The sequence below is a fragment of the Megasphaera sp. AM44-1BH genome (genome assembly GCF_003467125.1).
In the GTDB taxonomy this organism is placed as follows: domain Bacteria; phylum Bacillota; class Negativicutes; order Veillonellales; family Megasphaeraceae; genus Megasphaera.
Genome location: NZ_QSFA01000001.1, coordinates 115,343 through 173,013, shown reverse-complemented (window position 1 = coordinate 173,013; position 57,671 = coordinate 115,343). Strand labels below are relative to the sequence as shown.

Annotated in this window: 59 protein-coding genes and 1 pseudogene (2 of these 60 running past the window's edge); 54 read left to right on the top strand and 6 right to left on the bottom strand. The window is 49.8% G+C overall.

Going from position 1 to position 57,671, the window contains the following annotated elements:
- The 3 genes from DW949_RS00810 to DW949_RS00800 all read left to right on the top strand — a co-directional run.
- Positions 1-825: the 3' portion of a hypothetical protein gene (locus DW949_RS00810; RefSeq protein ID WP_147349036.1), read on the top strand. It extends 414 nt beyond the left edge of the window; the window shows 825 of its 1,239 coding nt (coding positions 415-1,239); its start codon lies beyond the left edge, outside the window; it ends in the stop codon at positions 823-825.
- Between the two features lie 123 nt (positions 826-948).
- On the top strand, positions 949-1,413 hold the full coding sequence (gene brxF / locus DW949_RS00805) for a BREX-3 system P-loop-containing protein BrxF (protein ID WP_059076717.1): 465 nt from the start codon (positions 949-951) through the stop codon (positions 1,411-1,413).
- A 274-nt stretch (positions 1,414-1,687) separates the two neighbouring features.
- Positions 1,688-2,518, top strand: a complete 831-nt coding sequence (locus DW949_RS00800; RefSeq protein ID WP_118021384.1) for an undecaprenyl-diphosphate phosphatase — start codon at positions 1,688-1,690, stop codon at positions 2,516-2,518.
- Between the two features lie 57 nt (positions 2,519-2,575).
- Here DW949_RS00800 and DW949_RS00795 read toward each other — a convergent pair whose 3' ends face one another.
- On the bottom strand, positions 2,576-3,043 hold the full coding sequence (locus DW949_RS00795; protein WP_118021383.1) for a hypothetical protein: 468 nt from the start codon (positions 3,041-3,043) through the stop codon (positions 2,576-2,578).
- 143 nt (positions 3,044-3,186) lie between these two features.
- On the opposite strand from DW949_RS00795, the gene DW949_RS00790 reads away from it, so the two are divergent.
- From DW949_RS00790 to phoU, 18 genes are all read left to right on the top strand, one after another.
- A complete protein-coding gene (locus tag DW949_RS00790) occupies positions 3,187-3,738 on the top strand; it encodes a DUF805 domain-containing protein (RefSeq protein WP_118021382.1) in 552 nt (183 codons plus the stop codon).
- A 15-nt stretch (positions 3,739-3,753) separates the two neighbouring features.
- Entirely contained in the window at positions 3,754-3,972 is a 219-nt protein-coding gene (locus DW949_RS00785) for a FeoA domain-containing protein (protein WP_118021381.1), read from the top strand.
- A 4-nt stretch (positions 3,973-3,976) separates the two neighbouring features.
- On the top strand, positions 3,977-6,088 hold the full coding sequence (gene feoB, locus DW949_RS00780; RefSeq protein WP_233539443.1) for a ferrous iron transport protein B: 2,112 nt from the start codon (positions 3,977-3,979) through the stop codon (positions 6,086-6,088).
- 65 nt (positions 6,089-6,153) lie between these two features.
- Complete coding sequence (locus tag DW949_RS00775) at positions 6,154-6,987, top strand: energy-coupling factor transporter ATPase (RefSeq protein ID WP_118021380.1); 834 nt, start codon at positions 6,154-6,156, stop codon at positions 6,985-6,987.
- Positions 6,978-7,844 carry an energy-coupling factor transporter ATPase gene (locus DW949_RS00770; RefSeq protein ID WP_118021379.1) on the top strand — a complete coding sequence of 289 codons (867 nt, stop codon included), beginning with the start codon at positions 6,978-6,980 and terminating at the stop codon, positions 7,842-7,844. The genes DW949_RS00775 and DW949_RS00770 overlap by 10 nt, the downstream gene beginning before the upstream one ends.
- Complete coding sequence (locus DW949_RS00765) at positions 7,837-8,637, top strand: energy-coupling factor transporter transmembrane protein EcfT (RefSeq protein WP_118021378.1); 801 nt, start codon at positions 7,837-7,839, stop codon at positions 8,635-8,637. The genes DW949_RS00770 and DW949_RS00765 overlap by 8 nt, the downstream gene beginning before the upstream one ends.
- Positions 8,634-9,434 carry a tRNA pseudouridine(38-40) synthase TruA gene (gene truA, locus DW949_RS00760; protein WP_118021377.1) on the top strand — a complete coding sequence of 267 codons (801 nt, stop codon included), beginning with the start codon at positions 8,634-8,636 and terminating at the stop codon, positions 9,432-9,434. The genes DW949_RS00765 and truA overlap by 4 nt, the downstream gene beginning before the upstream one ends.
- Before the next feature lie 194 nt (positions 9,435-9,628).
- Complete coding sequence (locus DW949_RS00755; RefSeq protein ID WP_118021376.1) at positions 9,629-10,315, top strand: TVP38/TMEM64 family protein; 687 nt, start codon at positions 9,629-9,631, stop codon at positions 10,313-10,315.
- Positions 10,316-10,513: 198 nt separating this feature from the next.
- Complete coding sequence (locus DW949_RS00750; protein ID WP_118021375.1) at positions 10,514-11,650, top strand: hypothetical protein; 1,137 nt, start codon at positions 10,514-10,516, stop codon at positions 11,648-11,650.
- A gap of 16 nt (positions 11,651-11,666) precedes the next feature.
- Complete coding sequence (locus DW949_RS00745; protein ID WP_118021374.1) at positions 11,667-13,193, top strand: hypothetical protein; 1,527 nt, start codon at positions 11,667-11,669, stop codon at positions 13,191-13,193.
- 127 nt (positions 13,194-13,320) lie between these two features.
- Positions 13,321-14,001: a response regulator transcription factor gene (locus tag DW949_RS00740; RefSeq protein WP_118021373.1), complete on the top strand. Its 681-nt coding sequence runs from the start codon at positions 13,321-13,323 to the stop codon at positions 13,999-14,001.
- A 2-nt stretch (positions 14,002-14,003) separates the two neighbouring features.
- The gene (locus tag DW949_RS00735; protein ID WP_118021372.1) at positions 14,004-15,728 is read left to right on the top strand and encodes a cell wall metabolism sensor histidine kinase WalK; all 1,725 of its coding nucleotides are present in this window, start codon (positions 14,004-14,006) and stop codon (positions 15,726-15,728) included.
- A gap of 17 nt (positions 15,729-15,745) precedes the next feature.
- On the top strand, positions 15,746-17,050 hold the full coding sequence (gene larA, locus DW949_RS00730; protein ID WP_118021371.1) for a nickel-dependent lactate racemase: 1,305 nt from the start codon (positions 15,746-15,748) through the stop codon (positions 17,048-17,050).
- 270 nt (positions 17,051-17,320) lie between these two features.
- Complete coding sequence (locus DW949_RS00725) at positions 17,321-18,208, top strand: phosphate ABC transporter substrate-binding protein (protein ID WP_118021370.1); 888 nt, start codon at positions 17,321-17,323, stop codon at positions 18,206-18,208.
- A gap of 76 nt (positions 18,209-18,284) precedes the next feature.
- A complete protein-coding gene (gene pstC, locus DW949_RS00720) occupies positions 18,285-19,208 on the top strand; it encodes a phosphate ABC transporter permease subunit PstC (RefSeq protein ID WP_118021369.1) in 924 nt (307 codons plus the stop codon).
- 1 nt (position 19,209) lies between these two features.
- Positions 19,210-20,088 (top strand): phosphate ABC transporter permease PstA, encoded by an 879-nt coding sequence (gene pstA / locus DW949_RS00715; protein WP_118021368.1) that lies wholly within the window; start codon positions 19,210-19,212, stop codon positions 20,086-20,088.
- Positions 20,088-20,951 carry a phosphate ABC transporter ATP-binding protein PstB gene (gene pstB, locus DW949_RS00710; protein WP_118021367.1) on the top strand — a complete coding sequence of 288 codons (864 nt, stop codon included), beginning with the start codon at positions 20,088-20,090 and terminating at the stop codon, positions 20,949-20,951. The genes pstA and pstB overlap by 1 nt, the downstream gene beginning before the upstream one ends.
- A 20-nt stretch (positions 20,952-20,971) precedes the next feature.
- On the top strand, positions 20,972-21,622 hold the full coding sequence (phoU, locus tag DW949_RS00705) for a phosphate signaling complex protein PhoU (protein WP_118021366.1): 651 nt from the start codon (positions 20,972-20,974) through the stop codon (positions 21,620-21,622).
- Between the two features lie 80 nt (positions 21,623-21,702).
- Here phoU and DW949_RS00700 read toward each other — a convergent pair whose 3' ends face one another.
- Positions 21,703-22,638 carry a YitT family protein gene (locus DW949_RS00700; RefSeq protein ID WP_118021365.1) on the bottom strand — a complete coding sequence of 312 codons (936 nt, stop codon included), beginning with the start codon at positions 22,636-22,638 and terminating at the stop codon, positions 21,703-21,705.
- A gap of 233 nt (positions 22,639-22,871) precedes the next feature.
- On the opposite strand from DW949_RS00700, the gene ispE reads away from it, so the two are divergent.
- From ispE to DW949_RS00680, 5 genes are read left to right on the top strand one after another with little or no spacing between them, the layout of a single operon-like run.
- Complete coding sequence (gene ispE, locus DW949_RS00695; protein ID WP_118021364.1) at positions 22,872-23,726, top strand: 4-(cytidine 5'-diphospho)-2-C-methyl-D-erythritol kinase; 855 nt, start codon at positions 22,872-22,874, stop codon at positions 23,724-23,726.
- A 5-nt stretch (positions 23,727-23,731) separates the two neighbouring features.
- Positions 23,732-24,478, top strand: coding sequence for a GntR family transcriptional regulator (locus tag DW949_RS00690; RefSeq protein WP_118021363.1), 747 nt, complete (start codon positions 23,732-23,734; stop codon positions 24,476-24,478).
- Between the two features lie 18 nt (positions 24,479-24,496).
- Positions 24,497-24,658 carry a hypothetical protein gene (locus DW949_RS13700; RefSeq protein ID WP_199595665.1) on the top strand — a complete coding sequence of 54 codons (162 nt, stop codon included), beginning with the start codon at positions 24,497-24,499 and terminating at the stop codon, positions 24,656-24,658.
- Positions 24,655-25,965, top strand: a complete 1,311-nt coding sequence (larA, locus tag DW949_RS00685) for a nickel-dependent lactate racemase (RefSeq protein WP_118021362.1) — start codon at positions 24,655-24,657, stop codon at positions 25,963-25,965. The genes DW949_RS13700 and larA (DW949_RS00685) overlap by 4 nt, the downstream gene beginning before the upstream one ends.
- An 18-nt stretch (positions 25,966-25,983) precedes the next feature.
- Positions 25,984-27,384 (top strand): FAD-binding oxidoreductase, encoded by a 1,401-nt coding sequence (locus DW949_RS00680; protein ID WP_118021361.1) that lies wholly within the window; start codon positions 25,984-25,986, stop codon positions 27,382-27,384.
- A 57-nt stretch (positions 27,385-27,441) separates the two neighbouring features.
- Here the strand turns inward: DW949_RS00680 and DW949_RS00675 are convergent, their stop codons facing one another.
- The 3 genes from DW949_RS00675 to DW949_RS00665 are packed head-to-tail and all read right to left on the bottom strand — an operon-like array spanning position 27,442 to position 30,385.
- Positions 27,442-28,356, bottom strand: coding sequence for a phosphotransferase (locus tag DW949_RS00675; protein WP_118021360.1), 915 nt, complete (start codon positions 28,354-28,356; stop codon positions 27,442-27,444).
- Between the two features lie 44 nt (positions 28,357-28,400).
- Positions 28,401-29,168, bottom strand: coding sequence for a response regulator (locus DW949_RS00670; RefSeq protein ID WP_118021359.1), 768 nt, complete (start codon positions 29,166-29,168; stop codon positions 28,401-28,403).
- A gap of 11 nt (positions 29,169-29,179) precedes the next feature.
- Positions 29,180-30,385 (bottom strand): histidine kinase, encoded by a 1,206-nt coding sequence (locus tag DW949_RS00665; RefSeq protein ID WP_118021631.1) that lies wholly within the window; start codon positions 30,383-30,385, stop codon positions 29,180-29,182.
- A gap of 364 nt (positions 30,386-30,749) precedes the next feature.
- Here DW949_RS00665 and DW949_RS00660 point away from each other — a divergent pair, with 364 nt between their 5' ends.
- From DW949_RS00660 to DW949_RS00545, 24 genes and pseudogenes are all read left to right on the top strand, one after another.
- Positions 30,750-31,049 carry a BMC domain-containing protein gene (locus DW949_RS00660; protein WP_118021358.1) on the top strand — a complete coding sequence of 100 codons (300 nt, stop codon included), beginning with the start codon at positions 30,750-30,752 and terminating at the stop codon, positions 31,047-31,049.
- Between the two features lie 14 nt (positions 31,050-31,063).
- Complete coding sequence (locus DW949_RS00655; RefSeq protein ID WP_118021357.1) at positions 31,064-31,363, top strand: BMC domain-containing protein; 300 nt, start codon at positions 31,064-31,066, stop codon at positions 31,361-31,363.
- Between the two features lie 21 nt (positions 31,364-31,384).
- Positions 31,385-32,911, top strand: coding sequence for an aldehyde dehydrogenase family protein (locus DW949_RS00650; protein WP_118021356.1), 1,527 nt, complete (start codon positions 31,385-31,387; stop codon positions 32,909-32,911).
- On the top strand, positions 32,912-34,048 hold the full coding sequence (locus tag DW949_RS00645; RefSeq protein WP_118021355.1) for a 1-propanol dehydrogenase PduQ: 1,137 nt from the start codon (positions 32,912-32,914) through the stop codon (positions 34,046-34,048).
- 25 nt (positions 34,049-34,073) lie between these two features.
- Complete coding sequence (cutC, locus tag DW949_RS00640) at positions 34,074-36,638, top strand: choline trimethylamine-lyase (protein WP_118021354.1); 2,565 nt, start codon at positions 34,074-34,076, stop codon at positions 36,636-36,638.
- Positions 36,639-36,734: 96 nt separating this feature from the next.
- Complete coding sequence (cutD, locus tag DW949_RS00635; protein ID WP_118021353.1) at positions 36,735-37,694, top strand: choline TMA-lyase-activating enzyme; 960 nt, start codon at positions 36,735-36,737, stop codon at positions 37,692-37,694.
- Between the two features lie 20 nt (positions 37,695-37,714).
- On the top strand, positions 37,715-38,065 hold the full coding sequence (eutS, locus tag DW949_RS00630; RefSeq protein ID WP_199595661.1) for an ethanolamine utilization microcompartment protein EutS: 351 nt from the start codon (positions 37,715-37,717) through the stop codon (positions 38,063-38,065).
- Between the two features lie 11 nt (positions 38,066-38,076).
- Entirely contained in the window at positions 38,077-38,505 is a 429-nt protein-coding gene (locus tag DW949_RS00625; RefSeq protein WP_199595659.1) for a EutP/PduV family microcompartment system protein, read from the top strand.
- 26 nt (positions 38,506-38,531) lie between these two features.
- Entirely contained in the window at positions 38,532-39,203 is a 672-nt protein-coding gene (locus DW949_RS00620; protein WP_147349035.1) for a hypothetical protein, read from the top strand.
- Positions 39,200-40,042 (top strand): ethanolamine utilization protein EutJ, encoded by an 843-nt coding sequence (gene eutJ, locus DW949_RS00615; RefSeq protein ID WP_118021350.1) that lies wholly within the window; start codon positions 39,200-39,202, stop codon positions 40,040-40,042. Before DW949_RS00620 ends, eutJ begins: the two co-directional genes overlap by 4 nt.
- Before the next feature lie 10 nt (positions 40,043-40,052).
- Positions 40,053-40,361, top strand: a complete 309-nt coding sequence (locus tag DW949_RS00610; protein ID WP_118021349.1) for a BMC domain-containing protein — start codon at positions 40,053-40,055, stop codon at positions 40,359-40,361.
- Entirely contained in the window at positions 40,358-40,618 is a 261-nt protein-coding gene (locus DW949_RS00605; protein WP_118021348.1) for a EutN/CcmL family microcompartment protein, read from the top strand. The genes DW949_RS00610 and DW949_RS00605 overlap by 4 nt, the downstream gene beginning before the upstream one ends.
- Before the next feature lie 19 nt (positions 40,619-40,637).
- Positions 40,638-41,978: a 4Fe-4S dicluster domain-containing protein gene (locus tag DW949_RS00600; protein WP_118021347.1), complete on the top strand. Its 1,341-nt coding sequence runs from the start codon at positions 40,638-40,640 to the stop codon at positions 41,976-41,978.
- Positions 41,971-42,519 carry a BMC domain-containing protein gene (locus tag DW949_RS00595; protein WP_118021346.1) on the top strand — a complete coding sequence of 183 codons (549 nt, stop codon included), beginning with the start codon at positions 41,971-41,973 and terminating at the stop codon, positions 42,517-42,519. Before DW949_RS00600 ends, DW949_RS00595 begins: the two co-directional genes overlap by 8 nt.
- A 30-nt stretch (positions 42,520-42,549) precedes the next feature.
- Complete coding sequence (locus DW949_RS00590; RefSeq protein WP_118021345.1) at positions 42,550-43,182, top strand: cupin domain-containing protein; 633 nt, start codon at positions 42,550-42,552, stop codon at positions 43,180-43,182.
- Between the two features lie 25 nt (positions 43,183-43,207).
- Positions 43,208-43,471: pseudogene (locus DW949_RS13755) on the top strand (BMC domain-containing protein); the annotation flags it as partial.
- 443 nt (positions 43,472-43,914) lie between these two features.
- Positions 43,915-45,402, top strand: coding sequence for an acetaldehyde dehydrogenase (acetylating) (locus DW949_RS00580; protein WP_118021343.1), 1,488 nt, complete (start codon positions 43,915-43,917; stop codon positions 45,400-45,402).
- Positions 45,402-46,040, top strand: a complete 639-nt coding sequence (locus DW949_RS00575) for a phosphate propanoyltransferase (protein ID WP_118021342.1) — start codon at positions 45,402-45,404, stop codon at positions 46,038-46,040. The genes DW949_RS00580 and DW949_RS00575 overlap by 1 nt, the downstream gene beginning before the upstream one ends.
- 32 nt (positions 46,041-46,072) lie before the next feature.
- Entirely contained in the window at positions 46,073-46,369 is a 297-nt protein-coding gene (gene eutM, locus DW949_RS00570; protein ID WP_059076761.1) for an ethanolamine utilization microcompartment protein EutM, read from the top strand.
- Between the two features lie 180 nt (positions 46,370-46,549).
- Positions 46,550-47,617 carry a hypothetical protein gene (locus tag DW949_RS00565; RefSeq protein WP_118021341.1) on the top strand — a complete coding sequence of 356 codons (1,068 nt, stop codon included), beginning with the start codon at positions 46,550-46,552 and terminating at the stop codon, positions 47,615-47,617.
- 4 nt (positions 47,618-47,621) lie between these two features.
- Entirely contained in the window at positions 47,622-47,888 is a 267-nt protein-coding gene (locus DW949_RS00560) for a hypothetical protein (protein ID WP_118021340.1), read from the top strand.
- A 154-nt stretch (positions 47,889-48,042) separates the two neighbouring features.
- Complete coding sequence (locus DW949_RS00555) at positions 48,043-50,463, top strand: CehA/McbA family metallohydrolase (protein WP_118021339.1); 2,421 nt, start codon at positions 48,043-48,045, stop codon at positions 50,461-50,463.
- A gap of 164 nt (positions 50,464-50,627) precedes the next feature.
- Complete coding sequence (locus DW949_RS00550; RefSeq protein ID WP_118021338.1) at positions 50,628-51,902, top strand: O-antigen ligase; 1,275 nt, start codon at positions 50,628-50,630, stop codon at positions 51,900-51,902.
- Positions 51,903-51,996: 94 nt separating this feature from the next.
- The gene (locus DW949_RS00545) at positions 51,997-52,635 is read left to right on the top strand and encodes a redox-sensing transcriptional repressor Rex (RefSeq protein WP_118021337.1); all 639 of its coding nucleotides are present in this window, start codon (positions 51,997-51,999) and stop codon (positions 52,633-52,635) included.
- A gap of 106 nt (positions 52,636-52,741) precedes the next feature.
- On the opposite strand, the gene DW949_RS00540 is transcribed toward DW949_RS00545, so the two are convergent.
- The gene (locus DW949_RS00540) at positions 52,742-53,518 is read right to left on the bottom strand and encodes a transglycosylase domain-containing protein (RefSeq protein ID WP_118021336.1); all 777 of its coding nucleotides are present in this window, start codon (positions 53,516-53,518) and stop codon (positions 52,742-52,744) included.
- Between the two features lie 215 nt (positions 53,519-53,733).
- Here DW949_RS00540 and DW949_RS00535 point away from each other — a divergent pair, with 215 nt between their 5' ends.
- The 4 genes from DW949_RS00535 to fabZ form a co-directional block, all read left to right on the top strand.
- Positions 53,734-54,966 (top strand): argininosuccinate synthase, encoded by a 1,233-nt coding sequence (locus tag DW949_RS00535; protein ID WP_059076768.1) that lies wholly within the window; start codon positions 53,734-53,736, stop codon positions 54,964-54,966.
- A gap of 14 nt (positions 54,967-54,980) precedes the next feature.
- Positions 54,981-56,414, top strand: coding sequence for an argininosuccinate lyase (gene argH / locus DW949_RS00530; protein WP_118021335.1), 1,434 nt, complete (start codon positions 54,981-54,983; stop codon positions 56,412-56,414).
- 189 nt (positions 56,415-56,603) lie between these two features.
- Positions 56,604-57,437, top strand: a complete 834-nt coding sequence (gene lpxC / locus DW949_RS00525) for a UDP-3-O-acyl-N-acetylglucosamine deacetylase (protein ID WP_118021334.1) — start codon at positions 56,604-56,606, stop codon at positions 57,435-57,437.
- Positions 57,438-57,452: 15 nt separating this feature from the next.
- On the top strand, positions 57,453-57,671 hold the 5' portion of the coding sequence (fabZ, locus tag DW949_RS00520) for a 3-hydroxyacyl-ACP dehydratase FabZ (RefSeq protein ID WP_118021333.1). 240 nt of this gene lie beyond the right edge of the window; only the first 219 of its 459 coding nucleotides appear in the window; it begins with the start codon at positions 57,453-57,455; the stop codon falls past the right edge of the window.

The window sequence follows — 57,671 nt, the reverse complement described above, 5'->3', positions numbered from 1 at the left end:
ACGGAACTGAAATATAACCGTAAGGATCTGGACATGACGATCCGCCTGCGCAATGATACGCCGCAGATTTTGAAAGAAGCGACCACAGGCCGGAAAGCAGTCCATCCCGGTGTCGATTCCGTTACCCTGGCCATGGGGCCTGATGTCTATATCGGACCGGGAATTCATCTGGGTCATCCGGCAGAGCTTCTGGTCCGCAAATACGGGCGTCCCCTGCAGGTGCTGCGTGATGCCGATGCTAACGTATATTATTTCGTGTATGAAAACCCGGGCAGGGATCATGTCCTGGTATTTGCCATCGGGGAGCGCAAAGTGGCCCGTGTGGCGCTGCTGCCACCACGCCCGCCTTATATTGAAGGGCGCCCTTTAGAAACGATTGGCGGCTGGACTCCGAGGGATTTTACCCTTGTAGGATATGGCGTCAATGAACCATTTATAGCCAATAAATATAACATGTGGACCAATCTGGTCAAACGCAGCGGGGATAAATTCTGGTTATACGGCACGTATGGCGTCGAGGTAGACCGGCACAATACGGTGAAAAAAGTATTCCTCCTTACAAACAGCAGTTATACTGGCCGCGGGGCTACACTGGGATACCGTCTTTCGACTATATTTTCTCTCTATGGCGAGCCCAGCCGCATAGAACGGGGACCGGCGGGGGAAAATTTTGTCGATGCCTATTATTATGATAGTCCGTTCCAGAAAGGCGTTTCTCTCGTTTTTATCAGCAAACACCAGACGGATTACGTAGATGATGTTCTGCTCATCAGTGAGCCCATCAAAAACATCCAGGATCCCATGGAACGCTATGGCCTGAAGTAGAAAACACTTCATGTTACAGGCCATTTCTAAACTTAATAAAATAAATAGGAAAAATGCTTTACTTACATGGCCTGCATCCAGTATAATAAATATAAATAATAATTGCAGATGAAGGTGATATCCATGGTTACAGATGCAGATGTTTTGAAACGGTGGAAGTACATTGCACAGGAAGAAGAAAAACTTCTCATCATTATCGGTGGACCCGGTTCAGGCAAGAGCAAACTGATTCGTGAACTGACCTTCCAGGACGGCTGGAAGATTTGCGAAGCCAAAGACCTTTTTGATGATGAATTTCTTGAAATCCCCCGTGCAGACCGGCCGGAAAAAGCGATTTCCCTTATTTCCGAAGCCATCCACAGATTAAATGCCCGTGTTGTGATGATCGATAATGTCGGGTTCTTGTTTGCGCCGATTTTAAATCTGAATCCTATTGAAATGCTGAAAAAATTGAGCCGTGAATGCCCGATTATCGTCAGCTGGCGCGGTCATCTTGAAGGAAACACGCTGTATTTCGAACACAAAGGTGATCCGAAGTACGCTAAGTTTACGATTGAAGACCCGAATCACGTCATGAGTCTTGATTAAAGAGAAACGGTAGAATATCCGTCCGTGTTTACATGGAGTAAAATCATTATGCCGTAACTCCGTATATGAGCATAAGGCAGCAGGAGCTGCAACAGAATGAAACCAGTTCGTTTTGTTGCAGCTCCTCTTATGTTTATGAGGAAGCCTTTTTGTTTAGGAGATGTTTAAGGATTTCTCTATCTTTCTTTAAGGGTGTGTGATATAATTTCTTCTATGCGTGTGAAAGGTTTTGTTTTCTGACCACTCATGGATTTATGACAAAGGAGTTATATCAATGAACGATTATATGATTGCCGTCATACTCGGTATTGTCGAAGGCTTTACAGAATATCTGCCCGTATCTTCTACGGGACATATGATTCTCGTCGGTGACTGGCTGGGATTTGACGGACCGAGGGCCAGTGTCTTTGAAGTCTTTATCCAGCTCGGCGCCATTCTTTCTGTGCTCATTATCTACAAGGAAAAGTTTATCCGTATGCTGTACCAGTATCGCTGCTGGAATTTATTCCGCCGGGAAAACTGGTTCCGTACCGATACAGGACTGACGCTGGCTCACGTAGCGGCCGGCATTGTCCCCGTTATGGGAATCGGCTACCTGGCCCATCATGCCATCAAGACGTACCTTTTTTCGGCAGGAACGGTCATCATCGGCCTTATTATCGGCGGTCTGTTCATGCTGGCTGCAGAAAAAGCTCATATGCAGGTGCGATGCAAGGATGTGGAAAAGATGACCATTGTCCAGGCCTTCCTTGTCGGGGCATTTCAGATGCTGGCCCTCTGGCCGGGCTTTTCCCGTTCTGGTTCGACCATTGCCGGCGGCCTGTTTCTGGGCATGAGCCGGAAGGCGGCAGCTGATTTTTCGTTCATCATCGCTGTTCCGGTCATGATTGTGGCCTGCTTTTATGATTTACTGAAGAGTTTGTCCTATCTTAGCAGTAATGACCTGATTATGATTGCCATCGGCTTTGTGACAGCCTTCATCGTGGCATATGTATCGGTCCTGTGGTTCCTGAAATTCCTGAATAAATCGACACTGGCATCGTTTGCATACTACCGCTTTGTCGTAGCACTGGTGTCCTTCCTTCATTTCTTTGTGCTGAACTGATAAATAGAGATGACAAATACCGGATCCGTCCTTTCTAGGGATGAATCCGGTATTTTTTTACGGGTGATTTGCCAGCTGTTTCGTAAAATCAGTCATAATATCCGTAATATACGGACGGGGATCTATGCTTTCAGGAATATCGCGGATGATATTTTCCAGAAGAGTGCGCAGCATGATATTGACCCCCTGGGCATAGACGTAGTAGTAATAGCGCAGATGATCGCTGCCTTTCAGGATGAGCGGTGCCAGTTCATCATTTGCGGCAAAGGCGGCATCATAAAAATCGAGGATATTGTCCTTGAGCAGGTCCATGTCTATTTCCTGCTTTTCATATCCCTGGGTAAGGTCTTCCCCCGTCTTTGCGAGCAGTTCAGGCAGCTTTGACAGTTTTTCCGGCGCCGGTATCTGTTCTTCTTCCATGAGATGCAGGACCGTATGAAGGGAAGAGACAATGGATTCACAGAAAAAATTAAAAGTGAAGTAGCCATCAGAACCGGTTAAATTTGTTATCATATGATTGTCCATAGAGGTTCTCCTTTCGCGTTGTTGCTATATTATAACATATATTTGTGGAAAATATTTGAGTGCAGGCACAGAATATGATACCATTTAGAGGAAAACAGCTATGATCAGTTGAAGTATAAGAGGATTATACAGGAGGTATACACATGTCCCGCAAGAAATTAAAATTAGAAAAGCGGTCCCGCCAGTCGGCACGCATCCATAAAGGACTGGAAATGCCTGTTGGCATGGGGTCGGAAGACAGCATTCTGGGATTCCGCAATGGGAAAGAGCTGAAGGAAAAATATTTTGCCTTTCACGGACGTATTGCCCGCCGCCCTTTCATCATGCGGACGCTGCTGCTTATTGTGGCCCAGTTTATGTTTACATTCATTCTTTACAGTAAGATTGTAGAATCTATTATCATCCATCGCAGTGATTTTGCCTGGGGATTTGGCATCCTGCTCATCGTACTGACGATTCCGACAGTCTGGTCCCAGCTGTCCCTGGGATGGCGCCGCTGCCATGATATGAATAAAGGGGGAGCCCTGTTCATCATTCCCTATCTTTGTTATTTAGGCAGTTATGTGGCTCCTATTCTGGCTCTCGATACAGTCGGGACAGCTGTCCAATCTATTACAGCCGTTTGTTTTCTGGCCTTTTTTACCGTACGGGGTACAGAAGGCGACAATGCGTATGGCCCGGAACGGTCCCGGTAAGGGGGAAATAGTAGTATGACATTAGATCAGGGAGTGGCAGGACACACCTATATTGTAGAAAAGCTGGACCTGGCACCGAGAATCGAAAAGCGTTTGCAGGCGCTGGGCATGATAGCCAGTACACCCGTCGATGTCCTGAATAATAAAAACGGCGGTACCATGATCATCAAGGTGCGCAATACTCGTCTGGCTATTGGAAGGGGCATTTCGTCCCGCATTGTAGTAAGGAGCTGACACTATGCTGGGATTAGAAAAAAAAGAACGGGAAAAACATATCCCCCAGGGAATGGAACACACCGGTGCAGAGCCGACGGAAGGGATGACTGTCGCTTTCATCGGCAATCCGAACTGTGGGAAGACGACACTGTTCAATGCCTATACCGGGGCCAATCTGAAAGTGGCGAACTGGCCGGGTGTCACCGTCGAAAAAGTAGAAGGGGCCATTGATTCCCACGGTGTCCATATCCACCTCGTCGATCTGCCCGGAACGTACAGCCTGACTTCCTATACCATGGAAGAACAAGTATCGCGGAACTTTATCCTGAGTGATGACGTCGATGTCATTATCGATGTCGTCGATGCGTCGGCACTGGAACGGAATCTGTATCTGACATTACAGCTTCTCGAACTGGGACGGCCTGTCGTAGTGGCCCTGAACATGATGGATATCGTTGAAAAACGGGGCATGGAAATCGACCTGCACCGTCTGCCGGAAATGCTTGGCGTACCGGTCATTCCCGTTTCCGCGTTGAAGCGCAGAGGTCTCAGCGTCCTGCTTCACGCAGCTATCCATCATAAAGACCACGTGCATCCCGACCGGCTCATCCACAATCATTCCGATGTGACACATCATAGACACAACCATCATCAGGATTTTGCCATGGTCTATAGTGATGAACTGGAAGATAAAATCGACCAGCTGCAGAACATGCTGAAAAAAACGTATCCGGACCTGTTTAATTACCGCTGGCATGCACTGAAACTGCTGGAACAGGATCCGGAAATTACAAAAAAATTCCCTCTTGAGGGAATGGAACGGGTCGTAGACCGCAGCTACGAAACGGATATCATTAATCAGAAATACAGTTTTATTGAAGAAATCATCCAGGAAGTTGTCGTCAATCAGGCAAAACGGGCAGCCGCGACGGATTATGCTGACCACATCCTGACAAACCGCTGGCTCAGTATCCCTATTTTTCTCCTCGTCATGGGCGTCGTCTTTTTCCTTACCTTTTTTATCGGAGATATGCTGCGGGATTATTTCGAGTCGGCTATTGATGTATTGTCGGCCTATGCGACGGACGGACTGTCGTCTCTCGGGGCAGATGAGATGCTCATCTCTCTTGTATGTGACGGTATCATTGCCGGTGTGGGCGGCATCCTGACATTTCTGCCTAATATCTGTATTTTGTTCGTTACCCTGGCAGTCCTTGAAGATAGCGGATATATGTCGCGGGTAGCGTTCATCATGAATGACATCATGAATCATCTGGGGCTTTCAGGCCGTGCGTTTATTCCCATGATTCTGGGATTCGGCTGCAGTGTGCCGGCTATCATGGCATCACGGGCACTGGAAAATAAGACCGACCGCTATCGCACGATGCTGGTGACGCCGTTCATGTCCTGCAGTGCCCGTCTTCCTATTTATATTTTATTTTCCGGCATGTTCTTCCCGGAACACGCCATGGTAGTCGCTTATTCGATGTATCTTATCGGCATTGTGGTAGCGCTTGTCTGTCTGTTGCTGCTGAATCTGTTCCACCGGCAGGAAACAGATAATGCCCTGCTCATTGAACTGCCGGAATACAAACGTCCCAGCAGCCGCACCGTGCTGATATCTGTAAAGGAAAAGGTCAAGGATTATCTGAGCCGTGCCGGCACGATTATTTTTGCCGCCTCGATTCTCATGTGGTTCATCCTCAATTTCGGGCCTTCCGGTTATGGAGACATGGCCGACAGCTTCGGGGCAATCCTCGGTCGGGGACTGGTACCCTTTTTTGCACCTATCGGTCTGGGGTACTGGCAGATTTCCCTGGCCCTTCTTGCCGGTATTTCAGCCAAGGAAGTCGTCGTTTCCAGTTTTGCCGTACTCTTCGACGGGGTCAATATCAATTCTACGGCTGCACTGGCTAATCTGGCAGCCAGCATGGGGCAGATGGGATTTACAGAACTCAACGCATACTGCATGATGCTGTTTTCCCTGCTCTATATTCCCTGCGCCGCGACGATTGCTACGATCCATGCGGAATCGCACAGCTGGAAATGGACGGCACTTTCTGTCGTATTCCAGATTGCCGTAGCCTGGGTACTGACTTTCATTGTCTACCAGACAGGAAGCCATCTGCTTTGATTTACAAGGAAGCGTAAACCCTGTATAATAGGTGCGGATATATTCACGTGTAAGGAGACAGGTACATGAGTACACCTATGATTAAACTCGATCATATGAGTCATACCTATGAGGATGAAAACGGGCAGACCGTCTATGCCCTGAAAGATATTTCATTGGAAATACAGCCCGGTGAATTCGTTGCCATCATCGGCACGAACGGATCGGGCAAATCGACACTGGCCAAGCATTTCAACGTCCTTCTCGTACCGACAGAGGGGACGTGTGAAGTCCTGGGAATGCGGACCGATGATCCGGCCAATTTATGGAAAATCCGCCAGAATGTGGGCATGGTTTTCCAGAATCCCGATAATCAGATCGTCGCAGCCGTCGTAGAAGAAGATGTCGCTTTCGGACCGGAAAATCTGGGTGTCCCGCCGGAAGAAATCCGTCAGCGCGTCAGTGATGCTCTGGCCAGAGTCCGCATGACGGCATTTGCCAAGCATGGCCCCCATCTTCTGAGCGGCGGCCAGAAACAGCGGGTGGCTATTGCCGGCATTCTGGCGATGCAATCCCGCTGTATCGTTCTGGATGAACCGACGGCCATGCTCGATCCTATGGGACGGAAAGAAGTCATGGATACGATCCGCCAGCTGAACCAGGAAGGCATTACCGTCATTATTATCACACACTTCATGGAAGAAGCTGTCCAGGCGGGCCGGGTCATCGTCATCCACCACGGGGAAATCAAAATGGATGGCACGCCACGGGAGGTATTTACCCACGTCGATGAGCTGTTGGAACTGGGACTTGATGTCCCTGTGCCGGCAGAACTGGCTGTCCGTCTGCGCAGGAAAGGAATCCCCTTAGAAGGGGATATTATCAGCAAGGAAGAATTGGGAGACGCATTATGTCAATAAAGCTGGAACATGTTACGCATACGTACGGTCTGGGGTCGCCGTTTGAAAAAACGGCCCTGCATGACGTGAGTCTGGAAATTGAATCGGGTGAATTTGTCGGCATTATCGGACATACGGGATCAGGAAAATCGACGCTGGTCCAGCTCCTGAACGGACTGTTGCAGCCGACACAGGGAACGGTTACGGTCGATGGCATGGACATCAGCCAGAAAACAAAAGAAGCCATGCAGATGCGCCACAAAGTGGGGATGGTTTTCCAGTATCCGGAATATCAGCTCTTTGAAGAAACCATCGCCAAAGACATCGCCTTTGGCCCCCGTAATTTCGGCCTTAGCGATGACGAAATAGAAGATCGGGTCAAAGAAGCCATGGAGTTTGTCGGGCTCGATTATAAAACCTATGCCGACCGGTCTCCCTTCCGCCTGAGCGGCGGGCAGATGCGCCGTGTCGCTATTGCCGGTGTCATTGCCATTCATCCCCAGTATCTCATTCTGGACGAACCATCAGCCGGGCTGGACCCGGCCGGGCGCAGGGAGATTTTTGCAGAAATCCAGCGCTGGCACCGGGAAAAGAATATTACGGTTATTCTCGTTTCCCATAATATGGATGATATATCCCGCATGGCAAGCCGTCTGATCGTTCTTTCCCAGGGACAGATCTGTATTGACGGGGAACCGCTGGCCGTTTTTGCAACGGAACAGGAAACGCTGCACCGTGCCGGCGTCTCTGTCCCACCTGTTACGGAAGTGCTGCAATATCTGAAAGGAAGAGGACTGCCGCTTCAGGACCGGGTCCATACGGTAGAAGAAGCGGCCGATTCTATTTATCAATGTATAAGGGGGAAAGGTCATGCTTAAAGACATCACACTGGGACAGTATTTTCCTGGTACTTCTTTTCTCCATCAACTGGATCCGCGCTGCAAAATCATAGCAACGCTGATTGTCATCGTAGCTATTTTTCTGGCCGAGTCACTGCCTGCATACGGCCTGATAACGGTGTTCATCCTCTTGTGCTTTTTTATTTCCCATCTGCCACTGAAGCTCATTCTGAAGTCGTTGAAACCTTTATGGGTCATTATTATTCTGACCATGGGCATTCATGTCTTTACGACATCCGGTACGGTCATCTGGCAGTGGGGCATCCTGCATATTACCTGGGAGGGAATCCGCCAGGGTGCGCTCATGACGGCGCGGCTCATCTACCTGATCGTATTTTCCTCCCTGCTTACGTATACGACATCGCCCATTGTCCTGACCGATGGAATCGAGCACCTGTTAAATCCGTTCCGCCGCGTCGGCGTGCCGGCCCATGAACTGGCGATGATGATGACCATTGCCCTGCGGTTTATTCCGACTCTTCTGGAAGAAACGGACCGGATCATGAAGGCCCAGACGGCACGGGGCGCTAATTTTACCAGCGGCAGTATCATGCAGCGCGGCCGGAATATGATCCCCCTGCTGGTTCCCCTGTTTGTCAGTGCGTTCCGCCGCGCTGATGACCTGGCGACGGCGATGGAGGCCCGGTGCTATCGTGGCGGTGAAGGCCGGACACGCATGCACGAACTGGCATATACATTCCGTGATACCATCGCTATGATCGTTGTTATAGGGCTGACAGCAGTTTTAGTGGCTATGCGGTGGTTCATATGAAAAAAAATATCTGCCTCATCGTTGCCTATGACGGTACGGATTTTCATGGGTTTCAGCGTCAGACAAATGCGTCGTCCATACAGTGGCATCTGGAACAGGGCCTGTCGCAGATTTTTTCTTCTCCCATTACCGTGTATGGTGCGGCCCGTACCGATGCCGGCGTACATGCCCGGGGACAGGTCGTGAATTTTTATGGGGAAGGAACGATTCCCGTAGAAAAGATACCCTATGCCATGAAAGGGTATCTGCCCTTGGAAATTGCCGTCCTTTCAGCCAGAGAAATGCCGGAGCATTTCAGCGTACGCCATGATAACGTGGGTAAGCATTACCGGTATACTATTGTCAACAGCCGTATCCATGACCCGTTCCGCCTCCGCTATGCCTGGTTTATCCGCAAGCCTCTCGATCTGGATGCCATGCGCCAGGGAGCAGAGATTCTGTTGGGAACTCACGATTTTTCGGCGTTTGAAGGAAAGAATACGACGCCTATGAATCCGGTCAAAACCATCTATGCCATCGTAGTGGAACGGCAGGGAGCGGCCGTTCATATCGACGTCCTCGGAGATGGATTCCTCTATCATATGGTCCGCAATATTGCCGGCGGACTGGTTGACCTGGGACTGCACCGTCTGACTCCTGCCCGTTTTCAGGACATCATGGAAAGCCGGGACAGGAACCGGCTGGGAGCGACGGCTCCTGCTCAGGGATTGTGCCTGGAAGAAGTGTTTTACGATGAAGCGCGGCTGCAGCAGCGCCTTTCTGATCTGCATGACCGGCGGTGGCAGGAAGAGGAATAAATGTATCTTTCCCCTATCTTAACAAGGAAATCTATGATATAATATCTGTTAGTCTGTATTGCCATGATAACGGTTACAAGGTACAAGTCTGTATCTGACAGGTAATGCAGTCGTGCGAAAGAAATTGTCTGCCTTGGCTCACAAGGCAGTCTTTTTAAGGTTATTGCAAAGGGGAAAAAGAGGATAGTATCCATATGACTGATAAGACAATAGGTTGGATTGTGCGGATTATCGGCGTATTGGCGGTAATTCTGTTCCTGTGGTCCATCCAATGGTTTCTGCCTGATTTTTACTCAACTATGTGGCGGCTGACTGTGGAAGGCGATCTGGATGGTCTGACCGATTATATCGCGTCTTTTGGCTATAGTGCCATTCTGGTCAGCGTTTTTATGATCATTTTTGCTAATGCACTGGCCATACCGTCTATTCCCTTTTTGACGGTAAACGGCGTTATCTTCGGATTGGTTCCGGGAATTATTATTTCCTGGATCGGTGAAGTACTGGGAATAGAAGTAAGTTTCCGGCTGACGCGGACATTGCTCAGGAATCAGGCTAAAAAGGTGATCCAGCGCAGCAATAAACTGGAAAAACTGGATTCGTACAGCTGTATACGCACTATCATGCTGGGACGGGCTATTCCCTATTCTCCCAATGTAGTGGTAACGGCTTTTAGTGCCCTGAGCCACATTTCGTACAGGGATCATTTTATTGCCAATGCCATCGGTAAAATCCCGGCGGTCGTCGTCGAAGTATGGTTCGGTCATGACCTGCTGCGGATTAATGAACATTGGGAACGGCTGCTGGTTCTGACAGTTATTGTCGTTGCTATTTATGGATTTTTATGGTGGCGTAAAAGACAGGCAAAAAAGCGCAGAGCTTAGAGCAAAAAGGACATGTCATTTGCAGGCGAAAGGCCGTAATGACATGTCTTTTTTACTTTTTGAGAATTTTCCTGACAGGCTGTGCAGGTTATTAGTACGGCCAGTGTTGCTTTTTATATATGAAACCGATATAATTATATAGAATAGACGAAAAAATTTATACTGATACATATACTATATGTGATGGAGGGATGCAGCATGTGGAGAAAGAAAGCAGCCTGCTTACTGGCTGTTCTGGCTATGTGCGGTACGATGGCTGCCGGTGCAGCTGATTATACAATACTGGAAAAGGCCGAAAAAGTAGAAACGACTGTATATGGCGCTCCTCAGAGCGGTTCACTCAATGACCGGATCCAGGCGCTGGATAAGACCCTGAATGGACAGGCCGGACTTTCTGGCAGTATCCAGAACCGGACGGATTCTTTGTATACCGACGTATATGGAAATTCCGGTTCTGATTTATCGTTGCTGGCAGCCGTCAACATGATGCAGTGGCAGTATTCCGGTAAAATCACGGAAGAACCACTGATCAGCCGCGTATCGGAACTGGAAGAAGGCCTGGATGGCAAAGTAGCTACAGGGTCTCTTTCCGGCCGGGTTCATGCGCTGCGGACCAGTCTTCTTGGCAATAAGAAGTTCACATCGGAAACCGTATCGGTTCCGGCTGGTACGATCGTTACGATGAAAAATATGGATCCCATCCAGTCTAAGACACTGACCGAAGGCGATACAGTGCGTTTCATCGTAGCGGAAGATGTGCAGGTTGGCGATGTCGTGGCTATTCCCCGGGGAATGGAAACCGATGCCACGGTCAGCAAGGCACGTAAGGCTGGACGGTTTGGCCGCGATGGCAAAGTAGAAATTTCCTATCATACTGTACGGGCTGCCGATGGAACGCCGGTGGCGCTGACTGTAGGGGAAAAGACGAAAGAACAGTACAAACGTACTGCCGGAGCCGTTGGGGCATCGGCAGCGGGAGCGATTATTCTCGGACCGGTCGGCCTGGTAGGAGGGCTTTTTGTCAAAGGCAATGACGTCGATATTCCTGCCGGAACGGTTATGTATGCGGAAACAAAGGCGAATACCGATGTGGTCGGGTTCCGCCAGAACGGAGAAAAAACAGATACGGCTACCGCTGATATGGCGGCAAGTGGTGTTGCTGTGCCGTCTTCTTCCGTAAGCCGCACGGCTCCGGAAGAAGGTCCCGTGACCGATACGACGACAGCGGAATTAAAACAAGCGGAAGCGGTGACCCCTGTACCGTTGGAACACGATACGACAGCAGACTCCGATGATATCCAGTCTACTGTAACGATTACACCGACGAATGAATAATTGACAGGTGACATAGATGAATAAAAGGTTGACAGTGGCGGTTCTTTTGGCATTGCTGCCTCTTTCTTTGCAGATTTCTGCCCAGGACGTGCCGGCTGACAAGAGCAGCGCTATAGTAAAAAATCATAGGGAAGAAACATTGCCTGTAGCCCGGACGGCTGCAGACGGTGTACAGGCAGTCGATCTGGATGAAGCTTCGGCTGCCCACGATGTAGTCCTGCCCCAGCAGCCGGTCCACATGACGGCAGATAAAGTACTTGTCCGCGGCAAGGACGGTTTTGTTGCCGGCCGCGGCAATGTGGACATCATGCGGGGGATGGATGAAATCCATGCCAATACGATAGAAGGTAATACGAAGTCCCAGGTATATCATACAGCGGGGAAAGCAGTTTATCTGAACAGTACCATGGCGCTGGAAACGACGGGTCTGACGTACTCTGGTACAGGACCGGGTGCTACTATGGACACGGTTCAGGGATTTATGGATCCCATGACGTACATCCGCGGGACCGGGGCAGAAATGTATGATGGTACAGGCTATGTCAGACACGGACTCATTACGACGCCTCATGCCGTAGCCAAAACGCCGGACTATTATATTACCGGTGATGATATCCACATTTACCCCGGTGAGAAATTTACGGCAGAAAATACGAAATTGTGGTTCAAGAACATCTGTCTCTTCACGTATGGCCATTACGAAGGCAGACTGGATAAAGAACGCAATCAGAAGCCGTGGATTTTTTCCCTTCTGCCGCGTCCGACGTATAATAATGACAACGGCATCGGCCTGCGCGGCGATGCCCGTTTCCCCATGAATCAGAATGGGGACCTCTATATGGACGTAAACTATGCAATTTACTCCAAAGAAGGCTTCAAGCCAGGGCTTAAAGTCGGCAAACGGACGCCTGTCGGGACCTTTACGTTTGGTTACAGTAAGGAAGAAAGTACTGACAATGACAATCATATCTGGGCTACGCGCTGGCCGGAACTGCGGTATTATATGCCGCGCATCTACGCCGGCAGCTCCGGTATTTATGCCGATGGCAGCGCCAGCTGGGGCCGCTGGTCTGAAGGGGAACGGGAAGGTGTACATAAAGGATTCCGTACAGAGCTGACCCACAATCCGATTCACTTGTGGTCCAAGGCCAATCTCCGCTTCTTTACGGGATACAGGAAGGATTTGTATTCTTATCGCGATGCCGTCCGGAAGGATCCCTACTGGGGCGTTATACTCAATCAGGGAATCAATTCGCGGCTGTGGACGAGTTTCTGGTATAAAAAACATAATCTGAGCGGATATACACCGTATCGCTTTGATACGATCGATCATCCCCGTCAGAAAGGGTTCTCTGTAGGGTATGTCCTGACGCCTCTCGATACGATTATGTTTACGTTTAATAAGAACCTCGATAATGGTAACATCGATGACCGTAATTTCACATGGATCCGGGACCTCCATTCCTTTATTGCTACGGTTACCTATAAACAAGTGGATAAAGAATGGGAAGTCCAGCTTATATCCAAAGATTTAGATTTCTAACTATCCGGCAGCTGTGCCTGGGCACAGCTGCTTTTTACATACCTTTTACAGAAGTTACATAATGCATACATATAATATCTATATACTGTATTGTATAATCTTATGACCTGAAGAAAGGGTGGTACACGTGCCTTTGATTTATTGTGTAGAAGACGATGCAAGTATCCGGGAACTCATAGGGTATGCCCTGGAAAGTCAGAATTTTGCTGTAAAAACGATGGCAGACAGTCATGAATTCTGGCAGACTTTGGAAAGTGAAAAACCAGATCTGGTCCTCCTGGATATTATGCTGCCTGGTGAAAGCGGTCTGGACATCCTGAACCGACTGCGCAGCCAGACCGCATATAAAACGCTGCCGGTTATCATGCTTACGGCGAAAACCAGTGAATTCGATATTGCCAAGGGTTTGAACGATGGAGCTGATGACTATGTCAAAAAACCATTTGGCATCGTGGAACTGACTTCCCGCATCCACGCAGTGCTCCGCCGCTGCCAGGCCAGGGGAGAAGTGGGTCAGGTACTGGAATGCGGAACCGTTCATATGGATGAAGAACGACATGAAGTAACCGTAGATGGCGTGCCGTGCCCTCTTACCGTCAAGGAATTTGAATTATTACGGTATATGCTGATCAACCAGAGTATCGTCCTGACGCGGGAACGCATCATGGAAGCGGTCTGGGGATTTTCCTATGAAGGAGAAACGCGTACCATCGACATGCACATCCGCAGCCTGCGCCAGAAACTGGGCCCGGCCAGCCGGATGATTCACACCGTGCGCGGTGTCGGCTATGTCATGAAAGGTGACTAGTCATGAGAAAGCGCATTTATCTCAGCCTGCTGGCCATTGGTTTTGCCTGCATGGCCGTTACTATGATTATCTATAGTGTCCTTGTCTGGCATTCCATGCAGGGACAGGCAGAAGAAGAACTTAAAAATACTATGACCGTCCTGACGACAGGAATGAAACAGGTGGCCAGTCCTCTGACCTACCTGCAGGAAACCGGTCATTCCGAAAAGGGAATCATGCGGATTACCTGGATCGGACCGGACGGGAATGTATTATATGAATCGGATTACGACCATGGAATCATGGAAAATCATCTGGAACGGCCGGAAGTGCAGCAGGCTATACGGACGGGATCCGGTTCTTCTATCAGAGATTCCCATACGTTGTCAAAAATGCTGTACTATCAGGCTGCGCGCCTGGACGATGGATCCGTACTGAGACTCAGTATGGAACGGGATTCCTTGTATGCCCATTTTGCGTCTCTGCTGCCTCTCCTGTGCCTGCTCCTCTTGTTTATGTTCCTCTGTTGTATCCTGGCGTCGCGCAAACTGACTGCCAGTCTCCTGGCGCCGCTGCGCCGTACGGCCCTCATTATGGAACATATCGGATCTCCTGAAAGCATCCAGGGCAAAGTACCACCTGTATATAGTGAACTGCGGCCTCTTGTAGAGAAAATACTCGAACAGAGCCAGACCATTGAACATACGATACAAACACTGGAAAAACAGCGGAATATTATCCGTCTCATGCTGGAAAATCTTCAGGAAGGGGTTATTCTGACCGATACAACCTATAAAGTCCTGGTCATCAATCAGTGCGCTCTGTCTGTCCTGAATCTGCGCCGGGACCTGGCTGTGACAGGGCTTTCACTGCCATCTCTGTTTACCGAACCGGACTGGCAGGCTATCCGTGGAAACGATATGTCCGGCATAGCCCAGGAACAGCGCCTGAGCAAGGATGACCTGTTGTATCATCTGACGGTGCAGCCCGTATATAAAAACAAGGAAGTGTACGGTATCCTGTTTATTCTCGACGATATAACGGAACAGGAACGGCGGGAACAATTGCGCCGGGAATTTACCTCGAATGTTTCCCATGAACTGAAAACACCACTTACGTCTATACGGGGTTTTTCGGAAATACTGTCGGCCGGTATGTTTAAGAATAAGGAAGATGTCCAGCATTTTGGCAGCCGGATTCACGAACAGGCCGAACGGCTGCTTTCTATGATTGAGGAAATCATTCATTTATCCCACATTGAAGAACGGCGGAAAATGCAGGAACGCGGGCCCGTATACCTGGAAGCCGTCGTGCAGGATGTTGTCGGTTTTATGGAACCGGTCCTTCATGAAAAGCAGGTCACAGTCCATTGCGAACTGGAAAAGGTACCTGTATGGGGCGAAGCGGGACGGCTTAGGGAAGTCGTCATGAATCTCATCGACAATGCCGTAAAATATAACCGGCCCGGCGGTCATATGTATGTGACCGTCCGCTCCGAGGAACACCGGGTCCTGCTCATCGTCAGGGACACAGGCATCGGCATCCCGGAAGATAAGCAGAAACGCGTATTTGAGCGCTTTTACCGCGTTGATGCCAGCCGCTCCCAGACGATTTCCGGCAGCGGCCTGGGACTGGCCATTGTCAAGCATATTGTAGAACAGCATCAGGGAAGGATTTCCCTGCAGAGCAAAGAATGGGAGGGAACGACGATTACCGTTTCCTTTCCCTTATATCGTACAAATCAGTGAAAGGCAGAACAGAAGACATGAAATCATTTGAGTTTCCCTATGGGAAAGGGAGTCAGAGCCTGGCTCTGGATGAACGGCATATACAATATTATCTTACAGGTTCTCCCTCGGACGTTATATTCGATGAAGAAACGGCTATCCGCGATTCTCTTCGCCATCCCATAGGCAGCCGTCCTCTTCTCGATTGTGTAAAACCGGACGGTACGATTGTCATTATTGTCAGTGATATTACCCGGGCCGTCCATACGGACCGGATGCTGCGGGCCATCGCATCCGAACTGGAAGAAGCAGGTATCAGCGATGATCAGATTACTGTCCTCGTCGCACTGGGGACGCACCGCCAGCAGACAGAAGAAGAAACAGCGGCTGTGTGCGGAAAGGACATGGTACGGCGGCTGAAGGTCGTGCAGCATGATTGCCACGATGACAGTCAGCTCGTATCGGTGGGAACGACTTCCTATGGCAATGACGTTCGCCTGAACCGTCTGGCTGTTGAGGCTGATACGGTCATCCTGACCGGCGCCGTTTCCTTTCACGATATGGCTGGCTTCGGCGGCGGCCGCAAGGCAGTACTACCTGGCATTGCCGGGTATGATACGATCATGACCAATCATGCCCTGGCATTGAATGATGCCTGCCCGTACGGTATGGATCCCCGGTGTGATGCGGGAAAACTCGCGGACAACCCGATTCATTGCGATATGATGGAAGGTGCAGCTTTCCTCAGACCGGCATTCCTCGTCAATCTGGTCCTCACGGCGGATGGCGGATTGCACGATGTCGTGAGCGGCAACTGGCGCACGGCCTGGCAGGAAGGCTGCCGGCGCCTGCTGGCGCTGGATGGCGTACCAGTCGGCCATCTGTCTGACGTCGTAATCGGATCTGCCGGGGGACATCCCAAAGATATCAACCTGTATCAGGCCACAAAGGCCCATATGAACGCTGTTTTTGCCGTAAAGCCCGGCGGTATCCTGATTCTGGCCATGGCCTGCCCCGATATGTATGAGCCGGCAGACTTTACGGACTGGTTCTTCCGGGATGATCTGGATGCGGTACTTGCTGCCGTGCGCCAGCATTTTACCATTCCTGCGTTTTCGGCGTATAAGACCCGTTGTCTCATACGGATGATGAAAGAAGTATATATTGTCACCGACCGGGCTTACTTCGATGTCATACAGAGGACTGGTGAAATTCCGGCTGCAACCATGGAAGAAGCCTGGCAGATGGCGCAGAAGACACTGCAGGCAGAAAATAAAAAGGACTATACCATTACCGTCATGCCTTATGCGGCGGCGACGCTGCCTGTATATCAAAAAGGATGAGGCGTTCTCCGGCCGATAATGGCCTTGTTCTATTTATACTATAAAATATACATAAGATAATCAGAGTGTGCTGTTCCAGTACGTCTTCCCCCTGATGGAAGATGTGCCGGAACAGCATTTTTTTATGGCGTATACCATTCCGGGACGTGACAGAACGGGATTTTTTTGACAGAATCTTTACACTCTTTACATAGATCCCTTACACGGCCTTGTTACCATTAGGTTGCAATCGAACAAGGAAACCAATTTCCACAAAGGAGACGATTTACGATGAAATGGAAAAAATTAGTTCTCGTAGCCTTAGCTGCTATGATGGTTGTAACTGCTGCCGGGTGCGGTAGTTCTGGTGACAAGGATAAGGGAGCTTCCGGTAAGCAGGCTGCTGTTTCCGGCAGTATTACCGGTTCCGGTTCTTCGGCACTGCTGCCACTCGTAAAGGATGCGGCAGAACAGTTCAAGGCTGGCAATAAGGACGTTACTATTACTCTTAATGCCGGTGGTTCCGGTACGGGCCTGAAACAGGTATCCGACGGTTCCGTCGATATGGGCAACTCCGATGTTCCGGCTGAAACGAAACTGGACAAAGCCAAAGCAGAAAAACTGGAAGATCATAAGGTCTGTGTCATGACCGTTGCTACGATTATTAATAAAGATGTAGGCGTAAAGAACCTGACACGGCAGCAGCTGCAGGATATCTTTACAGCTAAAATCACCAACTGGAAAGACGTTGGCGGTAAAGACATGCCGATCGTTCTCGTAACACGTCCGAAAACATCGGGTACACGTGCTCTCTTCAAACAGTATGCAATCAATGGCGCTGAAGAAGCCGATAACAAATCCCTTGAAACAGATAACTCCGGTATCCTCATCCAGAGCGTAGCCCAGAATCCGGGCGCTGTTGGATATGTCGCTCTTCCGTATCTTATCAAAGACAGCAGTGTGGATTCCGTTTCTATCGACGGTGTAGCACCGACGTTGGAAAATACCTATAATGGTACATACAGTGTCTGGGGTTATGAACACATTTACACCAGCAAAGAACCGAAAGCAGCTGTCAAAGCCTTTATCGAATTCATCCAGGGTGCTGAATATGGCAAACGGATTGAAGAACTTGGCTATGGCGTAAGTTCCAAGATGCAGACTAAAGAAGTTCACTAAGTATATTCATTCAGATAGTGCGGCGCCGGGTTTTAGTATAAAATCCGGCACGCTGTTTCTCATAGGGGGACAGGTTATGAAGGCAATCGATACGGTAGTCCAGAAGGCTCACCGCAACGAGAAAGCAGCCAGAACCTTTATTACGATTTGCGGCATCGGTATGGCACTGGTGCCGCTTCTCATTGGCGCTTTTCTCTTTATTAAAGGTACAGATACATTCTTTACATTCGGTCACAGTGTAACGGAATTCTTATTTTCCGGCCAATGGAAACCGAGCGATACGGCAGAAGGCGGCGGACAGGTCGGCGCGGCTATGTTCCTGACCGGTTCACTGGTCACATGTGCACTGGCACTGCTTATTTCCCTGCCCTTCAGCATGGCTTCATCTATCTACATGACGGAAATCGCGACACCCCGGCGACGCCGCCTGATCCAGCCGGCTATCGAACTCTTTACGGGTATTCCGTCTGTTGTATATGGTTTTGTCGGGATGACCGTACTCATTCCGGCGCTCCGGAAACTGTTCCCTATGCCCTTTGGCTTTTCTGTACTGGCAGCAGGTATCGTCCTGGCAATCATGATTTTCCCGACCATCACGACGATGGCAGCGGATGCTATGGCAGCCGTTCCCAAGTCCTGGCGGGAAGCCTCGTACGGCCTGGGTGCGACGCGCTGGGAAACCATTGCCCATGTCGTTCTTCCGGCAGCTAAAAGCGGTATTTTTACCGGTATTATCCTGGGACTGGCCCGGGCGCTGGGGGAAGCACTGGCTGTTGCCATGGTTATCGGACAGATGAAAGTCTTTCCCACGTCTCTCTTCTTACCGGCCAGTACGTTGACTACCGCTATATCTGCCGATATGGGCGGTGCCATGGAAGGCGGCGAATATAATGCCGCGCTGTGGACGATGGCGCTGGTATTGTTCCTGCTGTCGTTCCTCTTTATCTTTATTATCCATCAAATCAATGCCGCTTCCGATTTAAAAGGAGGCAGAAACTAATATGATCAGTGTTGAAGCAAAAAAAAGAAAAGATAAGTGCATGACCCGCATTTTCGTCGCAGGGGCAGCCTTTGCCGTCATCCTGCTTATCGCCTTCGTCCTGTACGTCGTCATCGACGAGGTCGGCGGTATGACAAGTAAAATGCTCTCCTTTGGCCCTCAGGGACTGGGAAACATGTTCTTTAATACGATTTACCTTGTTTTTCTGGCTCTCGTTGCCAGTACGATCACGGGGATTCCGGCAGGTATTTTCCTGGCTGAATACGCGAAGAAAGGCCGCCTGACCCACTGGGTCCGCATGGCTGTAGAAACGCTGGCATCTCTGCCATCCATCGTCGTCGGCTTGTTTGGCTACCTCGTATTTATCGTCATGACCGGTTCACAGTGGAATCTGTTTGCCGGCGCACTGGCCGTCTCTATCCTGACATTGCCGCTGGTCACATCGGTCACGGAAGATGCATTGCGCAATCTGCCATCCAGTTACCGTAACGGCAGTCTGGGACTGGGGGCTTCTCACTGGCAGACTATCTGGCGCGTCCTGCTTCCTGCCTGCTTCCCGCGCATTATGACGGGGCTCATCATGGCCGCCGGACGTGGCTTCGGGGAAGCTGCTGCGCTGATGTTTACGGCTGGTATGTCTACGGATATTAACTGGACGGACTGGGATATTACGTCTTCTTCGTGTCCGTTGAATCCGTTCCGTCCCGGCGAAACACTGGCTCTGAATATCTGGGCCCTGCGCACGGAAGCGCTTCAGGCCGATGCAGCCCAGCAGGCAGCGTCGTCGTCGGCAATCTTGATGATCATGGTCCTGTCTTTCAGCCTGGCAGCCCGGTATCTGAGCTACCGCATTGACAAGAAAATGGGAGGAAATAAATAATGGCAGAAATGACAAAAACGCTGACCGGCTTTGCCGCTGCGGAAATTGAAAAAAAACAGGAAGCATCACTGGCACAGGAACAAGCGGCCGTACAGGAAGCTGCCGGCACAGCTGAATATACATTTGATGTTACCGATATGGATTTGTTTTATGGTGATTTCCAGGCCCTGAGCAATATCAGCATGAAAATAAAAAAACATGAGATTACCGCTCTCATCGGCCCTTCCGGCTGTGGGAAATCGACGTTTTTAAAAACGCTGAACCGCATGAATGACTGGGTGGAAGGTTGCCGTGTCACGGGCAAAATCCTGTTTGAAGGAAAAGATATTTTTAAAGAAGTCGATCCACTGGCCCTGCGCTACCGTGTCGGCATGGTTTTCCAGCAGCCGACTCCGTTCCCTAAGAGCATTTACGAAAACATAGCCTACGGTCCCCGTATACAGGGCATCACGAATAAACAGAAACTCGACGAAATCGTTGAAAAAAGTCTCCGCCAGGCAGCCTGCTGGGATGAAATGAAAGATCGTCTCCAGAAGAGCGCCCTCGGCCTTTCCGGCGGCCAGCAGCAGCGTCTGTGCATTGCCCGTACGCTGGCAGCAGACCCGTCGGTCATTCTCATGGACGAACCGACGTCGGCACTGGATCCGATTTCCACGCAGAAAATCGAAGACCTGGCACTGGAACTGAAAGAAAATTATACCATTGTCATCGTAACACACAGTATGCAGCAGGCACGCCGTATATCCGATAAGACAGCGTTTTTCCTCCTTGGGGAACTGATTGAATTCAATAATACGCTGGATATGTTTACCAATCCGTCCAATCCGAAGACGGAAGAATATATTACAGGCCGGTTCGGCTAAGAGGGGAGCGTCCATACACCATGTTGGAAATTTACGAAAAATCCGTAACAGAACTGCGGAATGAAATGATTGAATTGGGCATCAAAGTGGAACAGGCCGTCGATAACGCCTGGAAGGCTCTGGAACATAAAGATATCGAACTGGCTAACCGGATTTATAACGGTGATGACGAAATCGATGCTATGGTCAAGGACTGCATGAAAAAAGACCTGACGATCAGCATGATGCAGGGCCCTGTTGCAGCCGACTACCGCGCCCTGATGGCTACGTTGAAAATCCTTTCCGATCTGGAACGGATAGCCGATCACTGTGCCGATATCAGCCATTATGTCATTCATCTGGAAAAAACGCATCATAATGTACCCCTGCCGGCAGGTCTCAGGGAAATGTATGGCGTCATGTCTTCCATGGTCAGTGATGTCATAGACTTTTACAAAGAAAAAGGGTCTGCTGCCCAGGCAGGTATGATGCGGGATAAAGACGATATTGTCGATATGGCCTTTAACTCTATCATGACGGAAATCTCCAAAGAAATTACGGCTCACCCGGAAAATTCCCGTGACTATATCGCCATCGTCCTGGTCGTAAAATATATTGAACGCATGGCCGATCATGCCAATAATATTGCCGAATGGCTTATATACCGCGATACGAACGAACTGCGCATATAGTATGTCTGTTTTATATCGCAAGAAGGGCTGTCACACGAAACAATTCTGCTTCGTGTGACAGCCCTTTTGATGTAATCTGATTAATATTCCGGCGGCAGTGTATTTTTTGTGTGGGGAATTCCCATAGACGATTTCTGTATATCATCATCTTTGGCAGCCGGACGGGTAAAGCCCTGGCCTACGACTTCCGAAGCGTCGCTGATGATCATGAATGCTTTGGGGTCCAGTTTGTTTACCAGTTCTTTTACTTTGGATACTTCCGTCAGTTTGATGATGGCATAGACAATCTGTTTATCCTGCATCGTATAGGCTCCCTGACCGTGAAGATAGGTGGCTCCGTGGCCTGTATAGCGCATCAGGACCTGGGCAATCATGCTGGCCCGGCTGGAGATGATGACGACCGATTTGCGCTGCTTGAGCCCGACGACGACCTTGTTGGTGACAAAGGCGGAAATATAGACTCCGACGAAGGTCAGTACAGCCAGTTCCAGTGTAAATAAGTAGGCTGCAAAAATCAGGATAAAGCCGTTGAGGATCATGACGACATTTCCCATTTCCAGAGAATAATACTTTTTCACAATGGCACCGACGACATCCAGGCCGCCGCTGTTTCCGTTGTACTTATAGATGATGCCCATGCCGAGGCCGTTTACAGCCCCGCCGGTGATGGAAGAAATAATCGGGTCCTTGATGAGATTCAGGTCTGTCAGGAAGGCCGTAGCATCAAAGGCAATGGAGATGACGATCGTCCCGACGATGCTGAGTATGGTATACTGACGTCCCATGAATTTGTAACAGGCTACCATGATAGGAATATTCAGGATGAACATGCCAATGCCGATGGGAAGTCCTGTCAGGTAATAGATGAGAATGGAGATACCGCCAATCCCTCCGCTCAGGAGATGATGAGGAATGAAAAATGCTGTGACACCCGCTGCGGCGATAAAGCTTCCGATGGTGGTCGCAATGTACGGGATGAGAAACTCTTTCAAATTGAAATCTTCCTTGACTTTCATAATGCCTCCCTGGTCCGAATAGTTGAAAGTACGTTGTAAAATGTGAAAAAAAACATTATAATGAAGATTACAATACAGGCATTATAGATATGTATGCCCGCCGGTACACGGCCTGTCACATGGATATCCGGCTGTCTCATCATTATAGCATACGTAAGTTTTAATTCAACACAAAAAAATGTAAATCGTACTGAAAAAATAAAGCGTGGCATAGATAGAACAGGAGATACAGCATGATAGAAGAAAAAGCATATGGGAAAATCAATCTGGCACTACGGATTACGGGACGACGTGATGACGGATATCATGATATTGATACGGTATTCCAGTCTATCGGCCTGTATGATACAATCCGGCTGGAACCAGCGGACTGCGTAGAAATTTCCTGCTCTGAACCGGCTCTCCCCTGTGACCGGTCCAATCTGGCTTACAAGGCCTATGAAGCGCTGCGCCCGTACTGCAAGGGCAAAGCCGGCGTCCGTATCCATATTGTCAAGAAAATCCCGATTGCTGCCGGTCTGGCCGGTGGCAGTACGGACTGTGCGGCTGTCCTGAGAGGACTGAACCGGCTCTGGCACCTGGGTCTTTCTTATGACCAGTTGTGCCGTATCGGGGCCCGTCTCGGCGCTGACGTTCCCTTTTGTATCCGTGGCGGTACGGCCCGGGGAACGGGCATCGGGGAAATCCTGAAAAAACTGCCGTCGCTGCCAGACTGGCCTGTGCTGATTGTCCATCCGCATATTGCCGTGCATACGGCCAGGGCGTACAGCCTGTTCGATTCCCAGGATGTACAGTCTCCGGTCGATATCAATGCCCAGGAAGAGGCAGTCCGGGCAGGCCTTCTGGAACGGGTTACGGCGGCATTGGGAAATACCTTTGAAGAACTGGTGATTCCCGATGTACCGGAAATCAGCCATTTTAAGCAGTTGCTGCGCAGAGAAGGACTGAAACCGCTTATGTCGGGCAGCGGCCCGACACTCTTTGCGCTCATTCCGCCTTCTCTGAAGCATCATGAAATCGCAGGACGGCTGCGGCACCTGGCAGGTGATGCCGATATCTTTACCAGTACATTAGTGACGGGGGATTAAATACGATGGAAACAAATACAAAACATACAAAGCTGGAACCGATTAAATTAGATGCCTATAAGCCGTTGCGTGAAGTCGTCAGTGAATCGTTGCGTAAGGCGATTAAAGACGGCGTGTTAAAACCGGGTGAACGACTCATGGAAATCCAGCTGGCCGATGAACTGGGCGTCAGCCGCACGCCTATCCGGGAAGCCATCCGAAAACTGGAACTGGAGGGGTTTGTCGTCATGGTTCCACGGCGCGGTACCTATGTAGCAGATATTTCCCTTAAGGATATCGCCCAGGTTTTCGAAATCCGCAGTGCTCTCGAAGAATTATCGGCGGGGCTGGCAGCGGAACGGATTACACCGGATGAACTGGAAGACCTGGAACGGATTCTCGTTGAAATCAATGAGTATATTGCCAACGATGATTTCGATAAAATTGTCGATGCCGATATCCGCTTCCATGATGTACTGTACCACGCCAGCCGTAATAACCGGCTCGTCGATATACTGAATAACCTCAGGGAACAGATGCTGCGGTTCCGTTCCATTTCTATGCATTATCCGGGCCGTCTGGCTGCAACATGGGAAGAACACCGGCAGCTCGTGGAAAATATAGCTAATCACAATAGCGCCCAGGCGCGTAAAATTGCGAAAAAACACATGGAAAATTCCGAAAAAACACTGCTCAAGGGCATCAGTAAGGATGAAGAATCGGCCCGCTGGGTACACGAACTTTTCCCTCATGCTCCTGAAGACCATTCGTAACAGGCAGGTGTGACGCTCATGCATCAGTTAGCTCATTGTTTGAAATCATTCCGGCATAAATTTGACCGTGATGACGACTTTGAAGAATTTCTCTTTATTCTGGCCTTTATGTTGTTTGTGCTGCTGTTTGTCCGGGTACTGGTGGCTATATACATGGGACATTGGGGGTTGTTTGAATGAAGACATATGTGCTTCCCTACGGCAAGGGAAATCAAACAGTAGATTTACCGGAAGACCATGTATTATATGATCTGCATGGTCCCGGAACGAACGCTATAGAAGATGAAGAACAGGCTGTACGGGACGCACTGCGTCATCCTGTGGGCTCCAGACCGCTGGAGGATATCATAGAACCATCGGATACGGTCTGTATCGTCGTCAGTGACATTACCCGGCTGGTCCATACGGACCGCATGCTGCCCGTACTGGTGCAGGAACTGAACCGTATAGGCGTTCACGATGATCAGATTACGGTCCTCGTTTCCCAGGGGACACACCGGGCTCATACGGCAGAAGAAGATGAAATAGTCTGCGGACGCGATATGGTGCGCCGTCTGCGCATAGTCCAGCATGACTGTCACGATGACCGTGCCATGACGTATATAGGCCGCACGAGTTTTGGCAATGACGTTTATATTAATTCTATCGCGGCAAAGGCCGATAAACTGATTCTTACAGGAGCTGTTTCCTTCCATCCCATGGCGGGGTTCGGCGGCGGACGAAAAGCCCTATTGCCAGGCATTGCCAGATTTGATACGATTATGCGCAATCATGCCCTGGCTCTTTCAGAGGTTCCCGGCAGTGGCTGCCACCCCGGCTGTCATGCCGGAGCTCTTGAGGGAAATCCCTTTCATGAAGATATGAGGGAAGCCTGTGCCATGGTCCGGCCCGATTTTCTCATCAACACGGTTTTTACACCCGATGGTGATTTGTACGAAGTCGTAGCCGGTCACTGGGATGCGGCATGGGAAAAAGGATGTCAAGATCTGCTGCGTATAGGGAGTGTACCCATAACGAAGCTGGCCGATGTGACTATTGCTTCTGCCGGCGGATATCCCAAAGACCTGAACCTGTATCAGTCCGTGAAAGCACATATGAATGCCGTCCTGGCCACCCGACCGGGAGGGATACTCATATTTACCCTGGAATGTCCGGATATACAGGAACCGGCCATTTTTACAGACTGGTTTTTCCGGGACGATCAAAGGCAGTGTGAACAGGAACTGAGGCAGCAGTTCCTCATGCCCGGATTCGTGGCCTTTAAGGCCCGTTGCATCATTCAGTCCATGAAGGCCGTATATGTCGTAACGCGGAAAGAAAATTTTGATGTCATCCGCAGGAGTGGCCAGATTCCGGCGGCTACTCTGGAAGAGGCCTGGCAGATGGCCCAATCGCTTCTGCAGGAGGAAGGCTGCCGCGATTTCAGCATTACTGTTATGAGTCACGCAGCGGCGACGCTTCCCCTTTTGCGTCCTGAACATGTCTGATAGAAAGGAACTACGTATATGAAATATAATCCCGTAACCGGCGATGTGATACAGGCATTGCAGCAGATCACTGGAGAAAAATATGTCAAAACCGATCCGGACGTACTGGCGGCCTATCAGTCTGATGAAAGCCTGGCTCCCGATATGTGGCATCTGCCGGAAGTCGTCGTCGCTCCCGGCAGTACAGAAGAAGTCGCGCGTATCATGAAGGTGGCGAACCAGTATAAAATACCGGTTACCCCGCGCAGTGCCGGTACCAGTGTCAGCTGCGGAGCCGTTCCCGTCTGCGGCGGCATCGTCCTTTTGATGGAACGGATGAACCGCATCCTGGAAATCAATGAAGACGGCATGTATCTCGTCGCTCAGGCTGGTGCCCGTACATCGGATATACAAAATGCCGCCAAAGCCAGAGGACTGATGTATGCCGGCGATCCGTGCAGTGCAGACAGCTGCCTTATCGGAGGCAATCTGGCTACCAATGCCGGTGGGAATAAGGCCGTCCGCTATGGAACGACGCGGCATCAGGTCTATGCCATCGAAGTCGTCCTGCCTAATGGCAAAATCACCAATCTGGGGGCGCCCCTAAAAAAATGCTCGACCGGGTATTGTCTGGACCAGCTGATCATCGGGTCAGAAGGTACCCTGGGTATCATTACACAGGTCACACTCAAGCTGGTACCTCTCTGCCCGTACAAACTGGACGTGCTGGCTGTTTTTACCGACCTTGCCAAGGCGACGGCACTGGTGCCGAAACTGGTGAAAGCCGGCCTGAATCCTACGTCGGTGGAATTTATGGACAATAACTTCGTCCGCCGGGCCAGTGATTACAGTGAACTGCGCCTGCCTCATTATGAAGACGGGTTTTACGATATTATTTCCATCGAAACGTTCAGTGAAGCGGACCTCGATGCCAAGATGGACATACTGGCGTCTATCTGTGAAAAAGCAGGAGCTACGGACGTCGTGGAAGCCGATGACCGGGTCTGGAAAGTGCGCCGCAATTGCCTGGAAAGCACGCGGGCCTTATCGAAAGTCGCTACGTCGGAAGACCTGGTCGTGCCGGTGCCCAAAATCGCAGAATGTATCCAGACCTTAGTGGCAGAAAGCAAAAAATACGACTTTCTCCTGTTCTGCCTGGCCCATGCCGGTGATGGAAATCTTCATTTCCAGATCATGAAACGTGATATGAGCGATGAAGAATGGAAAAAGCAGGTAGCCGCTTTCCGCGGCTTTGCCTATCCCTATGTCTACAAACTGGGCGGACGCCTTTCCGGTGAACATGGCATCGGCTACAAACGGCTGCCTTATCTGGAACAATGTGCCGACCCGGTTGAGCTGGAACTGATGAAAACGATTAAACGGGCACTCGACCCCAATGATATTTTAAATCCCGATAAAGTTATCCATATCGATGACTGATATACCTGTATACGAAGCATCCCATTACGGATTGGACCGTAATGGGATGTTTTTTTATTACAGGACCAGATTTTTTAACTCCGTATGCATGTCTTCATGGAGCAGATCAATGTTCTTCCGGAGCCGTTCATGACGGAACGCACAGTAATCGAGAAAATCGTCGCCATTATAGTGCCGGATGAGGGCCCAGTTTGTCCACAGGAAGTCCTGTTCCAGCATAGCGAGCTTGATTTTCATCAATTCGTCATCGGATACGGGGCGCTGGAAGTACTGCTGCAGCAAATAGTCGATGGCAAAAGTGGGAAGCCGGGATTCCAGTATGTAGCCGGCAATGTCCCAGTACAGGCTGTTCATGCCGGCGTATTCCCAGTCAATGAGATAGGCTTCTCCTGTGGTCATGCTGACGAGAAAATTTTCCGGGACCGTGTCGTTATGACAGGGGACGAGGAAGGAATACGTATCATACATATCCTGCCAGATACAGAGCTGTTCTTTGATGTACCCGTGATCCGTAAATAGTTCGCCACGCTGTTCCTGGATAATCGTTTCGTATTTCGTCAGTTCAGACAGCCAGTCGAAGCGGTTGGGAAAAGGTTTTTTTAATTGGTGGACCTGCTTCATGAGAGAGATGACAATCTGTATATTCTCTTTCAGCTGCGGTCCTATCTGGGACAGATTGCGGCTGCCCGGCACATAGGTCGTAATCTTGATGCCGCTTTTGGCGTCGAAATACAGGCAGGGACAGTTGATGCCGGCCTGGGAAACCTGGGTATTGTTTTCCAGTTCGGTCTGACGATCGATCATCTGCTCAGTCATTCCGCCAGGCTGGCGTATGACATAGTCCTTTCCATGGATGGTCATGATGTAATTGTAATTCGTCAGACCGCCGGCGAACCGTGATTTGTCGAAGCGCAGCGTTTCGTCATGGAAGAAGCGCCGTAGTGTGAGCTGTATAAGTTCTTCTATTTGCATGGTATACTCCTCGGATGCTGTAATGAAATAAACGGTATCAGGGACTATTTGTTCTTATTCTTCTGACGAAACATTTTTGGTGTAATTTTCATCTGATTAATAAAAACGCGATTGAAATACGATTGATCAGAATAGCCGCACAGTGACGAGATGTGGCAGATAGATTCATCCGTAGTCGTCAGCAGTTTGCAGGCATATTCGATTTTCAGGCGGTTGATATAATCAATGCAGCTGATGCCTACTTCTTTTTTAAAAATACGGCTCAGATACTGGGGATTCATATACACGTGTTCCGATACATCTTTTAAGGATAATTTTCTTTTGAAATTATCCTGTATGTAATGAATGGATTTATCAATGACTTCCATATGAGCCGAATCCTTTGGCAGGGGAATGACCGGTGTGGTCAGTTCCGCCGGGTCACTGCCGGCAGGCATGACCGTGTGGGCAGCCAGAATCGTCTGGATGGATTGCCGTATTTCTGAAGGACGGATCGGTTTGAGCAGATATTCCCGCACCTGGAGATGGATAGCCTGTTGGGCGTAGGAAAAATCGGAGCAGGCCGACAGGATGATGACCGCCGCCGAAGGGCAGAACTGACGGATGGTTGTCAGAGCCTTCATGCCATCCAGTTCGGGAAGCCAGATGTCCATCAGAATGATATCGGGATTTTTTTTCCGGGCCGTTTCGATGGCCTGGGTTCCCGTCGTGCAGGTCAGAATCTGTCCCTGCCCCTGCAATTCTTCTTCGACGATTTCTTTCAGGAACTGTTGTTCCAGAATTTCGTCTTCTACGATTAATATTGTATGCATAAGTTCCCCCTTTACTGCCTGATGGGGATACAAATGGCAATGGTTGTCCCGCTGAAGTCTGACTGTTCGACCGTAAGGCCATAGGAAGCCCCGAAATAATGCTGGATACGGTTATGGGTGCTGAGGAGGCCGATGCCTGATTTGGCCTGGGTTTTAATGCGGGAAAAGTCACCATCGGCGATGAGATCCAGTATCTCCTGGGGAAAGCCATAGCCATTGTCACTGACGTACAATGTAATATCATTTCCCTGTTTTTTCGCTGTAATACGGATACGGCCACCATCGCATTTGGGGGTAATCCCATGGAGAAGGGCGTTTTCGACGAGGGGCTGGAGAATCATATTGGGAATCCGGTACTGCTGCATCTCATCGGGAATATTGATTTCGTATTCGAGACGGTCTTTGAACCGGATTTTCTGGATATAGAGATATTTCTTGATGTTTTCCAGTTCTTCTGAAAGGGGATGGAGTTCATTGTCCTGTTTCAGATTATATCGCAGCAGGTCGGACAGGCAATAAATCAGTTCCTCCGTCTTTCTTGATTTTTCATAGTAGGCTACGCGGGCAATCGTATTCAGAGTATTAAATAAAAAATGGGGATTGACGACGAGAAAACTGTTTTTTGTTTCCAGGTCAATGATTTTCCGCTCTAATATTTCCTTTTCGAGAGACAGGCGGTTCGTGTGCGTATCGGTTGTTTTCAGATCTTCAGTAAGGTTATGGGCGATATACTGGGCCATGCGTTCGTATGTCGTAATCTGTGCCTGAGCCATACTCTGGATGCGGCCGACAGATCTTGCCACTTCTTCAGGTGTCAGGTTTTTGGAGGCGGCCAGCTGGCCGACGGGCAGCATGTATTTATGGTGCAGGCACTGTTCTTCATAAATCTGGCCGCCCAGAAGAAATAAAGGAGGTTCTGCAGCTCTCGTGGAAATAGGAATGACAAAATTATACAATCCGCAATGGCAGGTAAAACGGGTGATTGTGTCACCTGTTATTACACAGCGTTTGTGATAGTCTTCACACATATGGTCTGGATCAGACTGACAAATCCGTTTGCAAAAGTCGGGAGAAGAATTTAATTCTACCATAATCTGACCATCTGCTGCTGCCAGCTGAAGCGGTATTTTGGATAATGATAGCAAATTGTTTAATTTCTTCAGGCTCTGTCTAATGCGATCTAAAAATAACTTTTTTTCGTCTAATCGTATATTCATCATAATTTCCCTTCTGACACGGCAAACCTGTGTCTGTATATCGGTTTTTTGACGGTTCAGTTTCATTTCTTTACAGATATTATACAAAAAAATTCTGCCTGTGTACTAATTTTCTAGTACATTTCTGAATAATTAGTATGAATAATATAAAAAGTCATTTTTGTACAAATTTCACAAATGTAACATTTGTAACAAGTAGAAAAATTCACATAACAGCTCCCGATTCTTCAATAAAAATCTGGAAAGTCATGTTAGAATAAATACATCGCAAAAACACATAATATATATGCACCGTGAAAATATTTAAATATTTAAATATGTATTTATTTATTTCAGGGATAACTCGGATAGGAGCTAAAAAATTATGAAATACTACGGAGAAGAAGCATTGGGACTCGTTGAAACAAGGGGCATGGTGCCTGCTGTATACGCTCTCGATGTCATGTGCAAGTCAGCAGATGTCGTCCTTGTCTCCTACGAAAATATCGGTTCCGGTCTGGTTACGGTACTGGTAAAAGGCGATGTAGCTGCCGTACGGACTGCCGTAGAACAAGGAGCAGAAGCCGCTGCCAGCATCGGTACCCTGACGGCGCAAAACGTCATGCCCCGTCCGGTTGGACGCGTGGGAACGATAGTTTCGGTACACGATATAGATACACAGTAAAGGAGAACGGACCCATGGAACGAAAAAGAGATGCGTTAGGATTCATTGAAACATGCGGCCTGGTTTCTGTTCTGGAAGCAGCCGATGCCATGTGCAAAGCCGCTGATGTGGAACTGGTGGGATATGAAAATACGGCATCAGGCCTGATTTCTGTCGTTGTCCGTGGTGATGTCGGAGCCGTCCAGTCTGCCGTCGATGCCGGAGTAAAACGGGCAGAAGAAGTAGGCAAAGATCAGGTATACAGCCACGTGGTCATACCCAATCCCCATCCGGATGTAGAAAAAATTGTATCAAAATATGTACTCGATTGGTAACTGCAGGAAGTGGTGAACGGAATGAACAGACTCGATTATGATTTGTGTTCCATGCAGGAAGCGCGGATCCTCATTGAAAATGGCCGTGATGCCCAGCACGTTCTGGCTTCCTTTTCCCAGGAACGCCTCGATGATATTGTCGAAGCCATGGCGGAAGCCGTGTATCCCCATGCCAAAGAGCTGGCTCTCATGTCGGCTGAAGAAACGGGGTTCGGAAATTGGGAAGATAAATATATAAAGGATATTTTTGCCAGCCGCTACGTATGCCGTCAGATGAAAGGCATGAAAACCGTTGGCATCATTGCGGAAGATAGAGAAAAGAAGACCCTGGATATCGGCATACCCGTAGGGGTCATTACGGCCCTTTCACCGTGCACCAGCCCCGTTTCTACAACGATTTATAATACACTTATTGCTATAAAATCCGGCAATGCCATCATTTTCTCTCCCCATCCGAGAGCCCAGAAAGTCATTGGCCGGACTCTGGATATCCTTATGGATGCCGGGAAAAAGGCAGGACTTCCCGAATGTGCCCTGGAATATCTCCGGACGGTTACCCTGAGCGGTACGAAAGAGATGATACATCATAAAGACACATCCCTTATCCTGATTACCAGCGTCCCGCGGCTGCTGCCTCTGGTACACGCATCGGGGAAACCGGCTATTTACGGCGGACCCGGCAATGGACCGGCTTTTATCGAACAGACGGCAGATGTGGCGAAGGCTGTCCGGGATATCGTATTCAGCCGCACCTTTGATAACGGTATTATTTCAGCGGCAGAACAATCTATCGTTGCTGAAGAATGTATAGCAGAAGAGGTACGCCGGGCACTGAAAAATCAGGGGGCATACTTTCTCAATGAAGAAGAAACAGAAACAATCGGCAAGGCACTATTCCATCACGACGGCAGTATCAATCTGCAGTACGTAGGCCGGCCGGCTGCGGAAATTGCCGGCATGAACGGCATTTCCGTACCGGCCGGGACGACCGTACTCATTTCCGAGCAGAAGTATGCCGATCTCTGCAATCCCTATGCCCGGGAGAAATTGTGTCCTGTCCTGGCTTTTTATGTAGAAAAAGACTGGAGAAATGCCTGTGAAAAGTGCATTGAACTCCTGTGCAACAAGGGACTGGGCAATATGCTGGTCATTCATTCCCGCAACGAAGCGGTTATCCGGGAATTTGCTTTGAAAAAACCCGTTTCCCGCGTGCTGGTCAATACGCCAGCAACGGTCGGGGGTATGGGAGCGACGACCAATCTGTTCCCCGCCTTTACTCTGGGACTGGGGGCTGCCGGCGGCACTATAACGTCGGACAATGTATCCCCTCTGAACTTGATTAATATCCGTAAAGTGGGATACGGCGTACGCAGCGTCGGCGAACTGGTAGAGGATATTACGGGCATCGCGGGCGCACAGCGGAAGGCAGAAGCGGTTCCGGCAGTGTCGCGGAACGGCAGTATACAGGAACACACAGCTGTTTCGGGACTGATAGAAGAAATTGTGAGTGAATTGAAAAAACAAGGGATATATGGAGGCGATAGATAAATGAAGGAATTTGAGATCAAGCCTAAAATCTATTTCGACGAAGGCTCCCTCGAATATTTACGCGAAATAAAAAGCAAAAATGCATTCATCCTGTCCGATTCCATCATGGAAAAACTGGGCTATCTGAAACAGGCTGTCGATTATCTCGAATCGGCCGGTGTCCAGTGCGATGTATTTACGGAAATCAAACCGGAACCGGACGTCATGGCCGTCATGAATGCCCTGGAACATTACATGGAACATCATGGTCATACGGTCATTGCCCTCGGCGGCGGGTCGGCTATGGATACGGCCAAAGCCATGATTTATTTCCTGCACCAGGCCGTATCCAAGACTGGGCAGTCTTTTGACAAACCTCAGTTCATTGCCATTCCGACGACGAGCGGTACGGGATCGGAAGTGACAGATTTTTCGGTCATTACCATCAATGGGAAAAAGACGGCACTGATTGATGGCCTCATGGCTCCTGATATTGCCATTCTTGATTCTACGTGCACGAAAAGTCTGCCGCCCCACGTCATTGCCGATACTGGCCTCGATGCGCTGGTTCATGCCGTGGAAGCCTATGTGTCCAATAAAGCGACGGATTGCACGGACGCTCTGGCGGAAAAAGCCGTCTATATGATCTGCCATAATCTGGTCCGTTTTTACCGCAATCCCGAAGATAAGGATGCGCGGGAATGTATCCAGCGGGCATCGTGTCTGGCCGGCATGGCCTTTACCAATGCCAATCTGGGGATTACCCACAGCATGGCCCATGCATTCGGCGGCACGTTCCATCTGTCCCACGGCCGTTCCAATGCCCTGTTGATGGAAGCGGTCATCGAATATAATGCCAACCTCAGAGATACATCGGATCAGAAGGTCGCAGCCAAGTACGGACAGCTGGCACGGGTTCTGGGACTGCCTGCCCGGACGACCCGCGAAGGATATGTCAATTTTCTGCAGGCAGTGCACCAGTTGAAACGGGATCTGGGCATCCAGTCATCTATTAAAGCGGCGGGAATCAAGGAAGACGAATTCATGGCTGCGGCAGAAACCATGGCACAGCAGACCATGGCCGACCGCTGTACGCCGTCGAATCCCCGTACGCCTACGAAAGAAGATATCATAGCTATTTATAAAGCGGCTTATTGAGAAAGAGAAAGTGAGGGAACGAAAATTGGACGAAAAAGAATTCTCCAGTAAATTTGCACAGGCGACGGCTCATTTGTCGCCAGAAGAAAAGAAAGCCGTCATGAAGTTGTTTGCCGGTATTTCCGCACAACTTTCAGGCGGCAAAGCTGGCATGGCATCTGCCGCACCGGCACCACAGCATCTCCATAATGCCATCGATGACGATGAAGAAATTACGGGTCTGACACCGCGTCTGGAACGACTGAAAGCAGCCTATCTGAAAGTAAAGCCCAGCGTTTCTGTACAGCGTGCCGTCGTCACGACAGAAGTGTACCGGAATAATGCCGGCCTGCCGCTCAAGATGCTCCGTGCCCTGGCTTTTAAAAGAGCCTGCGAAACGGCACCGCTTCTCATCCAGCCCGATGAACTGATCATCGGTCATCCCTGCGGCCGTCCCCGTGCCGGCAGCGTATCTCCGGAGATTGCATGGCGCTGGATCCGCGACGAACTGGATACCATGTCTACCCGTCCCCAGGACCCGTTCCAGATCAGCGAAGAAGATAAACGGACACTACGGGAAAAAGTATTTCCCTTCTGGGAAGGACGCAGCCTCGATGAAATCTGCCAAAAGCAGTACGAAGAAGCCGGTATCTGGTCGTTTTCCGGTGAAGCCTTTGTCAGTGACCTGTCCTATCATCAGGTAAATGGTGGCGGCGATACCTGCCCGGGATATGACGTCATCCTGGTCAGGAAAGGCGTCAACGGCGTGCGGCAGGAAGCTATGGAAAAGCTGAAGACCCTCAATATGGACCGGCCGAAGGACATCGACAAGATTTATTTCTATAAAGCCGAAATCATGGTCTGCGACGGCGTCCTCGCCTATGCAAAACGCCTTTCTGATTATGCCAAGCAGCTCGGCGACCAGGAAAGCAATCCCCAGCGCCGCCAGGAATTATATCAGCTGTCGGATATCATGGCTCATGTACCGGCCAATCCACCCCGTACCTTCCATGAAGGTCTCCAGTCCGTATGGACCATGGAATCCCTGTTTAACATCGCTGAAAATCAGACCGGTATTTCTCTCGGCCGTCTCGACCAGTATTTATATCCCGTCTATAAAGCCGACCGTGAAGCCGGCCGCATTACGAAAAAAGAAGCTTTCGAGTTGTTATGCTGCTTTATCATCAAGTGCTCGGAAATCATGTGGCTTTCCAGCGAAGCAGCGGCCAAATATTTTGCCGGCTATCAGCCTTTCGTAAACTGCACTATCGGTGGTCAGAAACGGACTGGCGGAGATGCCTGCAATAATCTGACCTACCTTATCATGGATGCCGTCCGCTTCATCAAGATGTACCAGCCATCCCTGGCCTGCCGGATCCACAATCAGTCGCCACAGAAATACATGAAGAAAATCGTCGATGTTGTCCGCGCCGGCATGGGCTTCCCGGCCTGCCATTTTGATGACACGCATATCAAGATGATGCTGGCCAAAGGGTTCTCTCTGGAAGATGCCCGGGATTACTGCCTCATGGGCTGCGTCGAACCGCAGAAGTCGGGCCGTATTTATCAGTGGACGTCTACCGGTTACACCCAGTGGCCTATCGCTATTGAATTCGTATTCAATCACGGCGTCATGAGATGGCACGGCACGAAGCAGGGCCTTGATCTGGGTGACCTCAGCCAGTTCAGGACTTATGAAGATTTCGATAAAGCCGTTAAAAAGCAGATTCAGCACATTATCCGCCTTTCGGCTATCGGCACAGTCATCAGCCAGCGGGTACACCGCGATTATGCACCGAAGCCATTCATGTCCAGCCTCGTCGAAGGATGCATGGAAAAAGGCCTGGATGTTACCGAAGGCGGTGCTATGGTCAACAGCGGTCCGGGCCTCATTTTCTCCGGCCTCAGCACGTACGCCGATTCCATGGCAGCCATCAAAAAGCTGGTATATGACGAAAAGAAATATACGCTGGAACAGTTCAAAGAAGCCATGGATGCTAACTTTGAAGGTTTCGACCAGCTGCGGACTGATTGCCTGAATGCACCGAAATTCGGGAATGATGATAATTATGTCGATTCCATCGCTGCCGATATCGTCAACTGGACGGAAGATGAACATAATAAATTTGACATGCTCTATGCTAAATTCAGTCACGGTACACTGTCCATTTCCAATAATACTCCTATTGGTGAGCTTACTGGTGCGACGCCGAACGGCCGGTTGGCCTGGACCCCGCTTTCCGATGGTATCAGCCCGACCCAGGGTGCCGATAAACTCGGCCCGACAGCTATTATCAAGTCGGTCAGCAAGATGAATTGTGATGCTATGACCATCGGTATGGTTCACAATTTCAAACTCCTCAAAGGTATCCTGGAAACACCGGAAGGGGAAAACGGCCTGATTACACTGCTGCGTACTGCATCTATCCTCGGCAATGGCCAGATGCAGTTCAGTTACGTCGATAATGAAGTACTAAAGAAGGCACAGAAAGAACCGGACAAATACCGGGATCTGATTATCCGTGTCGCCGGTTACAGTGCGTATTTCGTTGAATTGTGTAAAGAAGTGCAGGATGAAATTATCAGCCGTACCATGCTGGATCATTTCTAAATTCATACATCCGGAAGAATGGCAGTCCGGTTCCTTGGGCCGGAACTGCCGGCTCCGGAAGGTATGACCGATAATTCCTGAAGGGAAAGTGTGAGTATGGGATTACAACAGTTCCGGAGATTGGAACGAAAAGCAAGAATATTCAATATGCAGAAATATTCCATCTATGACGGACCTGGCATACGCACCATTATCTTTTTTAAAGGCTGCCCGCTCCGCTGCCGCTGGTGTGCCAATCCGGAAGGGCTGGAACGGAAGTATCAGGTTATGTTCCAGCAGGAATTGTGCATCCACTGTGGCAAGTGTGTTCCCGGCTGCCCCGTTCAGATTCACTATATAGACGATACGGGAGAGCGGCCGGAACATAAACTGCATCGCGATATAGACTGCACAGGCTGCCGTACCTGCGAAAGTGTCTGCCCGAGACAGGCTCTGAACGTAGTAGGACGGGATCTGACACTGTCAGAGGTCCTCGATTTTATCCAGCAGGATGTCGCCTTTTACCAAAGCTCCGGCGGCGGTGTTACCCTGAGCGGCGGTGAAGTATGTATGCAGTCCGCCTTTGCAGCCAATCTGCTCATGGAATGTAAAAAACTGGGAATCAATACGGCTATCGAAACCTGCGGATATGCAGGTCTGGACGCTCTGTTGGAAATAGCCCGGTTCAATGATTTGTTTTTATACGATATTAAAAATATCGATTCTGATCAGCACGAGATGCTGACCGGAGTGCGTAATGAAAAAATACTCCATAATCTGACAGAATTGATAAACCGCGGGTACCGGGTCAAAGCCCGTATGCCAATGATAAAAGGATTGAATACATCAGAAGATGTCATCCGCCGGGCCATGGAATTCCTGAAGCCGTTCCAGGGGCGTCCGAATTTTCTCGGAGTCGATCTCCTGCCCTATCATAAGCTGGGAGTCAATAAGTATAAACAACTGGGAAAACCCTACGGTATCGAAGAAGATGTGTCCATGACAAAAGAAGATCTGGACCGCATCGAAAGCTGGATTAAAGAATATGGTATGGATGCCAAAGTCATCAGGCATTAATGCCAGATGGAGGCGTGCCTATGACAGATGAATTTGAAAACAAGACGCGCATTATTCAGGAATATGTCCCCGGAAAGCAGGTGACACTGGCCCATGTCATCGCATCCCCGGTCGAAGAGATTTACGAACGGCTGGGAATCGAAGGAAAAGGCGCTATCGGCATTGCGACACTGACTCCCTGCGAGACGGCGATTATCGCGGCTGATATAGCGACCAAGGCGTCGGATGTGGAAATCGGGTTCCTGGACCGGTTCACCGGTTCCCTGGTGATTTCCGGCGATGTGGCCAGTGTGGAGACGGCAATGAAAGCCATCAATACGACGCTGGAAACGCTGCTGGGATTCACACCTGCTGACATTACACGGACATGAAGAAGCGCATCATGATTATAGGCGCAGGACAGTCCGGCAAATCGACTCTGGCCAACTGGCTGAACCGGACGGACCGGCCGCTGCGCAAAACACAGGATGCCATTTATGGCAATCGCACCATCGATATACCCGGTGCGTATTTGGAAAATACCTGGATGTATAAATACATCATCGCTTTATCGCAGGGAGCTTCCCATGTACTGATTCTGGTGGATCAATCACGGCCTGTCGAAGTATATTCTCCCGGATTTGCCTGTATATTTACTTGTCCGGTTACGGGCGTAATCACGAAATGCGATGAACATCCGGAGAACTATAATCTATGCATAAGACAGCTCCGGCGATGTGGTGTACAAGAAGTTATCCTTCCCATTTCTCTCCGGACAGGGGCTGGCCTTGCGGCATTGGAAGAACGGCTGGCAGCTACTCATGCCGGCTGACATGATACACAAGAGGAGGTGATACATTGCGATATATAACGGAAATGGATTTACGGGATTTGTATCACGAAGAACCGTTTACGACGTATTATCTGGCAGCAGACAACCGGCTGACACCGGGGGCCAGACAATTCCTGACAGACCGGCGTATCCCCTGTGAAATTGCACGGGAAGACGAACAAGGAAAAAAAACTGATACGGTACCGGTTGATGAAGAAACGGAATCTGTACCATCGTGGCAGCTGCTGAAACTGTGGCATACACTGGAACATGCCGAGTCGCTCATCCTGCTGACAGCAGAATGGTTTTCCCGCCATGGCGAACATCTGGCTGCCGAAGATTTTACGGCGCTGGCCAGGACGCTGCAGCGGACCCGGATGGCCTGTGAAAAAGGAGAACTTCCGCCGGCCCTTACCTTCTGGAACTGTACAGAAAGTGAACTTCATGAAAAAGCAGATAACACGGTCCTTCCGCTCGGCCTGGAAAAATTACCGGAAGACGAGGCCCTGCGCGCCAAACTTCTGATGCTGAATCATCTCCGTACGTATCTGCAGATGCTGGAGCCTCTCGTGATGGAAACACAGAGTTGGCACAGGGATACCGGGCCTGAACGGTATGAAGGGCTGATACATATTCTCCACAGCCTGAACGATGTCCTTTGTATCATGATGGGAAACTATATGAGAGGTTCAGTATGAGTACTTTAAATTCAGATTTTACGTATTGCAATGAAATAATCAAAGAGTTTGAAAATGTGGTCAAACATCCGGTGACAAAACCGTCCTCTGTGTATTATACGGGTGTCGATCTCGGTACGGCCTTTATCGTCGTCGCCGTCCTCGATGAGAACTTTTGTCCCGTTGCCGGGGAATACCGCTATGCCAGTGTCGTTAAAGATGGCATGATTGTGGACTATCTGGGAGCTATCCGCATCGTTCGGGAAATGAAGGAGAACCTGGAAAAGAAACTGGGAACAGAACTGCGGTATGCTGCGGCAGCCCTTCCACCGGGTACATTTGATCTCGATTCAGGTGCTATCAAACACGTTGTCGAAGGCGCTGGCTTTGAAGTGACCAATCTGCTTGACGAACCGACTGCTGCCAACGCTGTCCTGAAAATTAAAAACGGCGCCATCGTCGATATCGGCGGCGGTACGACGGGAATTGCGATTTTAAAAGATGGCAAGGTTGTATACGTAGCCGATGAACCGACAGGGGGCACGCATTTTTCCCTCGTCGTATCCGGCGCTTACAAGATGCCTTTCGAAGAGGCTGAATTGTATAAAAGAAATCCGGGGAATCACCGCGAAATCCTGCCGATCCTGCAGCCGGTCATTGAAAAAGTATCGTCCATCATTACCCGCCACATCAAGGATTATGATGTGAAAGAAATTTATCTCGTAGGCGGTACGTGCTGTCTGACGGGAATTGAGAGCATCATTGAAAAGCGGACGGGACTTCCGACGCGCAAACCACAGAATCCCATGTTTGCAACGCCGCTCGGCATTGCTCTCAATTGTAAACAGCTGGAAGAATAGAGGCGGTTCTATGGAATGGAAAATCATCAAGTCACCTTCACCGGGAACGATAGATATCCTCATGCGGCGCAAGGGGTCTCCGGCCTCACACGACATGAGTGGCTTTGATGCCGTCGGACTCGTGCAGGGAAGGCTTATTGATATGATCGTAGCTGCCGATATCGCAGAAAAAGCTGCCGGTGTCTTCGTCGAAGATATCCGGGGCAGCTGCCCTCAGAATCTCATTGTCATAGCCATATTTGGCGATACGGCTGCTGTAGAGGCGGCAATTGCCGATATATGCAGAGTTTTTCAGGAACACAGGCAGGTGACACCATGATAGCAGCCAGAGTGATTGATAATATTTGGTCTACACGCAAGGCCGACTGCCTCGTCGGAATCAAATTCATGATAGTAGAAGTCATCGATGGTAAAGATGCGGGACGCCGTTTTATCGCAGCCGATCTGATCAATGCCGGCATTGGTGAAAATGTCATCGTCAGCCAGGGTAGTGCAGCCCGGCAGATGTTTGAACCGGATACCATGCCCGTTGATGCGGCGATTATTGGAATCATTGATGAAGAATGTACGTTTTAAACTGTGGAGGTGAATCCGCTTGGACGTATTAAATCAAGTGCGGGATGCCGGCGTCATCGGTGCCGGCGGTGCCGGATTTCCCACTCATGCCAAGCTGAATGCGACAGCGGAATACATATTATTGAACGGCGCTGAATGCGAGCCCCTTCTGCGGGTAGACCAGCAATTGATGGCGCTGTACCCCGATGCCATTATTACCGGTTTTGCCGCTGCCGGCCATCAGGTCCGGGCAAAACAGGCCATTATCGGCATTAAAGGGAAACATAAAGATGTCATTGAGATTTTGAAACAGCGTATCGAAGCCCTGGGCTTTTCCCCGTATGTACAGATTCACATCCTGCCGGATGTCTATCCTGCCGGAGATGAACAAGTACTGGTATACGAACTGACGGGCCGTATCGTACCGGAATGTTCCATCCCTCTTTCTGTCGGCTGTGTCGTCGTCAATGCCGAAACCGCCCTCAACATCGCCCACGCGCTGGAAGGGAAAAGCGTGACGGAAACGTACGTGACACTCCAGGGCGATATTCCCAGACCGGTGACACTCAAAGTACCTGTGGGGATGCCGGTCCGTGAAGTTCTCATGAAAAGTGGGATTACCAATCTGGATGACTATGGCGTCATTGATGGCGGCCCTATGATGGGACGGGTCATGACTTCCTATGATGGCTATGTTTCCAAGAAAAACAAAGGGTACATCATATTGAAGAAAGACCATTATCTCATCCGGAAAAAGAGCATGAACGAGCAGCAGGCACGCATCATCGGCCGTACGGCCTGTGAACAGTGCCGGATGTGCACTGATCTCTGTCCCCGGTATCTCCTGGGACACAACATGCAGCCCCATAAAATCATGAGAGCCATGAAATACATGCCCGATGATCTGCAAAGTGCCGTTACAGCACAACTCTGCAGCCAGTGCAATCTGTGTGAACTCTTTTCCTGTCCGGCCCATTTGAGTCCCCGTAATATCAACAGCTGGTATAAAGACCGGATGCGAGCTGCCGGCATCAAGTATACACCGGCAGAACGGGAATATAAGACCCGTGAAGCCCGGTCCTACCGGCTTGTTCCCAGTAAACGCCTTATTGCCCGCCTGGGCCTCAGTTCTTTCGACGGTCCGGCACCGCTTACGGGAATGGAGTGGAAGGCCGATGAAATCGGCATCCTGCTCAGCCAGCACGTAGGAACCCCGGCGGCGCCCATCGTCCATACAGGCGATACGGTTATGGCCGGGCAGATGATAGGCGCCATCCGCGAAGGAAGCCTCGGTGCCCCTGTTCATGCGAGTATGGACGGCGTAGTCACAGATGTTACAGATTCAGTCATTAAGATAAAGGTGGGGTCGATCCATGTATAATGCGATAGGTATGGTAGAGTTGAGCAGCATCGCCAGAGGAATTTATACAGCCGACCAGATGATCAAGACTGCTGCTGTAGAAGCTGTCAGCTGCACTGCCGTATGTCCTGGCAAGTACATTGTCCTGATTCAGGGCGATGTAGCAGCTGTAGAAAGTTCTGTCGATGCCGGCATCCAGTCGGCAGGGGAATATATTGTCGATCATTTTATTATTCCCAATGTTCATCCCGGCATATTCCCGGCTATTTCTTCTACTACTCTGCCGGAACAGCGGGCGGCCCTGGGAATCATCGAGTCGTTTTCTCTGGCGTCCATGATCCATTCTGCTGATGCGGCCCTCAAAGCGGCCGATATACAGGGCGTGGAACTCCGACTTGGCAGTGGCCTCGGTGGCAAAGCGTATTTTACCTTTACCGGCGATGTTGCCGCCGTAGAAGCGGCCGCCGATGCAGGAAAAGCGCTGGTAAGAGACAGTGGGCTTCTGGTAGATATCGAAGTCATCCCGTCCCCGGCAGAACGGTTATGGGATAGCTTGTTATAAGAATCAGACAGATACATAGGAGGTGATACATTGAAATCGTTGATTTGTGTCAGTCACGTGAAAGAAGCGGCAGAAGCCGGACAGCATGAGTTATATGTAGAACCCGGTGCCATCATTACGGCAGCTGCCAGCGATTATGCCCGTGACAAAGGGATTTCATTCATTGACAAAAAGATGGCTCCTGCCGTACCAGCTGTACAGGAACCGGGAACAGCCGCCATAAAAGGCCTGGATAAAGGACTGGTGGCGGAAATCGTCCGACAGGTACTGTTATCCCGCGGCCAGTCTGCCCGGCCGTACAGGGAAGAAAAGGATGACAGCGGCCTCAAGGTGGTACGTGGTCATTCCGTGACCTATGAAGTATTCGATACGGGGAATCCCGTAACCAAAGTCGGATACAGGGAGGTCATCAGCAAAAATGAGTCTCACATGAGCTCGGGATTTCTGACCATCGATCATTCTTCCTTTACCTGGACGCTTACAGGATATGAAGAAACGGACATTATTCTGGAAGGAAGTCTTTCCATTACGATTAATGGCAAGACTTATTATGCCAGCCAGGGAGATGTGCTCTTCATACCGAAAGATGCAACGGTCGTCTGGAATGCCGAAGATCATGTAAAACTATTTTACTCGACCTATCCGGCTGACTGGGCAGGATAATGCGGGTTAAAGGAGGTGGAAATCAATGGATGCCTTGGGAATGATAGAAACCAGAGGCCTGGTAGCCGCTATAGAATGTGCCGATGTGATGCTCAAGGCAGCAGACGTGGTACTGAATGGCAGGACCCTCGTTGGTGGCGGACTGGTTACAGTCTGCGTCAGTGGTGATGTAGGGGCAGTCAAAGCTTCTGTCGATGCAGGGGAAGCGGCTGTGCTGCATCTGGGTAAGGACCTTCTGATTTCACGTCACGTGATTCCCCGTCCTGATGCGGCCATAGCCGGGATTCTTTCCGCACATGGCCCGGATAAACCGGATCCGCCAGAACCGGCTCCATCTGAAGAAGCGGAACCGGCAGAAACCAGCACCGGTGCAAACGGCACAGGATTTGCCGATGAGGCCGGCGCAGCGTATCCTGAATCACGGCAGGAGGCAGATAATACACCGAAAGAAGAAGCCCCTGAGGTTTCTTTTGAGGATATAGATTTTAAAAATTTCCACAAAGCCGAGGCTGACGCACTGGCCGTGCAGCCTGGCGTGAATCTTGACGGGGTGTTCAGGAAGATGCCCGTCCCAGCGCTTCGGCGTCTCGTCCGGGAATATACGGATATCGGTCTGACCGGCCGGGCCGTATCACGGGCGAAGAAAGCCATGTTGCTCCGACTGCTTGAAGAGTATTATGCCAAAAGCAGGGAACCGCTGGTTTGAAGGAAATCTGAAAGGGGAGATACATCTTGGAAACATTAGATTATGATCTGCAGACCGTGCAGGAAGCCAGAAACCTGGCGCGGCAAGCGCAGAAAGCGGAAGATGTATTCTGCAAGTTCACCAATGAACAGGTGGACCGCATTTTGCAGAATATGGTCCGCGTAGCAGAAGAAAATGCGGCTAAATTAGCCCGCATGGCCGTTGAAGAAACGGGATTTGGCAAGGTGGAAGACAAAATCATCAAGAATCAGGTGGCATCCCGCGATGTATATAACTACATCAAGGATATGAAGACCATCGGTGTCATTCACGAAGACACGGTCAACCGGATTACGGAAATCGGAGAACCAGTCGGTGTCGTACTGGGAATTATCCCCTCTACGAATCCGACATCTACAGTCATCTACAATGCCATGATTGCCTTAAAAGCACGGAATACTATCGTATTTTCACCTCATCCGGCAGCGTTGAAATGCACCGTAGAAGCTGCCCGTCTCATGGCAGAAGCGGCCGAAACAGCCGGTGCGCCGCTGGGGACCATCAGCACCATTACCCATCCATCCATGGGTGCCACTAATGAATTGATGCACAGTGAAGAAGTGAAGATGATTATTGCCACCGGCGGATCGGCCATGGTAAAAGCCGCTTACAGCTGTGGCAAGCCGGCTCTGGGCGTTGGTCCCGGCAATGGCCCGTCTTATATCGAACGGACGGCAGATGTCAAAAAATCTGTTGAAGATATCATGCTCAGCAAGACCTTTGACTACGGCACTATCTGCGCTTCCGAACAGTCTATCGTCGTCGAAGAATGTAACCGGACACAGGTCGTAGAAGAATTTAAACGCCAGGGCGGCTACTTTATGACGAAAGAAGAAACAGATAAAGTCTGCCAGCTTCTCTTTAAAAACGGGCACGCTATGAACGCCAAATTCGTAGGCCGTTCTCCCCAGGTCATTGCCGATGCGGCGGGAATTACAATCCCTGCCGGTACGCGGGTACTTATTGGGGAACAGGACGGCGTGGGAAACGGCTATCCTCTTTCCTATGAAAAACTGACCAGCGTCCTTGGCTTCTATACGGTCCGCGACTGGCAGGATGCGTGCGATCTGTGCATCCGCCTTTTAAAGAACTGCGGTCTCGGACATACCATGTCGATTCACACAGAAGATCCGGAAATTGTCCGCCGGTTCTATGAAAAACCGGTATTCCGCATCATCGTCAATACACCGGCCACCCAGGGCGGTACGGGAATCAGCACGGGCCTGGCACCGGCCTTTACCCTTGGATGTGGTACCTGGGGCGGAAGCGCTACGGCCGACAATGTCACGCCACTGCATCTGATGAACATCAAACGCGTAGCCTATGGTATCCGTGAAGTCAAGCCGTCCGTCCCCTATACGGGTCAGACGACGAGCTGCGGCACGACTGCTGCGGCAACAGGTTCTGATGATGACCAGCTCATTTCTGTCGTCAACGAAGTGCTGCAGTTGTTGAAACAGAAAGGTGAGTTTTAATGGGAAAATATGATGCTTTAGTCGATTTGCTGGTAGAAGCCGTCAGGGACAGCCATTTGAATCTCCAGCCGGATACGATTCCCGTAGGTGTATCCAACCGGCATGTCCATTTGTCCCAGGCGGATCAGGATGCTCTTTTCGGACCGGGCAGCCAGCTGACAAAGATCAAAGATATTTCGCAGCCGGGACAGTTTGCCTGCAAGGAAACGGTAACCCTGGCAGGGCCGAAAGGTGTTCTGGAAAAAGTCCGCATCCTCGGTCCCGTCCGCAAAGAATCCCAGGTGGAATTACTCCGGTCCGACTGCTTCAAACTGGGGGTCAAGGTGCCACTGCGCATGTCCGGTGAGCTGGAAGGTACGCCGGGTCTGACGCTCATCGGCCCCAAAGGCAGTATCTGCCTGCCCCGCGGTGTCATCATTGCCAAACGCCATATCCACATGCTTCCTGAAGATGCGCAGCGTTTTGGCGTGACAAATGGCCAGGTCGTTTCCATCAATATAGATGGCGATCGTGGCGGTACATTTGGTAATGTTGTTATCCGAGTGACAACAACATCGGCATTAGAATGCCATATCGATATGGAAGAAGCTAATGCTATGAATCTTAAAAATGGTTCCAGGATAACAATTATTAAATAATTCATCTATATATTTCTTAGGAGGAAAATAACATGAGTACAACAGAAGCTTTAGGTTTAATCGAAACAAAAGGTCTTGTAGGTTCTATTGAAGCAGCCGATGCTATGGTAAAAGCTGCAAACGTTTACCTCATTGGTAAAGTCCTCGTTGGCGGCGGCCTCGTAACGGTTATGGTACGTGGCGACGTCGGCGCTGTCAAAGCGGCTACCGATGCCGGTGCTGCTGCAGCACAGCGCGTTGGTGAACTCATTTCCGTACACGTTATTCCGCGTCCGCACACCGATGTAGAAATGATTCTCCCTCATGACAACCTCACAGTAAAAGAATAATCTATCACAGGGCGGGCTAAGGCTATTAGCACCTTAGCCCGTTGATTTTTACCCGGTCCCATGCGAAAAACGAATAATAAATATTTAATTATGTGCCACAGAAACTTGAAAAAACAAAAGGAATTATTCTTTTTTATCAATATATGTGAAATATATAATAAATAAAGGAAGTGCATAACGATGGACAACAGAGCCTTGGCGGTCAAACTGAAAATAGACGCAAGCTTTAAACGGCGCGGGATTACCTTTGCTATTTTTTCCGGTATTTTTTATGGCCTGTATACGGCTTTTCTGACACTGGGCATGTCCAAGGGAATCTGGGGCAATGACTGGTATGGTGCCAATATATCCGGCCTGAGTGCCTTTGCGATTACCTATTGTCTGGCAGCACTGGGATCGGCTGTCAATGATACCATGAGCGGTATCTGGGCGCTTATCAACGTATCCATCAAAGGAGAACTGGGGGACTTTTTCCGCACGTTGAAAACAAAACCGGGCCTGGTCATGATCATCTGCGCCCTCATCGGCGGTCCCCTGGCTTCTACGGCTTATGTAGCAGCACTGCAGATGGGCGGATCCATCATCGTGCCTATCTGCGCACTCAATGCGTCTTTTGGTGCTATTATCGGTCATTTCGTATTTAAGCAGGAAATCAACAAACGCATGGTTTGCGGTATTCTGCTCTGCCTCGTGGCAGCCGGTGTCATCGGAGGCACGTCGTTCTCGGACGTCGGACCGACGGCTCTGATTGCCTGCGGTATTGCTCTGTTCTGCGCATTGGGATGGGGGATTGAAGGTGCCGTTGCCGGTTTTGGCACGACACTCATCGATTATAATATCGGCATTACCATCCGGCAGTGCGTTTCCGGACTTTCCAACATGCTCATCATGCTGCCGCTCCTGTGCACCATCGATGGCAATACCGGCCTGGCTCCGCGCCTTCTTTCCGGCGCATGGACAGACTGGTCCATTATATTCTTTGTCATTTCCGGCTTCTGCGCCATGCCGGCCTATTCCTTCTGGTATAAGGGCAATTCCATGTGCGGTGCCGCTCTGGGCATGGTCTGCAATGGGGCTTATTCTTTCTGGGGACCGTTCTTCTGCATGATTGTCGTCGGATTGTTCGATGGGCAGCCGGGATGGATGCTTACACCGGTACAATGGATTGCTGCCATTGTCATGATTTGCGGTATCGCCCTCGTCGGCAACCTCAATCCGCTCCACGCATTCCAGAAGAAGGAGGCCTGATCCTATGAAACCGCTTTATTATGCAATCATGAAATATATGACGACTGTAAAAGAAGCATCCAATATGGATGTCATCCATGCCCTCAAGAAAGACTATGGGTCCTTTAAAATGCTCCGTCCTGATGCCGTTCAGGAAGCACTGATGACAGCAAAAGCCAATGGTCTTCTCGATGAATCCCGGTTTGAACTGGACGATACGGATCAGTTACAGGTATACTATAAAGTGAATGAGTATGGCCGGCAGATGATCAACGCCTTTATTAAAGATTGATATACCTATAATATTACCTGTTTCTTACTTCTTTTTTACCTGTTCGTGATATATGGAATGTCATTATTTACTATAAGGAGAGGTGTTTCCCGGATACAGTCTGATGCGTATCTGTTTTACCAGTACGTTTTTATCATAGAAAGGAGAATGATGTATGAAATTCCGAAGAAAGAAGGCTTTAAAAGTATTAGTTATGTCTGCACTCATGGCGGGCATTTCGGCAACGTCCCTGGCAGCGGTAGGTGTCGTGCAGGGACCGACTCCGATTGATCAGGGCATGGCGAACAGTGCCGAAGATTTCACTATTTACAATGACAAGATTGCTGCTTCTTTTGCCGTAGGTTCCAATAACTACTGGAATATGACGACAGGCAGCATCCTGGACATTGCCATGATGAAAGATGGGAAATTTGGTACGGACCTGACGAATGATATCGAATTCCTCAATGACTACTGGACAGCCACGGGTTCGTGGAACGGGGAAGACCTGCTGCATACGCCTGTCAAAGACATTACCTACAAGCTGGAAGGCGATAAAAAAGTTACCGTAACGGCTAAGACGAGGTATTGGACGGAAGGTCATAAGCTGCCGTTGAACGTGACGATTCAATATACGCTGGAAGATGGCAAGAATTATATTGATATGAAGACCGTCGTCGAAAATCCGGCAGGGAATGACGCCTATCTGAATATGAACAGTGGTTATTCTCTCAGTACGCTGGCTGTGAATATGTTTGGTCCCTTTGGCTTCTATCCCGATGTCAAGAGAACGGGCATACGCATCAATGAAGATTCGGAAGTCAATACGAAATATGGAGATTTCGTCGTTACGTACGGGAAGAACTACGCCGTAGCCGTCAATACGGATCATGCCAATGCCTATAAGGGCTCTTCCGGTTATAAAGATGTCTATGTGAACCGGGATATCCTGCCGGGCCAGTCCTATACGTACACCGGCGAAATACTGGTCATTCCCAATGGGGAAACGGCACCGATCATTGAACGGAAAATCCAGAAGGATCCGTCTATCAAATCCGGCGTCATCGAAGGGATTGTCCGTGATCCCAATGGCAAGCCACTGCCCAACGCCTATGTCATCTTCAATAAACCCGGTTCCTACAAGAAAACGATGAAATCGGACGGCGTCGATCAGGTCATGAAAGATATCATGCAGCCCTTCGTCTGGAAGATTACTGATAAGGACGGCAAGTATAAAGTTACACTGCCCCAGGACAGCTACGACATTTATGTACAGAGCCAGGGAACGACACCGTCCGACGTACAGCACATTGATCTGAAAGGCAACACCGTGGCCGATTTCCAGGTAAAACCAGGCGCAAAAGCGGCACTGACTGCCGTTGATGAAAAAGGGAAACCTGTCGATTTTAAAGTCGTCGTCACAGGCATCAAATCCGATGTAAAAGGACTGGGAGGCTCGGTATACTTCACGGACCCGGCGACCCATAAAGCGGATTTTGATGTATCGGCACCAGAAAATGAACTCACCTTTACGGCTTATCACGGAGCCGATTATACATCGAAACCGGTCGAATTCAAGACATTTGTCAAAGGCGGACAGACGGTTCAGCACCAGTTCGTCATTCCCCAGCTGATTCATCCGGAAAAGACGGGCTGGTATGGCAATGACAACCACCAGCATGCTGACCATGGCGACGGGGCGACGACCGTTCCGGAACTCTTTGCTGCACAGATGGCAGCCGGCCTGGACCTGAATCTCGTACTGGATCATGATTACATCGGCAACATCAAGCCGATGCGGGAACTGGCTAATCAGTACAACCGGCCCTTTATTCCCAACGTCGAAGTCTCTCCGGGCTGGGGCCACTGGGGCTTCCTGATGGTCAATGATAAAATGCCATGTCCGGATCCGTCCCTGACACCGGGCGAAATTATCCAGCAGGGGCATGACCGGGATGCCCTGGTCGTTATGCATCATCCGTTCACGGACTACGGCTTCCTGACCAATCGTGCCGGCGTCAAAGGCGGTAATGATCCCAGTGCGGAAAACTTTGAATTCCTGGAACTGCAATCGACGATGGATCTGTCCAATGCCAAGAATATGGATAAACGGACCCTCGATGTTGCCGAAGGATACTGGAACCGCGGCATCAAGAAGTATCTGAGTGCCGGTTCGGACCAGCATGATGCGACGTCCAATCTCTATCCGGGCATCATCCGCATGTATTCCCACGTCGATGGAAAACTGACAGGACGGAAATTTGTCAATGCCATGGCCGAAGGCAAAGCCTATGTCACCATGGGGCCCATCTTCACTCCGGCAGAACGGTCCATGTTCGGCACGACCCAGCAGACAGCTGCCGATGGCACCTATACATTTGAAACAAAAGTACAGGCTGTCAATGGATTGAAAGAAGTACAGGTCGTAAGTGAAGGTAAGCCGGTAGAAACAAAGACCTTTGATAACACGACAGATCCTGTATCCATCCAGGTCAAAGTGAAACCGGAGCATGATACGTGGGTCAACGTCATTGCCAAAGATGGTAAAGACCATTATGCCGTATCCAACCCCGTATGGGTCAAAGTAAAAAAATAGAAGAGATGCTCTGACACACTGAGTGTGCCCTAAGCGCTTGCTGCAGACAGCCCCGGCATGAACGTTTCGTTCATGCCGGGGCTGTTTCTGCTGTCTGTCCGGCCGGGGCCGTACTGGACTTTTCCCTGACAACTTCGTATAATTAAATTGGGAGGATATGACATATGAAACTTACGACCCTATTGCCGACAGCCAGCAGTTCTCAGGAAAAAGCCCGCATACATGTAGTGTATGCGCTTTTGGGGACTGTTTTTTTTATGCCCCTTCAGATTATCGCCATGGAAGCCTGTTTAATTCTGGCATTGATTCTGGCAGCACGGTATATATGGAAATATCCTGTAGCCTCCTGGCATGATACGCCTCTGTTCAAACCTGCCGCATTGTTTGCAGTCCTGGCCTTTATTTCCCTGGCCGGATCGCCTAAGCCGTTGTTTGGCGTGGCCTTTTATCTGTTTACGGTGCTGCAGTATTTTATCTTTTATAATCTCATCGTCGTCTTTGTCCGCGGCGGCGAAGAACGGCGCCTGTTTTTGCTCGTTTTCCTTGCCAGTGCAGCTGTCGTCGTTTTATTCGGCTTATATCAGTATGCTCACATGCTGACGCTCCACGAAGAAGAATGGGTCGATAATTCGGCGTTTCCCCTGCTCCGGCGGCGCATGTATTCTACATTATACAATCCCAATCTTCTGTCGGAATTCCTGCTCATGGCAATCAGCGCGGCTTTTTCCCTGCTCATCGTGAAAAAACGTGCCCCAAAGAAGATGGCAGTTCTGCTGACACTGCTGGCGGCACTGGCCCTCTGTCTGATCCTGACCTATTCCCGTGGTGCCTGGCTGAGTGCCGGCGCGCTCGTATTCTTTTTTGGCCTCGTATGGGATAAACGGCTCTGGCTTTCTTTCCTCTGCATCCCCTTTCTCCTGGCCTTCTATCACGGTGGCGTCACGCACCGGCTCTTATCAATTTTTTATCACAGTAGTGCCGACACGTCTGTATCCATGCGCATGGATATGTGGCTGGCTGCTCTGCAGATGGTGGGGGACCATCCCATGCTGGGAATCGGCTGGGGGGCGTTTAAGTTCGTATATCCCGTATACAATGAACTGATACAGCAGGCGGGCATCACCATCTTCCATGCCCATAACATGTATCTCAATATCCTGGCAGAAACAGGCATTGCCGGATTCTGTGCCTTCTTCTGGCTCTTCTTCGGAGCCGCCGTCTATGCCGTCCGCTTTCTGCGCCTGCCGGGCATACAGCCCCAGGAACGGGCCATGGCACTGATGACGGCAGCCTCCATTCTGGCCGTAGCAGTCAGCAGCTTCAGCGATTATGATTTATTTAGTACCCAGATATCACTTACTCTCTGGTTTCTTTTGGGCCTCTTTTCAAATATGCATGAAGAATATGGGAAAAGAGCGAAAAAAAAGTTTGCGAAATAATTCACAATAAGATATAATTAGAGTCGAAGTGTTAGCAGATTAATCTGATTTTATATCGGAGTGTAACGTGATATATAGTGGGGAGGTTCTGCCCATGAGACAGAAAAAGGCGATATCAGATGCAGTCATTGAACGGCTGCCGCTGTACTATCGGGATTTATTGTTGCTGCAGGATGCCGGCATAGATATCATCTCATCGGAAAAGCTTGGCGAACGGCTGGGGATTACGCCGGAACAGATACGGAAAGATCTGACTTGTTTTGGCGCCTTTGGGAAAAAAGGTGTCGGCTATTATGTAAGCGAACTCTGTCAGCAGATTGTGGAAATCATCGGCCTGCAGCAGCATTGGAAAATCGGTATTGCCGGCATCGGTCATCTGGGCTGGGCCCTTGCGAATTATAAGACTTTTGGCCGCCTGGGATTCCGGACCATGGGTCTGTTTGACGTGGACCACCGCATCATCGGTCAGAATGTAGGCGGCGTCGTGGTCACGCCGATTTCCGAAATGGAAGAAGTTGTGCGTCGTGAAGGCATACAAATCGGTATCATTACGACTCCGGCTGCCGTGGCACAGCAGGTAGCCGATCAGATGGTGGCAGCTGGTATCAAGGGGATTCTTTCTTTTGCTCCCCTGCGGCTCAGCGTGCCCGACCGCATATTTGTATTCCGTGAAGATTTATCCATCGGTCTGAGCCGGATTTCCTATTATCTGACGAATAAACCACAGGAATGAGCATAGTAAAGCTATCTTTTATAAACTACATACCCGGGACTACAAACTATAACGTAAAAGGAACCATGCGTGAAGGTTTTTACCATCATGCGTGGTTCCTTTTGTGTCATCGTTCGAGACGCAGGCTTTCTTTGAATGCATTTTCTGCCTGCTGGTCCGTGATATAATTCTGTTCGGCCATCAGCGCAAGGACCGTTTTTTGACGACTGCGGGCGGCTTCGTAATTTTCCAGGGGATTGTAATAACTCGGTGCCTGAAGGAGTCCGGCCAGCAGTGAGGACTGGGCCAGTGTCAGATATTCCGGCTTTTTATTGAAGTAGATGCGGCAGGCCTGCTCGATTCCGGTCGCATTGGCACCGAAGTAAGCCGTGTTCAGATAGATTTCCAGGATTTCATCCTTACTGTAATTCCGTTCCAGGAGGATGGAGAGAATCAGTTCCTGCGCTTTACGGGTCAGGGTGCGTTCCTGGGTGAGAAATGTATTTTTGACGACCTGCTGGCTGATGGAGCTGCCGCCTTCCAGGGTCTTTCCGGAATTAAAATTCACCATGACCGCCCGGGCAATGCCGATGGGGTCGATAGCGCCGTGTTCATAAAAGCGCCGGTCTTCTGTCGCGACGACGGCTTCTTTCAGGCTTTTGGGCATAGCGCCGCTGGCTACGTACACGGGGATTTTTTTCCGGTGTTCTTCCATAGCTGCGTGGAAATGCAGATAGGGGTACAGTTTTTCCTGTATGCCCATGTCAGGCAGAGATACAAGATTGTGCTGTTCAGTTTTGCTGGAAGACGCCGGCTGCGCCGTCTTTGGCGTGTCCGCAATGATGTTCCAGGCAGCGCAGAGAATAAAGGCGATAATAAATATGAAAAGATATTTTTTTTTCATAGAGCCTCCTGATATAATCATATTGTATCATATTGATAGGGAAGAATGCCAGTTTATTGCCTGTTCCGGCCCGTTTATCTGCAATTTTATGTCAAGAAAAATCCATTGAAAATTTTTTATACAAAATACTTGCATATTTTTACGAAAGGTTGTATACTATCACACGTAGACAGTTGAAAGACACAAATTGCTGATGTTTAGAGGAGGAACCGATTATGAGTGAAATTAAAAAAATCGTGTTAGCATATTCTGGTGGTTTGGATACATCCTGCATCATTCCCTGGCTGAAAGAAAATTATCCTGGTGCGGAAGTCATTGCAGCCTGCGCCGATGTAGGACAGCCTGATGACTTTGAAGCCATCGAAAAGAAGGCCATCAAATCGGGTGCATCCAAAGCTTATATTATGGATATTAAGAAAGAATTCATGGAAGACTATGTATGGCCCTGCGTCAAAGCCGATGCCGTATATGAAGGCAAATACCTCCTGGGTACTTCTTTTGCCCGGCCGCTGATTTCCAAAAAGCTCGTTGAAATCGCTAAAAAAGAAGGCGCTGACGCCATTGCCCATGGTGCAACAGGCAAAGGCAACGACCAGGTGCGGTTTGAACTGACCGTCAAGGCCCTGGCTCCGGAAATCAAACTGATTGCTCCCTGGAGAATCTGGGATCTGAAATCCCGGGAAGACGAAATCAAATATGCTGAAGCGCATAACGTTCCCGTCGATTATAAATCGGAAGAAAATCCCTATCCGTACAGCATGGACTGGAATATCTGGCATCTGAGCCATGAAGGCGATGACCTGGAAAATCCGGCCAATGCACCGAAAGATATGGTATATATGGTCACGACACAGCCGGAAAAAGCACCAGATACACCGGAATACGTCGAACTCACCTTTGAAAAAGGGATTCCTGTAGCGGTCAATGGCAAGAAAATGGATGCTCTCGAACTGATTACGACCCTCAATGCCATCGGTGCCAAGAACGGTATCGGCATCGTAGACCTCGTAGAAAACCGTCTTGTAGGCCTCAAGAGCCGTGGCATTTATGAAAACCCGGGCGGCGCCATCATCATGTATGCCCACAGAGAACTGGAATATCTCACACTGGACAGAGCTACCTATCATTTCAAAGAACACGTTGCCAATAAATACGCAGAACTCGTATACGACGGCATGTGGTTCTCCCCGCTCCGCGAAGCTCTGGCTGCGTTTGTCGATGAAACGCAGAAGACCTGCAGCGGCACGGTTAAACTGAAATTGTACAAAGGCAATATCATCAGCGCTGGTTCTTCATCGCCTTATTCTCTCTACAGTGAAGAATATGTCACCTTCGGTGAAGACGATGTATACGACCAGAAAGATGCCGGCGGCTTCATCAACCTCTTTGGCCTGCCGCTGACCATGCGTGCTCTGATGATGCAGAAGAACGAAAAGAAGAATAAATAAGGAGCGATTTTCTGATGAAATTATGGGGCGGCCGGTTTACGAAGGCGACGGATAAAAATGTAGAAGCATTCAATGCGTCTATTCAGTTTGATTGCCGTATGTATGCAGAAGATATCTGTGGCAGTATCGCCCATGCGACGATGCTGGCCCGTCAGGGAATTATTTCTGATGAAGATAAAGACGCCATCGTAAACGGCCTGAAACAGATATTTGAACAGATTGAACATGATGAATTCGAGTTTTCCATCGAACTGGAAGATATTCATATGAATATAGAAAAACGGCTGACTGATACCATCGGTGAAGCGGGCAAGCGCCTGCACACCGGCCGCAGCCGCAATGACCAGGTAGCGCTCGATACCCATCTGTACCTGCGCCGGGAAATTGCCGACGTAGCAGGGCTGCTCATCCAGCTGCAGCAATCCATCGTGAAAGCGGCGGAAAAATACAGCGATGTCATCATGCCGGGATACACTCATCTGCAGCGGGCCCAGCCAATCTTGTTCAGTCATCACCTCATGGCGTATTTTTCCATGCTGTCCCGCGATTTTGAGCATCTGCAGTTTGCCTGGAATATGGCTGACCGGATGCCCCTCGGGGCGGGCGCCCTGGCAGGCACGACCTATCCCCTGGACCAGCCGTATGTAGCCGATGTGCTTCATTTTGGCAAGCTCTATGATAATAGCATGGATGCCGTCAGTGACCGCGATTACATCATTGCCTTCCTCGAATTTGCCGCTGTTCTCATGATGCACCTGAGCCGCCTTTCGGAAGAGTTCATTCTCTGGTCCAGCTCGGAATTCAAGTTCATCGAACTGGACGATTCTCATTGCACCGGGTCGTCTATCATGCCGCAGAAGAAGAACCCCGACATCTGCGAACTCGTCCGCGGCAAAACGGGACGGTTCTATGGCCATCTCATGGCTGTACTGACCATGATGAAAGGCATTCCCATGGCTTATGACAAAGACATGCAGGAAGATAAAGAAGGCGTGTTTGATGCTATCGACAATCTGAAATTCGCACTGACCATCTATGCGGCGATGATCGATAAGATGACCGTCAATGGCAAACACATGCGGGACGTGCTGGAAAAGGATTTCTCCAATGCGACCGATATGGCCGATTATCTGGCAAAGAAAGGACTGCCTTTCCGCGAAGCCCACGCCGTCGTCGGCAGGGCCGTGCATTACTGCATTGAACACGGAAAAGTGCTGCAGCAGCTCAGCCTGGAAGAACTGCAGGCTATGAGCCCGCTCTTTGAAGAAGATATCCATCATTATCTCGATATCGAAACCTGTGTGGCCCAGCGCCGTACGTACAATGGCACAGCACCGGAATCGGTAGCCCGTCAGATTGCTTCCGGCAAAACCGTCGTAACAGGAGAAGAAGAACAGCTCCATTCATGGAATTCTGTGGTTTCCTCTGTCTATGAGTTAATCAAATAAACACAGCAACGAAAAACTGCCGTCCTCTTGTGGGAGCGGCAGTTTTTCGTTTCCTGGACCCGGGATACGGCAGCCCGGGGACCAGCCACTAAGTGAAATTTTCACTAGTCACTGTGATTGAAATAAGGTATAATAGAAAAGTATGAATAAAAAAGAAACATTTTGCATCCAGAAAGGAGGGGCGTAGGTATGACAAATGTGGTACAAACAACACTGGCACGGCCCGTTTCGTATAGTGGCATCGGCCTGCATGCCGCCAATGAAGTCCACATGGTATTACGACCGGCCCCGGCTGACACGGGAATCGTATTTGTCAGAACCGATCTGGCAGGTAACCCATCGGTACCCGCACAATTAGCCTATGTGACCAATACGATGAGGGCGACGACACTGGAGCAGGGTGAGGCCAAGGTATTTACGGTCGAACATCTGCTTTCGGCGCTGCAGGGCATGGCTGTTGATAATTGCATCGTAGAAATGGACTCTGTTGAACCGCCTGTCGCTGACGGGAGCAGCCTGACCTTTGTCAGACTGATTGAACAGGCCGGTATACAGAAACTGGATATGCCACGGCGCGTCCTGACTGTGCGCCGGCAGCATCTGGTACAGGAAGAAGATAAGTTCATTGCCATTCTTCCTTACGACGGATTCCGCATCACCTTTACTTCTATCAATCCCCATCCATTGCTGGGAGTACAGTTCAGTGACACCGAAATCACAAAAGACAATTATATACGCGATATAGCCTTTGCCCGTACGATCGCTTTTACGAAAGAACTGGCTATGTTGAAAAAGCTGGGCCTTGGCAAAGGCGGTACGCTGGAAAATACCATTGTGTATGATGATACGACATGCTTGTCCGTATTACGGAGCGACGATGAACTGGTCCGGCATAAAGTCCTGGATGTCATCGGGGACATGGCTCTCCTGGGCAGGTCTTTGAAAGGACATATCATTGCTGTCAAATCCAGTCATAAATTGAATAATATGCTGGCACGCCAGATCAGTGAAGAAATGAATTAAGGGAGGAATTTACAGATGGCAATCGAAAAGACATTAGAAGTAACGGATATCATGGAAGTATTACCGCACCGCTATCCCATGCTGCTCGTAGACCGTATTATTGAACTGGAACCGATGAAATACGCTATTGGCATTAAGAATGCGACCTTTGATGAATTGTTTTTCCAGGGACATTTTCCGGGAAAACCGGTTATGCCCGGTGTGCTCCTGGCTGAAGCCATGGCTCAGGTAGGC

Bases quoted from the DNA above. Each gene is read 5' to 3' on its own strand.
- truA (WP_118021377.1), top strand. From the start codon at position 8,634: ATGAAAAAAAATATCTGCCTCATCGTTGCCTATGACGGTACGGATTTT.
- feoB (WP_233539443.1), top strand. From the start codon at position 3,977: ATGCTGGGATTAGAAAAAAAAGAACGGGAAAAACATATCCCCCAGGGA.
- DW949_RS00625 (WP_199595659.1), top strand. From the start codon at position 38,077: ATGATTATAGGCGCAGGACAGTCCGGCAAATCGACTCTGGCCAACTGG.
- ispE (WP_118021364.1), top strand. From the start codon at position 22,872: ATGATAGAAGAAAAAGCATATGGGAAAATCAATCTGGCACTACGGATT.
- DW949_RS00770 (WP_118021379.1), top strand. From the start codon at position 6,978: ATGTCAATAAAGCTGGAACATGTTACGCATACGTACGGTCTGGGGTCG.
- phoU (WP_118021366.1), top strand. From the start codon at position 20,972: ATGTTGGAAATTTACGAAAAATCCGTAACAGAACTGCGGAATGAAATG.
- eutJ (WP_118021350.1), top strand. From the start codon at position 39,200: ATGAGTACTTTAAATTCAGATTTTACGTATTGCAATGAAATAATCAAA.
- DW949_RS00690 (WP_118021363.1), top strand. From the start codon at position 23,732: ATGGAAACAAATACAAAACATACAAAGCTGGAACCGATTAAATTAGAT.
- DW949_RS00755 (WP_118021376.1), top strand. From the start codon at position 9,629: ATGACTGATAAGACAATAGGTTGGATTGTGCGGATTATCGGCGTATTG.
- DW949_RS00785 (WP_118021381.1), top strand. From the start codon at position 3,754: ATGACATTAGATCAGGGAGTGGCAGGACACACCTATATTGTAGAAAAG.
- DW949_RS00565 (WP_118021341.1), top strand. From the start codon at position 46,550: ATGGACAACAGAGCCTTGGCGGTCAAACTGAAAATAGACGCAAGCTTT.
- pstB (WP_118021367.1), top strand. From the start codon at position 20,088: ATGGCAGAAATGACAAAAACGCTGACCGGCTTTGCCGCTGCGGAAATT.
- DW949_RS00555 (WP_118021339.1), top strand. From the start codon at position 48,043: ATGAAATTCCGAAGAAAGAAGGCTTTAAAAGTATTAGTTATGTCTGCA.
- DW949_RS00655 (WP_118021357.1), top strand. From the start codon at position 31,064: ATGGAACGAAAAAGAGATGCGTTAGGATTCATTGAAACATGCGGCCTG.
- DW949_RS00790 (WP_118021382.1), top strand. From the start codon at position 3,187: ATGTCCCGCAAGAAATTAAAATTAGAAAAGCGGTCCCGCCAGTCGGCA.
- DW949_RS13700 (WP_199595665.1), top strand. From the start codon at position 24,497: ATGCATCAGTTAGCTCATTGTTTGAAATCATTCCGGCATAAATTTGAC.
- cutD (WP_118021353.1), top strand. From the start codon at position 36,735: ATGGGATTACAACAGTTCCGGAGATTGGAACGAAAAGCAAGAATATTC.
- pstC (WP_118021369.1), top strand. From the start codon at position 18,285: ATGAAGGCAATCGATACGGTAGTCCAGAAGGCTCACCGCAACGAGAAA.
- DW949_RS00745 (WP_118021374.1), top strand. From the start codon at position 11,667: ATGAATAAAAGGTTGACAGTGGCGGTTCTTTTGGCATTGCTGCCTCTT.
- DW949_RS00550 (WP_118021338.1), top strand. From the start codon at position 50,628: ATGAAACTTACGACCCTATTGCCGACAGCCAGCAGTTCTCAGGAAAAA.
- DW949_RS00665 (WP_118021631.1), bottom strand. From the start codon at position 30,385: ATGAATATACGATTAGACGAAAAAAAGTTATTTTTAGATCGCATTAGA.
- DW949_RS00645 (WP_118021355.1), top strand. From the start codon at position 32,912: ATGAAGGAATTTGAGATCAAGCCTAAAATCTATTTCGACGAAGGCTCC.
- DW949_RS00610 (WP_118021349.1), top strand. From the start codon at position 40,053: ATGGAATGGAAAATCATCAAGTCACCTTCACCGGGAACGATAGATATC.
- DW949_RS00575 (WP_118021342.1), top strand. From the start codon at position 45,402: ATGGGAAAATATGATGCTTTAGTCGATTTGCTGGTAGAAGCCGTCAGG.
- DW949_RS00800 (WP_118021384.1), top strand. From the start codon at position 1,688: ATGAACGATTATATGATTGCCGTCATACTCGGTATTGTCGAAGGCTTT.
- DW949_RS00545 (WP_118021337.1), top strand. From the start codon at position 51,997: ATGAGACAGAAAAAGGCGATATCAGATGCAGTCATTGAACGGCTGCCG.
- DW949_RS00735 (WP_118021372.1), top strand. From the start codon at position 14,004: ATGAGAAAGCGCATTTATCTCAGCCTGCTGGCCATTGGTTTTGCCTGC.
- DW949_RS00560 (WP_118021340.1), top strand. From the start codon at position 47,622: ATGAAACCGCTTTATTATGCAATCATGAAATATATGACGACTGTAAAA.
- DW949_RS00605 (WP_118021348.1), top strand. From the start codon at position 40,358: ATGATAGCAGCCAGAGTGATTGATAATATTTGGTCTACACGCAAGGCC.
- DW949_RS00725 (WP_118021370.1), top strand. From the start codon at position 17,321: ATGAAATGGAAAAAATTAGTTCTCGTAGCCTTAGCTGCTATGATGGTT.
- eutS (WP_199595661.1), top strand. From the start codon at position 37,715: ATGACAGATGAATTTGAAAACAAGACGCGCATTATTCAGGAATATGTC.
- larA (WP_118021371.1), top strand. From the start codon at position 15,746: ATGAAATCATTTGAGTTTCCCTATGGGAAAGGGAGTCAGAGCCTGGCT.
- DW949_RS00595 (WP_118021346.1), top strand. From the start codon at position 41,971: ATGTATAATGCGATAGGTATGGTAGAGTTGAGCAGCATCGCCAGAGGA.
- DW949_RS00750 (WP_118021375.1), top strand. From the start codon at position 10,514: ATGTGGAGAAAGAAAGCAGCCTGCTTACTGGCTGTTCTGGCTATGTGC.
- lpxC (WP_118021334.1), top strand. From the start codon at position 56,604: ATGACAAATGTGGTACAAACAACACTGGCACGGCCCGTTTCGTATAGT.
- DW949_RS00650 (WP_118021356.1), top strand. From the start codon at position 31,385: ATGAACAGACTCGATTATGATTTGTGTTCCATGCAGGAAGCGCGGATC.
- DW949_RS00670 (WP_118021359.1), bottom strand. From the start codon at position 29,168: ATGCATACAATATTAATCGTAGAAGACGAAATTCTGGAACAACAGTTC.
- pstA (WP_118021368.1), top strand. From the start codon at position 19,210: ATGATCAGTGTTGAAGCAAAAAAAAGAAAAGATAAGTGCATGACCCGC.
- DW949_RS00675 (WP_118021360.1), bottom strand. From the start codon at position 28,356: ATGCAAATAGAAGAACTTATACAGCTCACACTACGGCGCTTCTTCCAT.
- DW949_RS00680 (WP_118021361.1), top strand. From the start codon at position 25,984: ATGAAATATAATCCCGTAACCGGCGATGTGATACAGGCATTGCAGCAG.
- brxF (WP_059076717.1), top strand. From the start codon at position 949: ATGGTTACAGATGCAGATGTTTTGAAACGGTGGAAGTACATTGCACAG.
- DW949_RS00540 (WP_118021336.1), bottom strand. From the start codon at position 53,518: ATGAAAAAAAAATATCTTTTCATATTTATTATCGCCTTTATTCTCTGC.
- eutM (WP_059076761.1), top strand. From the start codon at position 46,073: ATGAGTACAACAGAAGCTTTAGGTTTAATCGAAACAAAAGGTCTTGTA.
- DW949_RS00765 (WP_118021378.1), top strand. From the start codon at position 7,837: ATGCTTAAAGACATCACACTGGGACAGTATTTTCCTGGTACTTCTTTT.
- DW949_RS00660 (WP_118021358.1), top strand. From the start codon at position 30,750: ATGAAATACTACGGAGAAGAAGCATTGGGACTCGTTGAAACAAGGGGC.
- larA (WP_118021362.1), top strand. From the start codon at position 24,655: ATGAAGACATATGTGCTTCCCTACGGCAAGGGAAATCAAACAGTAGAT.
- DW949_RS00700 (WP_118021365.1), bottom strand. From the start codon at position 22,638: ATGAAAGTCAAGGAAGATTTCAATTTGAAAGAGTTTCTCATCCCGTAC.
- DW949_RS00535 (WP_059076768.1), top strand. From the start codon at position 53,734: ATGAGTGAAATTAAAAAAATCGTGTTAGCATATTCTGGTGGTTTGGAT.
- DW949_RS00775 (WP_118021380.1), top strand. From the start codon at position 6,154: ATGAGTACACCTATGATTAAACTCGATCATATGAGTCATACCTATGAG.
- argH (WP_118021335.1), top strand. From the start codon at position 54,981: ATGAAATTATGGGGCGGCCGGTTTACGAAGGCGACGGATAAAAATGTA.
- DW949_RS00795 (WP_118021383.1), bottom strand. From the start codon at position 3,043: ATGGACAATCATATGATAACAAATTTAACCGGTTCTGATGGCTACTTC.